At 42.2% G+C, this 52,968-nt stretch carries 45 protein-coding genes and 1 pseudogene; 39 read left to right on the forward strand and 7 right to left on the reverse strand.

From position 1 onward, the window contains the following. Positions 1 to 101: 101 nt before the first annotated feature. The 10 genes and pseudogenes from GC096_RS15255 to GC096_RS15295 form a co-directional block, all read left to right on the forward strand. Positions 102 to 329 (forward strand): annotated as a pseudogene (locus GC096_RS15255) (GNAT family N-acetyltransferase); the annotation flags it as partial. Between the two features lie 36 nt (positions 330 to 365). Beyond that, on the forward strand, positions 366 to 515 hold the full coding sequence (locus GC096_RS39665; RefSeq protein ID WP_446686384.1) for a DUF3885 domain-containing protein: 150 nt from the start codon (positions 366 to 368) through the stop codon (positions 513 to 515). Between the two features lie 347 nt (positions 516 to 862). Beyond that, a complete protein-coding gene (locus GC096_RS15260; protein ID WP_171631370.1) occupies positions 863 to 1,030 on the forward strand; it encodes an S-layer homology domain-containing protein in 168 nt (55 codons plus the stop codon). Between the two features lie 380 nt (positions 1,031 to 1,410). Further along, positions 1,411 to 2,571: an FtsW/RodA/SpoVE family cell cycle protein gene (locus GC096_RS15265; protein ID WP_171631371.1), complete on the forward strand. Its 1,161-nt coding sequence runs from the start codon at positions 1,411 to 1,413 to the stop codon at positions 2,569 to 2,571. Between the two features lie 155 nt (positions 2,572 to 2,726). After that, positions 2,727 to 3,704: a phosphotransferase enzyme family protein gene (locus GC096_RS15270; RefSeq protein WP_171631373.1), complete on the forward strand. Its 978-nt coding sequence runs from the start codon at positions 2,727 to 2,729 to the stop codon at positions 3,702 to 3,704. Positions 3,705 to 3,816: 112 nt separating this feature from the next. Beyond that, positions 3,817 to 4,293: a GNAT family N-acetyltransferase gene (locus GC096_RS15275; RefSeq protein WP_171631374.1), complete on the forward strand. Its 477-nt coding sequence runs from the start codon at positions 3,817 to 3,819 to the stop codon at positions 4,291 to 4,293. Between the two features lie 236 nt (positions 4,294 to 4,529). Then, positions 4,530 to 5,642, forward strand: a complete 1,113-nt coding sequence (locus GC096_RS15280; protein WP_171631376.1) for an alpha/beta hydrolase — start codon at positions 4,530 to 4,532, stop codon at positions 5,640 to 5,642. A 267-nt stretch (positions 5,643 to 5,909) separates the two neighbouring features. Next, complete coding sequence (locus GC096_RS15285) at positions 5,910 to 6,425, forward strand: GNAT family N-acetyltransferase (RefSeq protein ID WP_171631378.1); 516 nt, start codon at positions 5,910 to 5,912, stop codon at positions 6,423 to 6,425. 117 nt (positions 6,426 to 6,542) lie between these two features. Then, positions 6,543 to 7,013 (forward strand): NUDIX domain-containing protein, encoded by a 471-nt coding sequence (locus GC096_RS15290; protein ID WP_171631380.1) that lies wholly within the window; start codon positions 6,543 to 6,545, stop codon positions 7,011 to 7,013. A 285-nt stretch (positions 7,014 to 7,298) separates the two neighbouring features. After that, positions 7,299 to 7,991, forward strand: coding sequence for a hypothetical protein (locus GC096_RS15295; RefSeq protein WP_171631381.1), 693 nt, complete (start codon positions 7,299 to 7,301; stop codon positions 7,989 to 7,991). 176 nt (positions 7,992 to 8,167) lie between these two features. Here the strand turns inward: GC096_RS15295 and GC096_RS15300 are convergent, their stop codons facing one another. After that, on the reverse strand, positions 8,168 to 9,937 hold the full coding sequence (locus GC096_RS15300) for a sulfatase family protein (protein ID WP_171631383.1): 1,770 nt from the start codon (positions 9,935 to 9,937) through the stop codon (positions 8,168 to 8,170). 524 nt (positions 9,938 to 10,461) lie between these two features. On the opposite strand from GC096_RS15300, the gene GC096_RS15305 reads away from it, so the two are divergent. The 18 genes from GC096_RS15305 (at position 10,462) to GC096_RS15390 (ending at position 37,788) form a co-directional block, all read left to right on the forward strand. Next, positions 10,462 to 11,340, forward strand: a complete 879-nt coding sequence (locus GC096_RS15305) for a hypothetical protein (RefSeq protein ID WP_171631385.1) — start codon at positions 10,462 to 10,464, stop codon at positions 11,338 to 11,340. Positions 11,341 to 11,813: 473 nt separating this feature from the next. Beyond that, entirely contained in the window at positions 11,814 to 13,559 is a 1,746-nt protein-coding gene (locus GC096_RS15310; RefSeq protein WP_171631386.1) for a sensor histidine kinase, read from the forward strand. Between the two features lies 1 nt (position 13,560). Continuing rightward, positions 13,561 to 15,219, forward strand: a complete 1,659-nt coding sequence (locus GC096_RS15315; RefSeq protein WP_171631388.1) for a helix-turn-helix domain-containing protein — start codon at positions 13,561 to 13,563, stop codon at positions 15,217 to 15,219. A 118-nt stretch (positions 15,220 to 15,337) separates the two neighbouring features. Continuing rightward, positions 15,338 to 17,026: an extracellular solute-binding protein gene (locus GC096_RS15320; protein WP_171631390.1), complete on the forward strand. Its 1,689-nt coding sequence runs from the start codon at positions 15,338 to 15,340 to the stop codon at positions 17,024 to 17,026. A gap of 70 nt (positions 17,027 to 17,096) precedes the next feature. Continuing rightward, the gene (locus GC096_RS15325) at positions 17,097 to 17,990 is read left to right on the forward strand and encodes an ABC transporter permease (RefSeq protein ID WP_171631391.1); all 894 of its coding nucleotides are present in this window, start codon (positions 17,097 to 17,099) and stop codon (positions 17,988 to 17,990) included. Positions 17,991 to 18,000: 10 nt separating this feature from the next. Beyond that, a complete protein-coding gene (locus tag GC096_RS15330; protein WP_171631393.1) occupies positions 18,001 to 18,885 on the forward strand; it encodes a carbohydrate ABC transporter permease in 885 nt (294 codons plus the stop codon). A 39-nt stretch (positions 18,886 to 18,924) separates the two neighbouring features. Continuing rightward, positions 18,925 to 20,397: a glycoside hydrolase family 28 protein gene (locus tag GC096_RS15335; RefSeq protein ID WP_171631394.1), complete on the forward strand. Its 1,473-nt coding sequence runs from the start codon at positions 18,925 to 18,927 to the stop codon at positions 20,395 to 20,397. Between the two features lie 31 nt (positions 20,398 to 20,428). Beyond that, entirely contained in the window at positions 20,429 to 23,854 is a 3,426-nt protein-coding gene (locus GC096_RS15340) for a carbohydrate binding domain-containing protein (RefSeq protein WP_171631396.1), read from the forward strand. Between the two features lie 23 nt (positions 23,855 to 23,877). Continuing rightward, on the forward strand, positions 23,878 to 28,983 hold the full coding sequence (locus tag GC096_RS15345) for a carbohydrate binding domain-containing protein (RefSeq protein WP_171631398.1): 5,106 nt from the start codon (positions 23,878 to 23,880) through the stop codon (positions 28,981 to 28,983). A 123-nt stretch (positions 28,984 to 29,106) separates the two neighbouring features. Next, positions 29,107 to 30,849: an MGH1-like glycoside hydrolase domain-containing protein gene (locus GC096_RS15350; RefSeq protein WP_171631400.1), complete on the forward strand. Its 1,743-nt coding sequence runs from the start codon at positions 29,107 to 29,109 to the stop codon at positions 30,847 to 30,849. 17 nt (positions 30,850 to 30,866) lie between these two features. Then, a complete protein-coding gene (locus GC096_RS15355) occupies positions 30,867 to 31,877 on the forward strand; it encodes a zinc-dependent alcohol dehydrogenase (protein ID WP_171631401.1) in 1,011 nt (336 codons plus the stop codon). Positions 31,878 to 31,924: 47 nt separating this feature from the next. Continuing rightward, positions 31,925 to 33,085, forward strand: coding sequence for a mandelate racemase/muconate lactonizing enzyme family protein (locus tag GC096_RS15360; RefSeq protein ID WP_171631402.1), 1,161 nt, complete (start codon positions 31,925 to 31,927; stop codon positions 33,083 to 33,085). A gap of 23 nt (positions 33,086 to 33,108) precedes the next feature. Beyond that, positions 33,109 to 33,810, forward strand: a complete 702-nt coding sequence (locus GC096_RS15365; protein ID WP_171631403.1) for a PIG-L deacetylase family protein — start codon at positions 33,109 to 33,111, stop codon at positions 33,808 to 33,810. Positions 33,811 to 33,881: 71 nt separating this feature from the next. After that, entirely contained in the window at positions 33,882 to 34,727 is an 846-nt protein-coding gene (locus tag GC096_RS15370; RefSeq protein ID WP_171631404.1) for an SMP-30/gluconolactonase/LRE family protein, read from the forward strand. A 47-nt stretch (positions 34,728 to 34,774) separates the two neighbouring features. After that, complete coding sequence (locus tag GC096_RS15375) at positions 34,775 to 35,527, forward strand: SDR family NAD(P)-dependent oxidoreductase (protein ID WP_171631405.1); 753 nt, start codon at positions 34,775 to 34,777, stop codon at positions 35,525 to 35,527. Beyond that, a complete protein-coding gene (locus tag GC096_RS15380) occupies positions 35,524 to 36,309 on the forward strand; it encodes a creatininase family protein (RefSeq protein WP_171631406.1) in 786 nt (261 codons plus the stop codon). Before GC096_RS15375 ends, GC096_RS15380 begins: the two co-directional genes overlap by 4 nt. After that, positions 36,299 to 37,411 (forward strand): hypothetical protein, encoded by a 1,113-nt coding sequence (locus tag GC096_RS15385; RefSeq protein WP_171631407.1) that lies wholly within the window; start codon positions 36,299 to 36,301, stop codon positions 37,409 to 37,411. Before GC096_RS15380 ends, GC096_RS15385 begins: the two co-directional genes overlap by 11 nt. Beyond that, positions 37,408 to 37,788 (forward strand): RidA family protein, encoded by a 381-nt coding sequence (locus GC096_RS15390; protein WP_171631408.1) that lies wholly within the window; start codon positions 37,408 to 37,410, stop codon positions 37,786 to 37,788. Before GC096_RS15385 ends, GC096_RS15390 begins: the two co-directional genes overlap by 4 nt. Positions 37,789 to 37,884: 96 nt before the next feature. Here GC096_RS15390 and GC096_RS15395 read toward each other — a convergent pair whose 3' ends face one another. The 4 genes from GC096_RS15395 to GC096_RS15410 all read right to left on the reverse strand — a co-directional run bounded on the left by GC096_RS15395 (position 37,885) and on the right by GC096_RS15410 (position 41,769). After that, positions 37,885 to 38,790, reverse strand: coding sequence for an AraC family transcriptional regulator (locus GC096_RS15395; RefSeq protein ID WP_171631409.1), 906 nt, complete (start codon positions 38,788 to 38,790; stop codon positions 37,885 to 37,887). Positions 38,791 to 38,804: 14 nt separating this feature from the next. Beyond that, a complete protein-coding gene (locus GC096_RS15400; protein ID WP_171631410.1) occupies positions 38,805 to 39,653 on the reverse strand; it encodes a Gfo/Idh/MocA family oxidoreductase in 849 nt (282 codons plus the stop codon). 22 nt (positions 39,654 to 39,675) lie between these two features. Beyond that, on the reverse strand, positions 39,676 to 40,734 hold the full coding sequence (locus GC096_RS15405; protein ID WP_171631411.1) for a Gfo/Idh/MocA family protein: 1,059 nt from the start codon (positions 40,732 to 40,734) through the stop codon (positions 39,676 to 39,678). Positions 40,735 to 40,896: 162 nt separating this feature from the next. Then, positions 40,897 to 41,769, reverse strand: a complete 873-nt coding sequence (locus tag GC096_RS15410) for a helix-turn-helix transcriptional regulator (RefSeq protein ID WP_171631412.1) — start codon at positions 41,767 to 41,769, stop codon at positions 40,897 to 40,899. A 150-nt stretch (positions 41,770 to 41,919) separates the two neighbouring features. Here GC096_RS15410 and GC096_RS15415 point away from each other — a divergent pair, with 150 nt between their 5' ends. Beyond that, positions 41,920 to 43,107, forward strand: coding sequence for an N-acetylglucosamine-6-phosphate deacetylase (locus GC096_RS15415; RefSeq protein WP_171631413.1), 1,188 nt, complete (start codon positions 41,920 to 41,922; stop codon positions 43,105 to 43,107). Then, entirely contained in the window at positions 43,091 to 43,819 is a 729-nt protein-coding gene (locus tag GC096_RS15420; protein WP_171631414.1) for a glucosamine-6-phosphate deaminase, read from the forward strand. Before GC096_RS15415 ends, GC096_RS15420 begins: the two co-directional genes overlap by 17 nt. 170 nt (positions 43,820 to 43,989) lie before the next feature. Here the strand turns inward: GC096_RS15420 and GC096_RS15425 are convergent, their stop codons facing one another. After that, positions 43,990 to 44,322, reverse strand: a complete 333-nt coding sequence (locus GC096_RS15425) for a YnfA family protein (RefSeq protein WP_376769504.1) — start codon at positions 44,320 to 44,322, stop codon at positions 43,990 to 43,992. Positions 44,323 to 44,334: 12 nt separating this feature from the next. Next, positions 44,335 to 45,426: a CopD family protein gene (locus GC096_RS15430; RefSeq protein WP_171631416.1), complete on the reverse strand. Its 1,092-nt coding sequence runs from the start codon at positions 45,424 to 45,426 to the stop codon at positions 44,335 to 44,337. 172 nt (positions 45,427 to 45,598) lie between these two features. Between GC096_RS15430 and GC096_RS15435 the strand changes: the two genes are divergently transcribed. The 9 genes from GC096_RS15435 to GC096_RS39090 all read left to right on the forward strand — a co-directional run bounded on the left by GC096_RS15435 (position 45,599) and on the right by GC096_RS39090 (position 52,755). Beyond that, on the forward strand, positions 45,599 to 46,093 hold the full coding sequence (locus GC096_RS15435; RefSeq protein ID WP_171631418.1) for a PCYCGC motif-containing (lipo)protein: 495 nt from the start codon (positions 45,599 to 45,601) through the stop codon (positions 46,091 to 46,093). A 114-nt stretch (positions 46,094 to 46,207) separates the two neighbouring features. Further along, on the forward strand, positions 46,208 to 46,549 hold the full coding sequence (locus GC096_RS15440; protein WP_171631419.1) for an ArsR/SmtB family transcription factor: 342 nt from the start codon (positions 46,208 to 46,210) through the stop codon (positions 46,547 to 46,549). Further along, complete coding sequence (locus GC096_RS15445) at positions 46,518 to 48,719, forward strand: heavy metal translocating P-type ATPase (RefSeq protein WP_171631430.1); 2,202 nt, start codon at positions 46,518 to 46,520, stop codon at positions 48,717 to 48,719. The genes GC096_RS15440 and GC096_RS15445 overlap by 32 nt, the downstream gene beginning before the upstream one ends. A gap of 35 nt (positions 48,720 to 48,754) precedes the next feature. Then, on the forward strand, positions 48,755 to 49,342 hold the full coding sequence (locus tag GC096_RS15450; RefSeq protein ID WP_171631421.1) for a copper resistance CopC family protein: 588 nt from the start codon (positions 48,755 to 48,757) through the stop codon (positions 49,340 to 49,342). Continuing rightward, a complete protein-coding gene (locus GC096_RS15455) occupies positions 49,343 to 50,425 on the forward strand; it encodes a CopD family protein (RefSeq protein WP_171631423.1) in 1,083 nt (360 codons plus the stop codon). A gap of 162 nt (positions 50,426 to 50,587) precedes the next feature. After that, a complete protein-coding gene (locus tag GC096_RS15460; RefSeq protein ID WP_171631425.1) occupies positions 50,588 to 50,995 on the forward strand; it encodes a GNAT family N-acetyltransferase in 408 nt (135 codons plus the stop codon). A 131-nt stretch (positions 50,996 to 51,126) separates the two neighbouring features. Further along, positions 51,127 to 51,636, forward strand: a complete 510-nt coding sequence (locus GC096_RS15465; protein WP_171631426.1) for a DUF1572 family protein — start codon at positions 51,127 to 51,129, stop codon at positions 51,634 to 51,636. A 191-nt stretch (positions 51,637 to 51,827) separates the two neighbouring features. Next, positions 51,828 to 52,337: an ATP-binding protein gene (locus tag GC096_RS15470; RefSeq protein WP_171631428.1), complete on the forward strand. Its 510-nt coding sequence runs from the start codon at positions 51,828 to 51,830 to the stop codon at positions 52,335 to 52,337. Positions 52,338 to 52,623: 286 nt separating this feature from the next. Continuing rightward, on the forward strand, positions 52,624 to 52,755 hold the full coding sequence (locus GC096_RS39090; RefSeq protein ID WP_281366806.1) for a hypothetical protein: 132 nt from the start codon (positions 52,624 to 52,626) through the stop codon (positions 52,753 to 52,755). Positions 52,756 to 52,968 lie beyond the last annotated feature (213 nt).

A 52,968-nucleotide genomic window follows, 5' to 3' on the forward strand; every position in this document is an offset into this window, starting at 1 on the left:
CGGTCAGAATAGCGTGGTGAATGATGAAATAGGTGGGGCTCGAGACTCCGTTTTTATAACAGTCTAGTACCAATCAAAAAACCGATGAAGATGGTAATCATTGGATACCTGTGATAATGATTGATGAGAATCATCAAGGAAATGGTTATGGCAAAGCAGCAATGAAAATGCTGATAGATCTTATGAGACAAAATGGTTGTAAAAGATTAATGATCGGACACAGACCCGATAACTTGATTGCTGGGAGCCTATATGAATCCTTAGGGTTTCAAAAAACTAGTGAAGAAATAATTGATGGTGAAATCGTACGTTTACTGCGGCTTTATTAAAAAGATGGCTGTCAGTGTATTACTGATAGCTATTGAATGCCATTTGGATATTCGGATTTTCCGAGTTTGGGAAATTATTGTGTAACGGACCGAATTTATTTTATTCACCCTAAGAAGAATATCATGTTTCATATGTATGATGACCGTCGATTGGACATCTTCACAGTCCGTGCGGGGAGGATTTAATGAAATGTCGGTTGACATGAACATTGTCCAAATGAAGTCCGCGTAAACCGCCGGCTTTTTTAGTTATCAGATCAAGTGTTACCGATAGTTTAATTACAATATAAAATAGGCAGCCATCCCGTTTTGATTGGTTGCCTTTTTCTCAAGTAAAGAGCAGGGTAATTAGAGAAACTTCAAAGAATATCTAGAATAAAAAGTGAAGTAGTATGCCAGCTGATCAACACAATGGGAGTAATTTATTTTGAAATTAGAGGAATAAAAAAGCGAACATCAATCTCCAAATGGATACAAGCATTTACTAACTTATGGAATGACTGAACTTTATACTGATGAGGAAGCATTTGGCGGTGAATAAGGCGGAGATTGGCGCGTGGGCGAAAGCGAGCGTGGCGTTCGTAAAACAAGCGGGCATTGTGCAAGGCAAAAGCAATAACCAATTCGCACCTAAAGACAATGCAATCAGAGCAGAAGCTGTAACGGTGCTGCTCAATCTGCTGGAGTTGAAGAACAATTAATGTAAATTTTGTAGGGAATAACGCAGCCCCATTGTCGATTGGGCTGCGTTTTCAATTTCCGGGTGGTGTCATACCTTCAACGTATACGCATGCTGATGGAAAAACCAGAGAGTTTTATCAAATTGGTATCAGTGCAAACGATAAAACAACTTACGCAGCCGGACACGATCGGCTGCTTTTGTCTTTTAGTGCAACAAAAGTTCTAATATCCCTTACTAGATACAATCTTGATTCAGAAGAATGAAATTTAAGGAAAATTTAATATATACCCTACTTTTTATTAAACAGTTTTCCTTATTCTTATATGTAGCTTTCTTAACATATACAGAAATAGGTGATTTATTATTGAGAATATCCTCGGAGGATCACAATTAGCTTTCATGTTGAAAAGAATAATTAAAGGGCTGGATTTCATTATTTTGTTGCTGCTACTCATCTTAATGATCATTAGTATATTCTGCATCTACAGCGCAACACGGACTAATCCAGATTATTCTCAATCATATATTAAAATGATGTATTTTTACGGTTTAGGGTTTATGGTCTTATTTATTATGTTATTTTTTAATTATAAACTCCTATTGCGCTTTTCGCCTATGTATTATTTCATTGGGGTAGGATTGCTGGTTTTATTATTTTTCAAAGGGGATACGATCAACAATGCTCAGGGGTGGTTCATTCTTCCTGGTGGGATTGGATTTCAACCGGCAGAGCTGTGTAAGCTTATTTTAATCTTGTTTTTATCCTATTTTCTATCCAAAAGAGAAGTCGAGACGCTTAGGCTTTTCAAGGAAATACTGCCAATGGGTGTTATAACATTAGTTCCTTTTCTCTTGGTTCTCATGCAACCAGATCTCGGTAATTCCATTGCATATTTGGTTATTTTTATTGTGGTCTGTTGGTTCGGGCATATAAACTACAAACATGCCTTGATAGGTTTAGTAATTATGATAATCGTAAGCGGAAGCTCTCTCTGGAGCTATATCGAATACCATGCGGAAGTAAAACAATTCATGGCATCCAAACATAAAGAATACTGGTTGGATAGGGTGGATGCCGTGCTTTTACCAGAGCAAGCTTCTGAAAAAGCAACTTATCACATGAAACAATCGGTAAAAGCAATCGGATCAGGCTCGTTAGAAGGAGATGGCTATCTGCATGGAACTTCAGTCCAGAGTGGTCAGGTTCCATATACCTATGCAGACTCTATATTCGTTGTAGTGGGAGAAGAATTTGGATTTATAGGCGCATCTGCGTTACTCTTCCTTTATTTTCTTCTCATTTATCGAATGATCACTATTGCACTTAACATTCGAAGCCAAACAGGCATTTATATCATTGGTGGAATTTCCGCTATGTTTTTGTTTCAAGTTTTCGAAAACATCGGGATGCTGATCGGTATCATGCCGATAACGGGAATCACACTTCCTTTTATAAGCTATGGAGGCACCTCGCTGTTGATTAACATGGTATCGATAGGCTTTGTTCTAAGTATAAAAATTTATGATGACATAGATGTTGAGGATATCATAATGCGTTAATGTTTGAAGGAAGAAATAAATAATACATTGGATTTCATTCACCTAACGGGCGGTATACTTCCAATATGTGTTAATATTAAAAAGTTAACAACTGTCTTTGCAAACACATAATTTTGACACAATAAATGAATGAAAAATAGAATCGGAGGATCATCATGGACAATAAGATCTTAAATCTTCTGCTCCAATATGACATCGTGAATCCCGAAGCTACATTGATCAGGCACAATGAAAATCGGACATATAAAGTGATCGATTCGTCAAACGGTAGCGTCTATCTTCTTCGAGTGCATGATCCTTTGACATTAAATCTTGGCGGCATTCAACATACAAGACAAGGGGTTGAATCCGAGTTACGATTGTTGGAGGCGATCTCAAAGCGTACAGACCTCATGGTTCCGGTGCCTGTAGTGAATCGGTACGGACAACTCGTAACCGAGTTTGAATTAGATGGAAGCACATTATGCTGCTCACTACTTCACTGGATAGAAGGTCGCAATTTGACTAAAGAGGATTTGTCTAGCCCTGATGCAGCATATAATCTAGGCGCTCAGGTGGGTAGTCTGCACACATTTTTCGCTACTTACGACAAGGTCGTCCCTGCGGATCGTCCCGATTATGGTATTCGAAGAACTGATAAGATGCTCAAACAAATTCGACGCGGGGTCGAACTCGAATTGTTCTCAGAAGAGAATTTCCTTATAGTCGAAAAAACACTAACACGCATTGTTGACCGACTTCGTGCAGGACAACCTGAAACGCTAAAGCAGGGGATCATCCACGCGGATTTAAACATGAGTAACATACTTGTTACTCCGCTAGGAAGTTATGCTTTTATCGATTTCTGCCTCTTCGGCTTTGGTTACCTACTTTTTGATGTAGCAATGGCTGCTTTAAATACCCCAAAAGAATATCGGGAACAAGTCGTTACAGGATATTATGGTAAAATGCTACCGTACGAGGAGGCTTATTCAGTAATTGAAGGTTTCATGCTTTCAGCGGTGTTAGGCTACTACGCTTTTGTGATGGAGAACGATGCTGCCCATGCATGGATTCGAGAGAGGATGCCGCAGTTTTGCCACACTCGGTGTACGCCATTTCTCAACGGCGAAAGTATTTTCCTTAGCTTCTGATTAGTGAATGAGCTTATAACTGAAGAAATTGATATTTGTCCTGAATTCAGTATGCGAATTGTTAGCAGAAATGTTTGAATTACAATAAGGGTAAAAAGGGGGGAAGTCCTGCATGATTACGCTCAGAAAAATCACTCTGGAAAACCGGCGTGCCATGTTTAACTTGGAAGTTTCAGAGAACCAACGGCACTTTGTTGCGTCTAATTTGTCCAGCGTGGCTTCTTGTTATGTCCTTTTAACCAATGGGGGACATCCGTTCCCATTTGTCATTTACGCGGATGATCAGCCCGTCGGGTTTGTTATGTTGGCTTATGGAATCACTGGATACGAAGAACCCTCAATCGCAGAAGACAACTATTGCATCATGCGACTAATGATTGACAAGCAACACCAGAACCGGGGTTATGGTCGGGAAGCCATGCAAAAAATCTTGGAATTTATCCGCACCTTTCCAGCAGGGCCAGCAGATTACTGCTGGATTCCGTATAAATCTGATAACTACGCTGCCAAAAAACTTTATGAAAGATTCGGCTTCCGTGACAACGGTGAAGTTTTTAACAACGAATCAATAACTGTTTTGCGACTCTGATTTGCTATTAAACCATTAAGCGAGCTCAAAGGAAGAGCCGTTCCGCTAACGAAAAACGTTACTTCTATAAATTAATAAATGAAAGGGCGGCTCAATTGAATCTGCCCTTTTTTTATTTCATCAAAAATCAGGTCAATAATTTTAAAGAAAAGGTAAAATAAGTTCGTTGAATTTCCAATATATAGTATATAAAATGAAATTATAACATTTAAATTAATGAGAATGGAGGCTTTAATTTGAAAATTAACAAGAAAGCATTCTATATGATTAATTTTATTTCTGCTTTATTGGGTGTTCTAGGAATAACAGGTTTATTTTTCTCATACAAAGTTACTTCTTGGGTTAAGAATATAGAGCAAATAAAGTTAGGGTCCTTAGAAATATTCAAGATACATACACTAACAATAAATATTTTCGCTGTATGTTCCCTTATTCTATCTTTACTTACAACTCTTATTTTAATAAGAATAGTTCGAAGTAATACAAGAAAATTAATAACAGTACTATCATTAACTTTATCTATACTAATTGGCACATATTTAATCATTTGCCTCTTTTTTTATCAAAATCTGGACGAACTTATCAAAATTAATAATCTAGTTTACCAACCTAAAAAGATTGATCAATCAACTGCTGAAAAGATTAGGTTGCTTTATAGTGATGCTGAAGAGATTAAAATCAACACATCTGACAATATAAACTTGTACGGATGGTTTATAAAAAATTCGAATGTTAAAGCAGCTCCGCTACTTATCTACTTTGGCGGTTCTGCGGAAGAAGTATCTGATATGTTATCGATTGCTAAGGGTTTAGATGGATGGTCTGTAGCATTGATTAATTATAGATCGTATGGACTGAGTGAAGGAGAACCAAGTAAGGATCGTTTATACAATGACGCTAATTCAATTTATGATTATTTTTCAAAAAGAAGTGATATTGATAATAAGAAAATAGTCTCGATGGGATATAGCCTAGGAACGGGAATCGCTGTGAACTTATCAAGTGAACGCTCAACAGTTGGCACAATTCTAGTTTCTCCGTATGATAATTATTCTAAATTTAAGGGCAAATCAATCTCAAACGCTTTACAACTACATAATATGTTTCCGCTCTCTTATTTTATTAGTGACTCTTATAATTCAATAAAAAAGGCTTCTTCAATTAAAACCCCGTTACTATGCTTAGCAGGGGACTTAGATAAAAATATACCTATAGAATATTCTAAAAACCTTGTAGCTAAATGGGGAGGAGAGAAGACAATGAAGACAATTCATCGTGGTGATCACTCTTTCATATTCTCGAGCGGGGATGCATGGAATGAAATAAAGAACTTCCTTAAGGTAGTATAACTTAACGTGCATGGCAGTGATTAGATAGAATATCCAAGGATAATTGACAGGGGACGGACTCAACCATGTGTTTCTATCATTTTGTCGTTTTTGGATTTCCGATTCTTTATCATGCCAACGATAGCGGAACAGCGGGTGCCAATGCATTTTTTTTGTTCGCTGAGGGACGGGTATGATAGTTCGATTATACGGAAACTTTCCTAATCTTGCGTCAGAAATCGTAGTACTATTAATTTAAGTAATAGACGTAAAGGATGAGGTTACAAATTGAAAATTAGGACGGAACGATTAAGTGACTATGGTGAGGTTTATAATTTGAATTATTTGGCTTTTGGGAATAGAAATGATGAATCAAGACTAATTGAAAGGATAAGATTATCCGAAGGATTTATTCCTGAATTATCGCTTGTTGCTGTAGAGAATGACCAAATAGTAGGTCATGCTTTATTTAGCAAAGCAGAAATTGTTGAAGACGACAATCGTAATGAGATCATCGTCCTAGCTCCTATTCCCGTACTGCCATGCAATCAGAGAACAGGGATTGGTGGTAAATTAATTCAAGAAGGTTTGAAAAGAAGTGAAGCATTAGGTTATGACTTTGTGTTCTTAATAGGACATCCAACTTATTATCCAAAATTCGGATTTAAACCAGCGAGAGAACATGGATTTAACCTGAAGCAATTTAACGTCTCTGATAACATCTTTATGTTCTTTGAACTCTCAGAGGGGAAAATGAAAAGAATTAAAGGTGAGTTGAGGTATCCGAATTCATTTTTTCAATAACCAAATTGATAATGATACAATCACATCATCATGAGAAGCGTTAACCCATTCTTAATAATAGGGATGGGTTAGCGCGTTTTTTGTTTCAGCAAAAATAGAAAACGGAGGAATACAGAAATGACAATCATGACAGATGCAAAAGGGAATATTTTCTTGGAATTCTTTGAAATTGAAGAGGATCACCTCAATACCACCGAATTCGATGCCCCACTGACACATGCATTAATTGTAGTGGATTACCAAGGAAAGTACCTATTCATGCATAATAAATGGAGAGAAATCTGGGAATTACCTGGAGGTGTTATTGAAGATGGAGAAACTGCTAAGCAATGCGTAATTAGGGAATTATTTGAGGAAACCAATCAAAAAATCGATGAGGTTTACTTTAAAGGTTTAATGAAATTTAAGCTTCAACCAAGTTACCATGGCCTTGAAAGGATAGAGTATGGAGCTTTGTTTTCAGGTCAACTAAGTCAACTTGATGATTTTGTTGAGAATGATGAAGCTAGGTGTATTATTTTATGGGATGGCACATCGGATATTGGAAAGATTAGCGAGATAGACAAAAAACTGATTGAGTTCGCCTAACTTATCATTGCGCTAACGGGAACGAGAGAAGATTAATGAAAAATAAGGCATCTAAAGGTTCCATCACTCAATTAACAGGAAACTAAAGCTCAAAAAACCAAAATCTTAGATATCAAAGTACTTAATAAATTCCTGTAAAATGATGGAACTTTCGTGAATGTTGAACGTCTAAATGATTAGTAGTAATTACAGGAAGATGTTTCATGAATGTGTTGGTTGTTATAATAGCTGGCTTTTTGGTGGCGATTTTCTTTTGGTCAAAAATCAATAACAAGGAGTTTCGACATGAAAAAAAGAGAGCTATCTGTAGTAGTTATAGCTTTATTCGCGTGTATGGCGGCAAGGGAAGTCTTCGCAACAACAACTATAGCTATCGAGGATTCATCTCCAGCGAAGACAATTACCTTATTTGAAAACACTACTATATTAGGTGAAAACGGGCAGTCAATCGGAATCATAGCTCCCCAAACGGTTACCATATTGGACAAAAGTCAACGGAGAGTTGGACATGGGGAAGGTTATTTGGTTCCGATTTACTTGATTTCTACCTGGCTTGGAAATGCATGGATTATACCAAATAACGCGCTTCTGGGAAATCAAAAGTCAGTTGATACGAGATTGGAGATTTTCGGTGTGGAGTCACTCTATAGCGATCCGGGTCTTACCAAGCCTACAGGGATGCAATTGGCGCCTCAAACTGTAAAAGTGAAAGCAAAGTGGGATAGCCGCTACTTGATTGAGACATTGAACGGAGAAAGATGGATCTCACCGCGTTACACGGCTTTATTCGAGGTGAGTGAGGTCCGGCAGGAAGTCCAGTTAAAGAGTACGACGAAGCTTTTTCGTTCTCCAGATGGTATGGAAACGGGAGCCAATTTAAGCCCCCAAAGTGTGATGGTGAATGAAGTCTGGCGAGACTGGTGCCGAATAGATTCCTGGTTAGGGCCAGTCTGGATCGAGCTTAAGATTGCTGAGTAATATTATGACATTACGGGAAACTATAGCTTCTGTAGCTATTGATAAAGAGTCCGATATTGTTGAGTGAAGTTATTTTTACTTAGAATATAATAATCAACTACTTGATATCGGACCTTTCCACTTTAAATGGGATAACTTTCCTTGTGTACAACTCATTATCTAAAATCGGTATTCTCCTAATATCGAAGGTCACCTTGTTCTGGACTCAAACGCTTCTGGCTTCGTTGCTCCTCCAATAAGCGGACCATATGCAATCGGACATGTTCTGATTCCGGCGTGGCCCAACAAGGGTGAGCGAGATTACGGGTTTCCAACGGATCCTCGGTTAAGTTGTAGAACTCGTATTGCTCAGGGACCGGATCGGTTTTGCAAGTAACATGACAAGTGGGAGTTGCTGTTTGTTTGGGATCTGCACATGCTTCACCAAACACCTGAATCGTGAGGTCTCGCACTCCCGGTTCGCTCCAGAACTGCTCATTGTCGAAGTAATGGGAAAATTTCCATAGCTGATTTGGCTGTCTGTGCTGTCCGGGTAGATCGGCGATAATGGTCTCGATGTGGTTAGGCTGAACAACGGAGGTGTAAGCTCTTCCTAATGGATTGAGTTGATGCTGGCCACGTGTTATATCATCATCGGTCATGAAATAAACCAGATCCTTACGAAGGGAGACTCCCCCAAGCTCTTTGCGACCGAGTAAGTAAGGTGAAAGATCGCGGCCAACGAAGGGGCGGACTTGGCTGAAGCGGCTCTGCATCCGGAATTGAATTCCAGGAATGTCTGCATCCGCAAGTCCAAGCATCGTAGGCAGAAGATCGACATGGGAGGTTAACTCTGAAAAGCTTCGGCTTTGCGGGAAGAGGCGCTTGTTGTGAATGAGGAAGGGCACATGCAGAACTTCTTCATAAGCGCAGTACATTTTCTGGTGCAGATTGCCGTGGGCGCCCAGCAGCTCGCCGTGATCTGAAGTGAAAATGACAATAGTGTCGTCACTGAAAGAAGAGCGGTTCAGCGCTTCTAAAACTTTCATTATTTGCAAGTCGGCATTTTTTTGCAACTGATAGTACAGCTTCCGATAAAACGACTCATTTACGATCGGCTGCAGGGCTAATGGATAAGTATCCCGGTAGCTAGCCTGGCAATTTGGCTTCGTATTCAGAAACTCACCGATCGTTGGCGGAGGAAGGACTTCCGGCATCCGATCGACCTGGAAATGAAACAAGTTCGGTAGATGATCGGTCAGCGTACCATACAGTGTAATATCATGCGGGTTTACAAAGGAAGCTACGACGAGCCATGGCTTTGCATCAGAGTCGGTACGCTTTTGAAGATCCAGCGCTTCAATCAGCTTAACAGTCTCAGTGCCATAAACGACATCCCTGCCGCTCAAGCCTGTAGCTGCCGATGAAGCGGAATTACGAGGATTGCGGCCATGGGGTTCAGGCCCGATCCAAGAAGAGAAGCCGAAAGCATTCAGCGGATCTGCGGACAAATAAAGTTGTTCCCGCTGCGGGTCCGGCATACCAGTTGCAGGATTGTAGCTAGGCATATCATCTTTAGTTCCAGGAACAAGAATATCTTCATACGAAATATGCCATTTGCCTTTATAGTATGTTTGGTACCCTGCCTCGCGAAAGTAATTGCCCATCGTAGGCACAGTATTCGGCGGCAACCAGTACATATCTGAATCGAAAGCACTTTTCGCGATGCCGTTCGTTTGCGAGACACCATGGAGTGAGGGGTAATGGCCGGTAAACATCGTAGCCCGGCTCGGACAGCACGCAGCGCTACCGATATAGTGACGGTGAAGTTCCACGCTATTCGCGCGTAATCGTTCGTGGGCGGGGAGATTTGTGAGCCGCCAAGCTCTAATCTCGGGGCTTTCGTAGATAGGAGGATACCGCTCCTCATCGACAACAATCAGGAGGAAGTTCGGTTTATTTATCATATACACACCCCCGAATTAACCTGCTCTACCCTAGATTTATGCAGGGAAGGTAATCATCATGCTGTTTAAAATAGGGACTCTAAGTGCTTAGAGGGAGTTAAGCTAGGGCAGGAAAAAATGGAAAGATAATAATCCTTATGTCTATGTAGTTATTCCAACCCGAATTAAGTTTGAACCAAACTAGTCTGAAACGGACTACTAGTTGCGTAATTTGGCTACGCTACGGAAACTCTGAGGATCTTGCTACACTGCAAGCGCCTTTTTTGATTATTGAAGTACCGGCCAAAGCCGGTACAAATTTGTTGCAATTAGTGCTGCCAGAGCGAACTCAATCGTACCGAAAGATTCAGTTTTATTAGATGAAGTTGACTATCCACGGAGAAATATATTCATCTTCGATTCACTTGATATGCCGATTACAGCAATTAGTTTCAAAGCGTTACATCATATAGATTAATTAGAGATTGACAATTTGTCATTTTTCAATGATTAGTATTTAAGGATAAAGACAAATAGGAGAGTGAGTGATTTATATATTGACGAACACAGTTCGGTTTATCGGCATAATGATACCGTTATTGCTTAGTATACTCGCTTGCAGTAATGATCAGGTTTATCATACCAGTATGCCAACAGCAAACACTCAACAAAGTGAACAGCAATCGGTCTATAGACCTGACTTGTTTCTAGAGAATATAGCATTTCCCTTCGGTGAAGGTCTGGGACAACCACTAGAGTCAGGCGCTCCTCCTTCTGAGGCGAAGCTTATCAAAAGCTTTGTTCTATCTCAATCTGAGGCGGAAGTTCATATTTATAAAAGTGGTGGTGATGCCTCACCAATATATACGGGGTATCTCAAGGGTAAGAACTCGGAATGGAAGTTGGGTAACTTGACTAATTACAATGAAAATCAAGCTTGGATTAATCCAATGAATTTCTTAACCGGGGATGTGTCTGGCGCGTCTATTGAAATCCCTTTTGGTAAAATAGGTGCAAAGAATGGGTTGGTGATTTATCATCACAAAACCGATTCATGGAAGATAATGGATTTTCAAGGACATACCGTCATTCCGATGGATCTCGACAATGACGGTGTCCCTGAATGGGTCGGAAACCAGACGGATTGGGTCCCGCCTGCTGTGGAGATCCATCGTTGGGTCGCAGAATATGATCGTTTCGAATCGACAGTTATTCAATGGGATAGTAGTCTCTTCCCTGATGGGGCTAAAGAAGAAGTATTTTACTCATCCCTTTTTGAGGAGGAGGGGAAGCATTTCATTGAAATTGGCAACAAAGATGGCTATGCCTTTTTTACATTTGACCACGGGTTCTTAAAACAGTACAAACCCCCCGACACTAGAAGCCGCGTCTTGGAAATGCAAATGGCTCGACTGCATCATTAATTTTGAATATCTAGAGGCTACCAGCGTAGTTGTTGGTATCAACGGCAGAACTTTGTTACGCTGACGGCAAACTATAGCTAAATAGACATCAGGAGAAGGCTGCCGTTTACATAGAACGGCAGCCTTCTCAATTAACGGGCAGGATACTTCCAATATGTGTTAATATGAAATTGGCACTTAACAGTACGGAAAGAGGTAACCTAATTACAATATATTCAGTTCGGTAATCTAAATATTAAGGAGTATTCCCAGTTTAAAGAGTTTTTTTGATGCGATTTCTATTTATTTACCTATTTAAAACAAGGAATATTTTGAAGAAAAACATAAAAAAGTGCAGCCCTTGCTGCAATAAGCCTACTTGGAAAACAAGCATGGCTTATATGTCTATACCCCGAATTAGACAGAAAGCTTCTTAATGCCGAGCAAATTTATGTGATTTATTTTGCAAGTTAGTGATAAGGGGGAATATGCACATGTCTATCGTTTCATATTTGCGGAACAGAAGCTTTTCGATATACACGAAATTGTTAGGTTCATTTTTAATTGTGTTAATACCAGTATTTACAGTGGCACTCATTGGTAACAATGAAGGGGCTCAGAAAGTCAAAACAGAGATTGAAAAAACGACAAAATCAAAAGTCGACGACTATCTCAACACGTTTGACAGCGAGATGCTAAGAGTTATTAACTTGCGAAACGAATACATATTGGACAAAGATCTGCAGGATATCAGCATGCTGTCTAGCATCATGTCTCCCTACCAATTTACTCAGTCTGTTAGTCGGATCGTAGACAAACTAAATGTACTCAAATCCTTCAGTTCATATGTAAGTGATGTGGAAGTCGCCATCCCCAAACTTAATCGGACGATCTCGACCACATCCTACAAAAGTTCCTTTGATGAGAATGCGTTTATACAAGCCAAAACTGTTTTGGATGATTCAATCATTGAAGCCTTCAACGAGTATTATATTTACGGCGTATATCCGGTATCTCTTCCAGAGGGTATTGAACCGCTATACGCAGTAAAGATTTTATTATCTCGGGAAAAAATTATGCAATCGCTCACTGAAATGGTATCTCGCTTACAGGGAGGGGGATTTCTGTTTGGCGCAAAGATGGACTGGTTCCTCCAGAGTGGTGCGACTGAAGATATGCGTACTGAATTCCAGCCTTATCTACAAGCATTTGTCGCACAGAATAAAACGGAACAAAATGAGTGGATCACAATCGACGATGTTCGTTATTTCGTCGCCATGGAGCGCTCGGGACGGACGGGTACTACTTTGCTATTCTATGTGAAGGAAGATGAGATCCTTGGACCGTTGAAGGAGAATCAAACCTGGTTGGTTGCTTTGTCGATCGTATCATTATTTGTCGTGGCGTTGTTCGCCTATTGGATTCACCGACTTATTAGAAAACCGATTAGGATTATGGTTCTAGCACTGCGTAAAGTCGAACAAGGCCACACCGGTGTAACCATTCAATATCAGTTCAAGGATGAGTTTAATTATATGTATAATCAGTTCAATGAGATGACAAATCGGCTTGAAGTATTAATACACCAAGTTTACGAGCAACAAATTCGTACTCAGCGGGCGGAACTTAAGCAGTTGCAATCACAGATCAATCCGCACTTTCTGTATAACAGCTATTTTGTGATGTACCGGCTCGCACATATGAAGGATCTCGATAATGTTCAAAGGTTAGCTAAGCATCTGGGTGAGTACTTCCGCTTTATCACCCGAAGTGAAAGTGAAGATGTCTCGCTGTTGGAGGAGTGGAACCACACGCAAGCGTATATCGAGATCCAGATGTTTCGGTATAAGCGGCGAATGAAGGCGGTCTATGACTCGCTGTTACCAGAGCATCATCAACTGATAGTACCGCGCTTGCTCCTGCAGCCGATAGTCGAAAACGCTTTCGAGCACGGGTTACTCAATAAGCAATCGGACGGGCTGGTCATGATTCGATTCAACACCGTGGCTGATGGAGTTGTAATTACTATTGAGGATAATGGTGAAGAGCTCGTTGATGAGCAGATTGTTCAGCTGCAAAGAAAATTGACTGGATACAATGATATAACCGAAACGACAGGGATGATCAATGTCCATAAACGCATTGGGTTGAAATTTGGTGAACCGTTTGGTTTACAAGTATTACGTGCTTCGATTGGTGGATTATGCGTACAAATTTATATACCTGGAGGGAAGAATTGAAATGTACAATTTACTGGTTGTGGACGATGAGGAGTATATTGTTGACGGGTTGATCACCTTGTTTGAGGAAACTTATCAGGAGTCCATTCATTTATTTCGTGCGTACTCTCCGTTTGAGGCGTTAGAGATGCTGGAAAGAATCAGAATGGATATTGTTGTATCGGATATTCGGATGCCGGGAATGACGGGTTTGATTTTACATGAGCAGATTATTCGGCTTTGGCCGAGTTGCAAAATGATCTTTTTGACTGGATATAATGATTTCAGCTATATTCAGGCTGCTCTGCGTAATGATAGCATCAATTACATTTTGAAGACGGAATCTGACGAGGTCATAATTCAGGCGATAGATAAAGCGCTGGAGCTGCTACGCAGTGCCGATGAAGCGACACGATTGATAGAGATAGCCAAGAAACAGCTGCAGGCATCGCTGCCCATTTTGCAACAGCAATATATAGGTGAACTATTGAATGGAGCGGTGGACCAAGGGGATTTGAAAGGACAGTTTCTTAATTTGGAGCTGTCACTTGATGCGGATATGCCTGTATTAATGCTTCTGGGACGGATAGAAAATAGGGGTAACAGCGGCAATATTGCTGTTCACGGTTCTCAAATGTATGCCGTGAGAACAATCGTCGATCGTTATTTTCAAGGTTATGCACAATTTTATGGTTTCTTCTACGAACAGACCAAATGGGTGTGGCTGATCCAACCGCAGTCCGAGGTATGTCGGAACAGTGTGATCGCTAGAGACAGTGATTCCAGCTGGGAAACGCTCAAGCGTCGCGTCGCAAATAGGCTGACCCATATTCAGTCGGATTGCATGCAACATTTAGAACTGAAACTTTCCTTGTTGGCGGCTGGTGAGCCGGTCAACTGGGGGGATTGTAGCGCAGAATTCGCCAGAATGAAAGCTATATTTTATACACAATATGGCATGCAGCAGCAGATGGCGGCAGTGGAGACAGACCTACCGTCTGGAAACTTTAACTATGACAGCAAACGCTTCTATGAACTTCGGCCCAATAATTGGATGCAATTGCAAAGTTATCTAGAGAAAGGTCAGATTGAACTGTTCCATGAGCTGTTCCAAGAAGTGACCGGGCGGGTCCCAGCAGATCAGGTCAGGCAGGACGAGCTTTGGTTGCAAATCTATCATTCACTGCTGTCCATTTTTTTCTCTCACTTTTACCAGTCGGATCAACGAGAGAGTTGGTCGACTTGGTTCGAATATGACCAATTGGTATATGGAAATCATCAGACCTGGGGCGATATTTCAGCGAAGCTGTGGCAGTTGGCTGCGTCAATCTTCCATATGCAGCAACATCAATTCGCAAACCGTGAACGGGAAGTCGTCCGGAAGATCAAACAGTACATTCAAAGCAATCTGGGGGGGGTTCTCTCATTGGAGCACCTCAGTAAAATTGCTGGATACAATCATTCGTATTTATCGCGACTGTACAAGGAAACAACTGGTGAAGGACTGTCTGAGTACATTACAAATGAGCGCTTGTCGGCAGCCAAAGTATTGCTGCGCGCACCGGGCCAGCAAATCCAGGAGGTGGCTGAGTCTCTTGGTTTTGATTCACCCACTTACTTTACACGTTTCTTCAAGAAGCATACCGGGATGACCCCAACTGAATATCGTGAGTTTTTATAACCGTCAGTTAATGTGTAAAGAAAAGTTGAGTATGTAAACAACGTCCGATTGAGAGTGGTTTCAGTAGATACTATACTGAAACCAAGCAATAAATTAAAAGTTACCAGGAGGAAAGCAGATGGGTATAAAGGGGTTCCGAATTGGTTTTTTGTACATGCTAATCGCTGTTCTAATCACGATTACTGCATGCAGCAAGGGTGAGCAAGGAGATGGAGATGGAGATGGAGATGGGCAGAAAACATCACCAACTCCTGCGACTAGCGATACAGTCAATTCTTCAGATCAGCCATTGGGTAGAATGAATCCAACAATTGAAGTTACGGCTGCTCGCGATGTAAGCGGTGTCAAGTTCCGCGACGGGGAATCTCTGGAAAACAACGTGTGGAGCCGAGCATACGAGGAAATGCTAGGTATCAAGGTCAAGTACGTGTGGACGATGCAGGGGACGCAAGGAGAGTATGATCAGAAGCTGAACGTTTCGATTGCTTCTGGAGATTTGCCAGATATATTCGCTGTAAATAGTACACAGATGAAACAGCTAGTCGAATCCAATCAGATCGCTGATCTTACTGAGGTTTATAACAAATATGCTTCGGAGCTGACCAAAAAGATAATGGGTATGGATCCTTTACAGATGAAGTCGGCTTCCAGTAAAGGTAAATTGATAGCTCTTCCTAAGGTTGGTTCTGCTTCGGACTCAGCACAGGTACTATGGATACGTCAGGATTGGCTAGACAATCTGGGACTCAGCGCTCCACGCACTTTGGCAGATGTTGAAGCGATCGCGAAAGCATTTGTTACCCGTGATCCGGATGGTAATAAAGTAGCTGACACATTGGGTATTGCGGTAGGTCAGCAGATGACCAAAGCCAGCTTCGCATCGTTAAAGGGCTTTTTCAACGGCTATCATGCTTATCCTAATCAGTGGTTCCAGGATAAAAATGGAAAGTTTGTATATGGAAGCGTTCAACCTGAGGCCAAGGCTGCGTTGGCAAAGCTAAGTGAAATGTTCAAGGTGGGTCTGATTGATCCCGAGTTTATCGTGAAAGCGGGAGATAAGAATATTGAGCAATTGGCCGGTGGTAAAGTAGGTATCGAGTATGGTGCTTGGTGGAACCCGACTTATCCGCTGCAATCCAATATAGATAAGGATCCGAAAGCTCGTTGGGTCGCTTATGGGATTCCTTCTGCCGACAGTACACCTGCAAAAGCGCAATTTGAATTCCCAGTTAGCAAATACATTGCAGTGAGAAAGGGTGCAGCCCATCCGGAAGCTGCAGTTAAAATGCTCAATCTGATGTTCAAAAAAGCATATGAAGATTTCGACGTAGAAAACTACTTTATCGCCAAAGATGGCTTCCTATACAATACTTATCCGTTGTTGTATGGTTCTAAACCGAATGGAAGTTTAGATATTCATCTTAATCTGATGAAGGCACTAGATTCGAAAAATGCTAGCAGCTTGAATGCGGAAGAGGCAGGTTATTACGCGAAAATACTTGATTACCAAAAAGGCGATTTGAAGCAATGGTATGAAGAGGGCATGTATGGAAAAACGAGTGCGTGGCCAAGCGTGAAGGAGAAGATTGATCAGAACCTAGTGCATAACCCGGGATTCTATGGTCCAGCAACGAAAACAATGTCGCAAAAGGGCGGTGTGTTGACCAAGATGGAAGACGAGACGTTCACAAAAATTATTATGGGCGAAGTTTCTATCGATGAATTCGATACCTTTGTTCAGAACTGGCATAAGCTTGGTGGTGACGAGATCGCTAAAGAAGTAACTGAATGGAATTCCAACCTATAAACGATTAGGTAGAGGAGGGGATTTCCCTCCTCTTTTCAATAACTGGAGAACGACAGACAGGAGCGCTTTTATGAAGAAAAAGTTTTCTCGACAGTACCCGTTACATGTAATGCTTATACCCGGGATATTATTTGCGCTTGTATTCAGCTATACGCCAATGGTGGGGATTGTCATTGCGTTTCAAGATTTTATACCAGCAAAAGGTTTGTTCGGTTCGCGCTGGGTCGGGTTTGACAACTTCAAGTACGCATTCTCACTTCCTGACTTTTCCATTGTTATGCGCAATACACTCACAATTGCTTTGATGAAAATTGTAGCTGGTATGATCGTGCCGATTTTTATTGCATTATTGTTAAATGAAGTGCGAAATAATTTTCTTAAGCGCGGCTATCAGACGTTGATTTACTTACCGCATTTTCTGTCGTGGGTTATTCTGGGCGGTATCTTAACGGATATATTATCACTAGATGGGATTATTAATCAGTTTATGCATGCAGTCGGTATTGAGAAGATCTCTTTTCTTAGCCGCAATGCCTGGTTCCCCAGCGTCCTTATAAGCACAGATGTGTGGAAGGAATTTGGTTTTAACACGATTGTGTACTTGGCGGCAATAACTAGTGTTAATCCTTCCTTGTATGAAGCAGCAGTGATTGACGGAGCTGGACGCGGAAGACAGATGTGGCACGTGACGTTACCTGGAATGAGGACGATCATAGCACTGTTGGCGACATTAAGCCTTGGAAATGTGCTAAATGCAGGATTTGATCAAGTCTTTAATTTATATAATCCGGCAGTGTACGCAAGCGGTGACATACTCGACACCTTTGTGTACAGGATGGGCATGATTGATTTCCAGTACGGTTTGGCTACGGCAATTGGTGTGTTTAAATCGGTCATCTCGATGCTGCTAATTTCCATCTCCTATTGGACGGCATACAAGCTTATGAACTATCGAATCTTCTAAGGAGGCACTCATGCTCGAACGAAAAACATTCAACAAGTATACTTTTCAAGTATTTAATTTACTTTTTTTAACGATAGTTTCCATAAGCTGCGTACTCCCGCTTATTCATATTTTGGCTATATCGTTCAGTAACAGCAGCGAAGCAGCGGCAGGGGCGGTCAAGTTATGGCCAGTCAAGTTCACTACAGATTCTTATTCGTTTATTATGAATAAACCCGAATTTCTTCGTTCCATGAGTGTGACACTGATTAGAGTGGTGCTGGCCACAGCGATCGGGATGGCGCTAACGATTCTTTGCGCCTATCCGTTATCCAAAGAGAAAGAAAATTTCAATTTTCGCTCGATTTACGCATGGTTCTTTGTGATTACGATCATCTTCAGCGGTGGATTGATTCCGACGTATATGACAATCAAGTACATTGGAATTCTGGATAGCATTTGGGCGTTGATTCTCCCTTCGGCATTGCCGGTGTTTAACATCATTTTGCTGTTGAACTTTTTCCGTGGATTGCCTAAAGAAATAGAGGAATCGGCTTTTATGGATGGCGCTGGTTATTGGCGCGCGATGTGGAGTATTTCCCTGCCTTCTACGAAACCCGCACTAGCAACGGTTGGATTGTTCATGATCGTCACACAATGGAATTCCTGGTTTGATGGTCTTATTTTCATGAATTCTCCGGATAAATACCCGTTGGCTACATATTTGTACTCTGTTATCAAAGGAATGGATCTGACTAAACTAAATGGAAGTGATTTCCAAAAATTGACTTCAATTAGTGATCGAACGGCAAAAGCAGCGCAAATCTTTTTAGGGGCGCTACCCGTTCTGCTGGTATATCCATTCCTACAAAGATATTTTGTGAAAGGAATCGTGCTCGGGAGTGTGAAAGAGTAACCGTAATCGGACTTGTAACAAAATGAGGGAGCGAGATGAATGAAGATTTATGATGTGGTCACTTTCGGAGCGAATGGCACTGGGATTGTACCCGCAACGCAGGCAATTCAGCAAACAATCGACGTTTGCGCAGCGGAAGGAGGCGGAACGGTTCTCGTACCGTCAGGACGGTATTTGATCGGAACGGTCTACTTGAAAAGTTATGTATCCCTCGTTCTGGATGCAGGTGCGGTGTTGCTGGCTAGTACAGATCGCAACGAATATGAGATGGTAAATGTTTATCAGAGTACTGACAATCCTACAGCGTATCCCGCTAATATTTGTGCAATCGGCGTTTCGGGAGTCACGATCAGCGGTCGGGGTCGACTGGACGGGCAGGATCAGTCGTTCTGGATAGCTAAAGAGGGAGTAGGTGACAGCTCGGAATCGACACTGATTACCTACAAGCCCAAGGAATGGCGACCGATGTCTATATTATTCGAGTATTGTGATGATGTGTGGATTGAAGGAATTACAATCAGTAACTGTTCCACTTATGCGGGCTGGCTGATCGACTGCAATCGTGTGAATATCAACGGAGTGACGATTAGCAATGATTTACGAGGACCGAATTCCGATGGTTTCCATCTAAGTTCCTGTCAATATGTAACGATTGCGAATTCACATTTTCAGACCGGAGACGATTCAATCGCCATTGATGCTAATGGATCGCAAGAGGCCGGATATATGACGATCACAAATTGTACCTTTCATACTTCTGTCAATTGCTTTCGGATTTACACAGGACTGGATCCGTGGCTTAAGAAGCGTGTGTTTACCCGAGTAAGTCAAATCGCCATCTCCAATTGTTCAGTCTCTGAAGCAGCAGGATTTATCAACCTGACTGCGGAGGATGGGGAAATCGCAGGTATCTTGATTACGGGGATTACATTGCAGATGAACATCGAGGGTGTGCCGATTTTTCTGATGACAAACCGAGGAAGCATCCGCCGGATTTCAATTAGTCAAGTGATTGCTGAAGCAAATGGAGTCTGTACGGTAGTTGGGCAACCTGGAGACTGCATCGAACAGGTACAGATTACACAGTCGCAATTTGAAATAACGCCGAGAAAGAAGAAATATGGATTGGGGATCCCTGAGAATATAGCAGGATACGCTTATCATCATTTTTCTCCTTATTTTATTTATATCCGACATGCAGTATCGATTAGTTTTGATCAGGTGCGTGTACGTTGGACAGAAAATACGCTGTCAGATTGTTGGAGTCTGGTGCACGCTGAACATATCGGTCAGCTCTCCTTGCATCGCGTTCAGGGAGCGGCATATGGGGATAATCCTGATGTGCCGGTGATCACATTGCATCAGGTGGGAGAAGTTGAAGTAACGGAAATGAAAGTCGAAGCGGCGGCAACCGTATTTATATGTCTGACTGGGGACCAAGCTGAACAAACTCGAGTGCGATTAACAAACAATCATCTAGAATTGATCAAAACAGAGGTGCAATTTAACTGAATGATTAATTTATTTCAAGGAGATGAAAGTTATGTTAAATGGAAAGAGAAATCATTGTTTTTTTGTAAGCATATGCTTAGCAATATTATTGACTTTCTCAATCTGGCATTTAACAACTAATGTTGCTCAAGCAGAAACAGCAACTCCTGATCTAGAAGGGGGCACAGTAACCGGATCGGTCTATGGGGCTGACAGTATTCCGCTAAACTTAGCCACTGTACAAGTGAGTGGCACTGGACTGAGGGCTGTAACGAATGCAGAAGGAACCTATACGATACCTAAAGTGCCAGCAGGCGGGTACACCCTAACAGTGATTAAGCCGGGAAACGTTAACAAAACTTCCGATCAAATTGAAGTTCAAGAGGGCGGAACGGCAACGATATCCCTCACTCTTGCTGTGGAACAACTACTGAAGAACGGCGGCTTTGAAGCAGTGAATAACGGCATTGCTATGGATTGGATGCCAATCCAAAATGGCTGGAGTAGCTACTTGGATGTCACTTCGGAAGCGGCTCGGACGGGATCGAATGGGCTGGTTATCTCCACGAATCAAGGCAATAATCCATGGGTCATGCAGCCAATTCCGGTAGAAGAAGGCGCGACCTACAACTTGACCTCCTGGTTCAAAGCGATTGGAGTGACCGGAAACCCCGGTTACAAAGTTGAGTTTTATTCGGGAATAGATAATACACTTGAGAACTGGGTAACTGGCTACAATTCAAAAGCTCCGGTGTCCCAAAACGATGGTCTGTGGCATGAATTGAAATATGAGATTCAGGCTCCACTAGGCTCTAAGTATATGTATGTTTTTTTACGCTTATATGGGACTGGGACCGTATATTACGATGACGCATCCGTAGTTAAAACAATAAATCCGGCACAGCTTCTGGGCTTAGAAACGGATCAAATTTTTTACTATCCAGATGTGACGAATGGTAAAATGCTTGCCAAGCTGCGTCCGGAAGACGGGATCTACAACAATAAAACAGTGGATGTCCGGATTTCTCTTGAAGGTAGTCAATCTGCCGTATTCCAGCAACTGGGCTTGCCGGCTGCTGCGGAGGTGAATGTCCCTTTCGATCCGACCGTTATGGATTTAAAGCTGCCCTATCAAATTACAGTGGAATTGAAGGATGCGTGGCTGCAACCGATCGATCAGCTGAAGAAAACAATCTATCGCTGGCCTCGGCCGACGACGTTGCCGGAGAATGGCCCTGTATCTGTAGAGGGTCAGCCGTTCTTCCCGGTCATTGCTTATCATGCGAATGTTGAAGATTACCCGTATCTGAAGGATATTGGAATCAATACTGTGCAAGGCAAGAATACAACAAGTACAGCAAGTATGGAGTTGCTGCTCGATACTGCGCATGCTAATGGATTGAAAGTGTTGGCGCCACTATATTGGGATATGAAGGTGAAGGAGAACTACGAGTTGACCCGCGAATTGGTCACTGCGCTTAAAGATCATCCCGCTTTGCTTGGGTGGATGATTATGGATGAGCCTGTGTTACACGGCATAGCTCAGTCGGAGCTGGTGGAGGCCTATAAGCTGATCCGTTCAATCGACCTCGATCATCCGACCTATATGGTGGAGTATGACCATGGTGCATTCCGTTCGGTCGGTCAGGCAACGGATATTCTTACAACCGATGTGTATCCTTACAGAACTAATTTCATGCAGCCGATATCTGCGGTAGGTAGCAGTGTGCGACGAGCAATGGCGAGTGTAGACGATGTGAAGCCGATCTGGACGGTTCTGCAAACTTTCCGCCTTCAGAATTCCGAATATAACTATCTTCCAACCATTACTCAAGTCAGAAATATGGCGTATCAGTCTTTTCTAGCAGGGAGCAAAGGTTTAGCTTATTACTCTATTAATGATCCAGGATGGAAATTAAAAGATTCAGAATTGTGGCCAGGGCTTGTTTCGTTTAAGGAAGAGCTACAGTTGATTGGCGATCTTAATGCTGAGGGAACGAAGCTTCAGGAAAGCATTGGAAGCAGCGTGCAGTGGGGCGTGTGGGAACATGGGCAGGAGCGCTATGCTGTGGCTATCAATCTGACGAAACAGGAACAGTCCACGAGTATTCCAATTAATTTGCAAGGATACCAGATAGAACCCATGTATGGGGATCAACAAATGAAGTGGGCCAGTTGGGAGAATGGCATCCCTGTAACTTTGGCTCCAGAACAGACGCTTGTGTATCGTATTGAATCGTTTACTGCAAGCGTAGACGCAGCGATGGGAGAATTGCAGTCCGCCAGGAATTCGATCTCCAACTTGGACTGGAGAGAAAAGTCTGATCTGCTTATTGGACAGTTACAGCAATTACAGCAAGCATTGAGCAGCACGAATGACACGATAAATGAGTCCTTGGAAGAAGCGAATCTTTCACTGCAAGATTTAGACCTATTGATAGAATGGACGGAGCAACAAGCGGATAGCACGTTGGAGGGGAACAAGGCAGAACTGCTTGATTCTCTGAATAGGGTCCGCTCCTCTATTGAGCCCATTGTTCAAGTCGTGTATAACGGCGGATTTGAGAAACAAGCTTCCGGTGCTGTAAAAGCGGACGGATGGTATATGGCAACGAATACCTGGGATCGAATTGTGGCGCATACTGGATTAGCTTCTGCTCGGTTAGACCCAGATCCCGCGAACAATTGGAATGTCCTTAGTACCGCTTATGATAGAAGTATTCCCGTCATTGCAGGCAAGAAATATGTTTTGTCCGGCTGGGTGAAGAATAGTTCGTTAAACGGGCTAGTGCAATTAGGCATAAGACAGGTAGATGCTGCGATGGGTACAGTAGGCTCCTACACATGGGGGAAAGCGAATAATAATAGTGGATGGACACGATACGAAGTGTCGTTCACTGCTCTACCACAAACAAAAACGTTTCAGGTTTACTTCAAGGCGGATCCGTCTGTTGATGGTCAGGCTTGGATAGATGATGTGCAAATTCAAAAGGATCTGAACCTGTTTCTTAATCCTGGGTTTGAACAATTGAACGCTGGAAAGGCTACAAACTGGAGTTACTATTCCACAGCGGGAACCAGTATCGCAACAACGAGTGAAAGCGCCCGTTCAGGTAACTATGGCATAGCGTTGAAATCAGTGACAACAGCCATGAACCCGGTGTTAGTAAAACAGGGGATGGTCGTTGTGCCAGGCAAAACGTATGAAGTTTCGGCTTGGATTCGAGCAAATAATCTGCAAGCCTTGGGCTTCAAAATGTATGCAGATGATTATAACGGCACCACATACCTGAGCTCGCAAGCTGGAAATTATGTTAAACCAGGTCCAGGGATTTGGACGAAAGTTACCTTTCGTTTTACAGCCCCTCAAGGGGCAAATAATGCTGTTGTTAACTTTAGGTTGTATGGAATTGGCAATGTTAACGGTACCGATCAGATTGACTTGGATGATATCGCAGTGATTGAAGTTGATAATTAAAGTTAACCGAGGAGATGAAAGTTATGTTAAATGGAAAGAGAAAGCATAATTTTTTTGTAAGCTTATGCTTAGCAATGTTATTGACTTTCTCAAGCTGGAATTTAACAACTAATGTTGCTAATGCAGTAACACCAACACCATCGGTTCTGGCGAATTTTCAGAATAATGTTGTTTATGGCAGTTTAGGTACCGGTAACGCGGAAATTTCTAATCCAGCAAGTGGTTACACGATGAATCCTAATTTTGCAGATGACTTCAGCAGCTACTTTAATCAGCAATTCAATGCACAGCCACTGCCGCTTGACATTGTGACGCCAGGTTCAGTAGTGGCAGGAAATAAATCTATTTCACAGAATAGCAGCAGTGTGGCTTATCCAAGTCAGCTTTATACCGGCAGCCTTACAATTTCGAATGTTTATGGAACGATGTCCATTGGTGATTCCACAACTGTTGGGACTACAGTGCTCTATGGTGGAGACTCATGCACGATAGGCGCGACATCAAACCTTACAATTTACGGCGATGTCGTATGTAATGGCCCGATTACCTTTACAGGTAACATCACTGGGTTGACCATACATGGGAATGTAATTGCCGCTGGAGATATCACTTTTAATTCAAGTGTAGGATCTTTTACGGTTGATAAAACCATGAGTGCACAGGGGGGAATTGCTTTTCAAGGAAGCAATATTACAGTAGGCCACATAGGTGGCGACCTTATTGGGGAAGGAATTAGCTTTCACGGTTTCTCTTCTCTTTCTGTAGCAGGAAATGTGAGCAGTACGTTGGACTTTATGCCCAGTAGCGGTAACTATACAAGCTTCCTTATTGGTAAGTCCTTGTATGTAACCGGCAAATCTCAATTTTCAACTTTCAATGAAGTAACGATTCAAGGTTCATATTATGGAAAAGGCAATATCGATATGCATGACCAAATTTCCACAAATGGTCTTACCGTGGGAGAATCTATGCTTTCCAATGGATCTATCGACTTTCATGGAATTGGTGCACCGGTGAATGTAGGCCAATTTCTGGGTGCCTTAAATCAACTTAATTTTAATAATAATATTTCGGACCTTGTAAGTCTTGGTGGCATAACAGCTGGGCAAGTCAACATATACAATAACTTTGCCCCAGCTAATATAGTTATCGATTATAATCCGCCGGCTGTTGCAACAACGCCTATACTGGTAGGAGGCACGGTTACCGGATCGGTCTATGGGGTTGAAGGTATTCCGTTAAAATCAGCGACTGTACTGGTGAATGGCATTGGACTGAGGGCTGTAACGAAAGCAGAAGGAACCTATACCATACCTAATGTGCCGGCAGGAGGGTACACCCTCACGGTGATTAAACCGGGATACGTTAACGGAATTTCCGATCAAATTGAAGTTCAAGAGGGAGGAACGTCGACGGTATCCTTAACTCTTACTGTGGAACAACTATTGAAGAACGGCGGTTTTGAAGCTGTGGCCAACAGTATTCCCACGGATTGGAAGGCATTTCAAAATGGTTGGGGTAGCTTCATGGGAGTCGCTACAGAAGCAGCGCGTACGGGAGAATACGGGATGGCTATCTTCACGAGTCAGAGCAATAACCCGTGGGTCATGCAGCCCATTCCGGTAGAAGAAGGGGCGACCTACAAGTTGACTTCCTGGTTCAAAGCGATTGGAGTGACTGGAAACGCCGGTTATAAGGTTGAGTTCTATTCGGGCATTGAAAATACAGTCGAAAACTGGGTAACTGGTTACGAATCAAAAGCCCCGGTGTCCCAGAACGATGGTCAGTGGCATGAATTGAATTATGAAATTCAGGCTCCACTGGGCTCGAAGTATATGTATGTTTATTTACGCCTATTTGGCACCGGGGACTTATATTACGATGACGCATCTGTCATTAAAACGATAAATCCCCGACAGCTTGTCGGCTTAGAAACGGATCAAATTTATTACTATCCAGATGTGACGAATGGTACTGTGCTTGCTAAGCTGCGTCCAGAGGACGGTAGCTTCAATAATAAAACAGTGGATATCCGGATTGCGCTTGAAGGAAGTCCTTCTGCCGTATTCGAGCAAACAGGTTTACCGGCTGCTCTGGAGGTGAATATCCCTTTCGATCCGACAGTCATGGATTTGCAGCAGCCTTACCAGATTACAGTGGTTTTGAAGGATGAGTGGCAACAGTCAATCGATCAACTTGAAAAAACCATCTATCGTTGGCCTCGACCGACGGCATTGCCGGAGAATGGCCCTGTACATGTAGATGGTCAACCATTCTTCCCAGTCATTGCTTATCATGCGAATGTTGAAGATTACCCGTACTTGAAGGAGGTTGGAATCAATACTGTACAAGGCAACAGTATAAGAAGTGTAGAAGATATGGAGATAATCCTCGATACAGCGCAAGCCAATGGATTGAAAGTGCTGGCGCAGCTATATTCGGGAATGAAGGTGAAAGAGAATTTCGAGTTGACCCGTGCTGTGGTCACAGCAGTTAAGAATCATCCCGCTTTGCTCGGGTGGATGATTATGGATGAGCCGGTGTTAAATGGCATCCCGCAGTCGGAGCTGCTGGAGGCGTATAAGTTGATCCGTTCAATTGACCCCGATCATCCGACCTATATGGTGGAGTATGATCCGGGTGCATTCCGAATGGTTGGTCAGGCAACGGATATTCTTGCAACCGATGTGTATCCTTACAGAACCGACTTTATGCAGCCGATATCTGCGGTAGGTGAAAGTGTGAGGAGTGCAGTGGCGAATGTAGACGATGTGAAACCGATCTGGACGGTTTTGCAGACCTTCAGACTTCAGAATTCTGTATATAGCTACCTTCCGACCATTAATCAAATCCGTAATATGGCCTATCAGTCTTTTCTAGCAGGGAGCAAAGGTCTAGCTTATTACTCTATTAATGATCCAGGATGGAAATTAAAAGATTCAGAATTGTGGCCAGGGCTTGTTTCGTTTAAGGAAGAACTGAAGTTGATTGGCAATCTTAATGCTGAAGGAACGAAGCTTCAGGAAAGCATTGGAAGCAACGTGCAGTGGGGTGTGTGGGAACATGGGCAGGAGCGCTATGCTGTGGCTATCAATCTGACGAAACAGGAACAGTCAACGAGTATTCCAATTAATTTGCAGGGACACCAGATAGAACTCATGTATGGGGATCAACAAAAGCAGTGGGCAAGCTGGGAGAATAGTTTCCATGTAACGTTGGCCCCTGAACAGACGCTCGTGTATCGAATTCAATCGTTTACCACGAGTGTGAACACAGCAGTGGAACAATTGCAGGATGCCGAGGAATTGATTTCAAATATAGACTGGAAAGATAAGACAGGATTACTTATTGGGCAGTTACAGCAATTACTGCAAGCATTGAGTGGTGTTACTGATACGGTAGATGAATCTTTAGAAAAAGCGATTATTTCTCTACAAAATGTAGAGCAGTTGGAAGAATGGACGGAGCAACAAACGGATAGTGCGTTGGAAGGGAAAAAGGAACAGTTGATTCATGCCCTGGATAAAGTCCGCTCCTATATTGAACCTATCGTTCAAACTGCGCTGCAAATTGATCTGCATTTCGATTCCGAACAGACTGTTCAAGGCGACGAGCTGGCGATAACAGTTCAAGTTCGAAATACATTAGATGCGGCTATACAGAATGCTATGATACGAATATCGTTGCCAGATGCAACGGGGATCGCTCCAATAGAGAACAATATTGGTGATATGAGCAGTGGAGCTAGCGATACATCGAGCAATTCATTCGATATTCCTATCGAACTGGAATCCGGCGTCTATCCAGTGACGGCTGCCTTACAATTGCAGTACAAGGGGAAAGACTTAACACTGTCCACAACGAAGTTCTTGCAGATAGAACCGCTTTTGCATGCTGCACTCATCTCGGACAGTATGAATTTGCATCAAACCGGAACACATTCGTTTTCAATCGAGTTGAAAAACAACTCATCGCAATCGATCACGGTTGACTTGTCGCATGCAGCGCTTGAAGGGATCGATGTTGATCTTGCTCCTTCTGTCCTGCTAGCAGGCAAAGAAATGAAACAGATAACAGGAACATTAACGATCCCAAACACGGTAACGGAAGGTAATTACCAGTTGGAGGTTGAAGCGAAGGTAGGAAATGCAGTTCACATTTCGATGCCGCTCAGCGTTAGCTTAGATACAAATCCCGTGTATAACGGAGGATTTGAGAAGCAAGTTTCCGGTGCTGTGAAAGCGGACGGATGGTATATGGCAACGAATACCTGGGATCGAATTGAGGCGCATAGTGGATTAGCTTCTGCTCGGTTAGACCCAGATCCTGCGAACAGCTGGAATGTCCTTAGTACTGCTTATGATAGAAGTATTCCCGTTATTGCAGGTAAGAAATATGTTTTGTCAGGCTGGGTGAAGAATAGCTCGTTAGCCGGTCTGGTGCAATTAGGCATAAGACAGGTAAATGCTGCGATGGGTACCGTAGGCTCCTACTCATGGGGAAATACGAATAATAATAGTGGTTGGACACGATACGAGGTGTCGTTCACTGCATTGCCGCAAACAACAGCAGTTCAGGTTTACTTCAAGGCGGATCAGTCTGTCGATGGTCAGTCATGGATAGATGATGTGCAAATTCAAGAGGATTTGAACCTATTGTTGAATCCAGGATTTGAGCAATTGAACGCTGGAAAGGCTACAAACTGGAGTTACTATTCCACAGCGGGAACCAGTATCGCAACAACGAGTGAAAGCGCCCGTTCAGGCAACTATGGCATAGCGTTGAAATCAGTGACAACAGCCATGAACCCGGTGTTAGTAAAACAGGGCATGGTCGTTGTCCCAGGCAAAACGTATGAAGTTTCGGCTTGGATTCGAGCAAATAATCTGCAAGCCTTGGGCTTCAAAATGTATACAGAGGATTATAACGGCACCACATACCTGAGCTCGCAAGCTGGAAATTATGTTAAACCAGGGCCAGGGGTTTGGACGAAAGTTAGCTTCCGTTTTACAGCCCCTCAAGGGGCAAATAACGCTGTTGTTAACTTTAGGTTGTATGGAATTGGAAATGTTAACGGTACCGATCAGATTGACTTGGATGATATCGCAGTAATTGAAGTTAATAATTAAAGCTTGGAGTTGCCTGATAGGTGAGGTAATCATTGACGGAGTACTCATCCTATCAGGCGTGTTTTATTGATGCGGTCATCACCAATGCAGAATTCTATGGAATATTAGGAGGCTTAAAGGGAAATGGAATCATTGCAAGCGCTATATTTGAACAAACATCAGCCTGATATCTGGGGGGAAGGGATTTTATTTGCCTATTCCGGGTTAGATGGCACGACAGATTCGGCTGCACAATTTGTAGCTACTTCGGGCAGCGGGATAGGACAGTTTCTAATTCATACCCCAATTAGACGCAGATTGAATATAAGTATTCCACAAACTAGTCATGTACGCGTCATAACCGGAGATACGTTCGTGGCAGATTGGGAGGAGGGCCATGTTATCTTAACCTATGCCGAGTGGCATACATTAGTCGGGATAGCTCCAATGCATCTATTGATTAGCGTTGAGAAAGAACTGAATGGGGGTGAAGTAAGTCCTGATGTAAGTAAGCTGGGCTCTAACCCTGAGCATGGCAGTGAAGTGGTGTTCCTTAGAAGGCTGGATGGCCAATTTTCCTTGTCATACGGGAGAACATTGGAAGAAGCGGGGAACAGAGCTCAACAAGGACTTGAAGTTAATGTGCGTCATACAGCGGAAAGACATTTGCAATCATACGATCTTCTCCCGGAACTGTCTGCAAATCAAGTAGAACAGCATTCAGACAGGCTGCGTTTATTGAAAAAATGTTACAGCATTATGCGTGTAAATACATTGTCGAAAGAAGGAGCCATACAACAGAGATGGTCAACGCCTAATCGCGTGCCACATCGATATATGTGGCTTTGGGATTCGGCATTTCATTCCTTTGGGATGAATGACGCTCATCCGGATGCGGCATGGGATTTTTTGCGATCGATGTTGGAGATGCGGCAGGAGTGTGGCATGATTCCGATTACAGCTGTTTGGACAGGGGAATTTGTGTCCGTGACGCAACCGCCGCTTCTTGCCTGGGCAGTATGGAACAACTTTCTGCGTAACAAAAAAAGTGAGAATTTGGCCTATGCGTTCCCCATTCTTGAGAAATATTTGGCTTGGGATCTCGCAAATCGAGATGAAAATAAAAATGGTTTACTAGAATGGAAAATTGAGTTGGATACAAATTGTCGTTCTGGTGAGTCAGGGGCTGACAACTCTCCGCGTTTCGATAGTGGAGAACAACTGGATGTTGTTGATTTCTCCGTGTTCGCCGCAAACGATATGCTTTACACTGCGTTAATTGCAGAAGAACTTGGCGAAGCAGAGCGTGCAGAGACTTGGAGAAGCCGCTCGCAAAGTATGTCTTCAGCAATTCATCTTATGTTGTGGAATGAAGAAGAAGGATTTTATTATGATCGCAAGTTCAACGGAGAGCTTTCAAATGTGAAAGCAGTTAGCGGATTTCTACCGTTGCTGTTACTTGACTTGCCTTCGGAGCGGGTGGATCGTCTGATTTCAGCGTTGCAGGATTCCAGTCATTTCGGCAGTGTGGTACCTGTTCCATCGGTCTCGTTATCCCATTCGTCCTATTCCACTGATATGTGGCGCGGTCCGACATGGATAAATATGAACTATCTGATTGTTATAGGGCTTACGCGACAGGGAAGACTTGAAGAGGCTCAACGGTTGAAGGAACAAACAATTGCCCTAGTGGATAAATATTATAAGCAATATGGGGTATTGTTCGAATATTATGATTCATCTGATCATACTGCGCCCGTTCAATGTGATCGAAAAGGGCTGTTCAAGGAGCCTTATGATATCCGTCAAAAGGTAAATGTAATAAGAGATTATCATTGGACTGCGGCGTTAACGTTTAGTTTATTAGTAGAAGGTTACCGAGTATGAACGGAGGTTTTGAAGCTATGCAGAAACAAATTTGGGAATGGACAGGATACAACGCGATGACAACTCGAACCACTGAGCGAGAGAGATCTCTGGAGAAGGATCAAGTTGAAGTGCGAATAAAGTCCATTGGCATTTGTGGTACGGATCTTCATATTATGGAGGGGCATACCGGATTTAGCCAACCTCCGCTTCCGCTTGGCCATGAATTGGCAGGTGTGGTGGAACGAATTGGTGACGGGGTTGTGAAATGGAAAGTTGGCGACCGTGTTTGCATTGATCCTTTGATAGGCTGTGGTAAATGCCAAGAATGTTTGGTCGGTCATAAACACCGTTGCAGGGAATCAGGAGAGATTGGACTTCAATTTCCCGGAGGCTGGCAGGAGTTCCTTGTTATGCCGTCGACGAATCTTTATAAACTGCCTGATTCCATCAGCTTTGCTGAAGCGACGCAAGCCGAAACCATCCACTGTTGCTTAGGTGGAGTGGATAAGTTGACCATTCAGCTAGGGCAGAATGTCAGTGTGATAGGGGATGGTCCGACAGGGTTGTACTATGTGCAACTATTAAAAGCGGCGGGTGCGGGCAAGGTGAGCTTAATCGGCATGCGGGAAAAACGGCTTGAGTTGGGAATAAGGCTGGGTGCAGATGCTATGTTCAATTTGCGTGCTCATGCTGCTCCTCTTGCTGCAGAAACCGAAGATATTGTAATTGATGCGGCAGGAACGGAGTCATCTTTGCGACTTAGCATTGAATTGTTGAAAAAAGGTGGACAGCTTTTATTATTCGGATTACCGGGTGAACCCATCTTGGTCGATATTCAAACCGTCGTCTTGAAGGAATTGACATTGTTAGGTTCAACAAATGCTCCGCAGGTATGGCTGCGGGTTATCGAAATGATGGCGTCCGGTAGCGTGCAGGTAAAACCCTTAATCACCCAATATTATGAGTTCAATGAATTGGATAAAGCCGTTGAATTTGCACGAAACGAACCTGATGAGGTCGTAAAAGTGATTGTTAACCACAAATAATTCAGCGATTGCGAGTGAAAATAAAGAAAACTTGAGGAGGAGTCGCAATGAAAATCACAGCGGTTCACACAAAAGCCATTAAAATCCCTTTTTATAAAGGAGAAAAATGGTCCGGAGGTACGCGCTACAGCGCACCCTCATTAATTGTTCAGATTGAGACAGATGAAGGATTAATTGGGATCGGTGAATCCGTAGGGCCAACCATTCCGGTAATTCAAACGGTAGTTGACAAAGAATTTGCGCCTTTCGTGATCGGTCGCGACCCGATGGAGTTGGAATCTATTCTCCATCAGCTCGAGGAATACAGTGTAAATTGGAAGGAAATTGGTTATTACGGTATGGCAGGCATTGAAATGGCCTTGCTTGATCTGCGGGGGAAAATTCTTAATACACCCGTCTATAATTTATTAGGCGGGAAGGTCAAACGGGAAGTAGCTTTCGCGGGCTACATTTTTATCGATAAACCAGAAAATAATGCCGAAGAAGCGCGGAAATTTGCTGCAGCAGGGTATTCCGAATTGAAGTTGAAGGTTGGGCGCGATATTGATTTGGATACCTTGCGTGTAAAGGCCGTGCGTGAAGCAGTTGGCCCCGCGATGAAGATCCGAATAGATGCCAATCAGAATTGGAGTGTACCAACGGCCATTAAGGCCATTCGCAAAATGGAGAAATATGATTTGCAAATGGTTGAGCAGCCCACTCGGTATGATGACGTGGACGGTATGGCAGCTGTAGCCCGTGCAGTAGATGTACCTATTATTGCGGATGAAGGCTGTGCTACTTATGAGGATGCGCTCCGCCTGATTGATAAAAGAGCATGTGCGTGCTTTCTAGTCTACCCATCCGAAGCAGGAGGCATCTTGAAAGCGAAGCAAATTGTCGATTTAGCCAATCATGCCGGAATTTGGTGTGTGACCGGTAGCTGGGCGGAAACGGGAATAGGAACTTTAGGTAATATTCATATGGTGGCTTCTTCTCGCAATTTCCCTTTTGCAAATGATACACATCTTAAGTTCATGAAGGGTGATCTACTTCGTGAGGAACTTGTCTTTAATCAAGGGAAAATAACTGTGCCCGATCGACCTGGCTTCGGCATTGATTTGGATATTACCAAGCTGGATCACTTTGGCACCAATTTTGAACGGGAAATGGTTTTCTATGATCCACAGGATCCGCAATTCCAACCGCGTATTGGTCAGATTTTATAATCCATTTTGAGGTGGTTTAATACATGAGGATTTTGGCAATTGGCGCACATCCGGATGATGTTGAGCTCTGTTGTGGAGGAACTTTAGCGAAATATGCTGGACGAGGCGACCAAGTGACGATTTTGATTGCAACCAATGGCAATGTGGGATCGCCGACATTGACCATGAAAGAAATCGCGGATGTACGTTATAAGGAAGCCCAGGCTAGTGCTGATGTGATCGGTGCGGATTTGATTTGGCTGAATTACGATGATGAATTCCTGTTTCATAACCGCGAATCAAGAATGACTTTTATCAATGCGATCCGCAAAGCGAATCCTGATGTGATGCTTGTACATAGCAACAATGACTATCATCCTGACCATCGGATCTGTTCGGAAATTTCAATTGACTGCCGCATACCGGTTACCGTCCCCTTGATCGTTACTGAATATCCGGCAATGGTTAAAATTCCACATGTATTCATGTATGACAATGTGGGCGGTATCGATTTTCAGCCAGAAGCTTATGTCGATATTACCGATACGATTCAAACGAAAGCCAAGATGCTTAAGTGTCATGCAAGCCAAGATATTTGGCTGCAGCATATGTACGGTTCCGATATTGTTGCCAATATGGTCAGAACCTCGAGCTTCCGTGGTCAAGGTCCGGGTGTTAAATATGCGGAAGGCTTCCGTAGTCTGCCCATGTTCCCGATTCCAGGAGGAGCACATCTGCTTCCATAAGCTTACGCTTCGCTCTCAAGCTTGTTAGTTTTGAGGACACTATGCTTACTATGGATTGAGGGGGGATGCAAATGGATGCGCCGTTGTATAGATCGCGTGCTTATACTGCACCATCTGGCTTTACGACAAGTATTGAGGGACCAGTTTGTGATAGGGAGGGCAACCTATATGCTGTCAATTACGAACGAAGACATACGATTGGACAAGTGAACCCGCAAGGGGAAAGTAGTCTTTGGATTGAGCTTCCGGAAGGAAGTACAGGCTGCGGGATGAGGATGAATGCCCAAGATGAGATTTTCGTTGCCGACCATACGGGTCATAATGTGTTGAAAGTAGATGTAAAGACGGGTGTTGTATCCGTATGGGCTCATGAGCTGCGCATGCATCAGCCTAACGATCTTGCCATTACTTCGCAAGGTGTACTGTTTGCAAGCGATCCAAATTGGAGTGATTCTACTGGACAATTATGGCGGATCGACACGGATGGTAATGTGAAGCTGCTTGAAGCTCACATGGGGACGACCAACGGTATTGAGGTTAGCCCGGATGAACGGGTGCTCTATGTCAATGAAACGATTCAACGTACCATTTGGGCATATGATCTTTCGACTGATTATGAGATTAGCAATAAGCGTATATTTATCCAATTTCCTGATTATGGTTTGGACGGTATGCGCTGTGATGCACAGGGGAACTTGTATGTGACCCGTTTTGGCAAGGGTTGCATTGCCAAAGTTTCTTCAACTGGAGAGCTGCTCTTCGATATTCCACTAATTGGGCTGAATTGTACTAATCTGACCTTTGGCGGGGAGGATGGGCGCGACTGTTACGTCACCATATCGGATAACGGAAATATTGAACACTTCCGGACAGAAGTCCCAGGTAGGTGCTGGACGATGTGGAGAACTGATAGGTAAGCAAACCTAGTTAAGCTCGATTACGATAAATGATGAGGTGAGTGAATTTGCAAGCTTTAGAAGGAAAAGTAATTTTAGTAACGGGTGCACTGGGGAAGATTGGAAGAGCCTCGGTAAAATGCTTTTTAGATGAGGGTGCCGTCGTGGCGTTCTGCGATCAACTAGAGCTGGAACTATTTCCTGATATGTTTCAATTAAGTAAGGAATATGGACCATCGCGCCTGCTCTTCATCCAATCCGATGCGAATGATGAAGCGCAGGTGATCCAACTGATCGAATCCATACGCAGCAGCTTTGGCCGATTGGATGGATTACTGCATACTGTATACACGCAGGTTCAGAAAGCAGCGCTCGATTTGTCCCTAGAAGAATGGAATCATGTTTTGCTTGGTTCCTTGACTAGTACGTTTTTGGTGAATAAATACAGTATTCAACTGATGATTCAGCATGGTGGAGGTGCCATAGTTAATACCTCTTCCGTATTGGGCGAGACTGGGGCTGTGGCCAATTTAGCTTATGGGACGGCAAAAGCAGGTATGAATCAATTTACCAAGCTTATTGCTTTTGATTATGCAGACCAAGGGATTCGTGCGAATGTAATTGCTCCCGGGGATATTAAAACGATAGAACAAATAGCTGCAATGACGGAAGAACAGCTGGGGGCTATTCGCAAGCTTACACTATTGAAGCGCAGCGGTACACCGGAGGAAGTAGCTAAGCTGTCCGCTTTCCTGCTGTCTGATGCATCCTCATATATAACTGGAACGAAGATTACGATTGATGGGGGATATAAGCTATGATCAGATCTCATCTCTTTCATGCATTAACCAGGGATCAGATCACAGCATTCGCCAAGAGCGGAGGAGCAGTCGTCGTACCCCTTGCCGCAACGGAGCAACATGGCCCTCATTTACCTGTCTATACAGACAGTATGATCTGTGAATCGGTTGTCACCAAGGCTGTGCAGCTTGCAGCGGAAACCGTTTCGCTGCTTATGACTCCTATGCTCTCCATAGGGTGCTCAGAGCATCATAAGAACTTTGGGGGGACGCTTTCCTTCACATCTACAACCTATTTGCAGATGCTCTCTGATATTGGAAATAGCCTCGTTCAATGCGGCTTTAACAAAATTATTTATATAAACGCGCATGGGGGTAATGAACCTCTCATGCAACAAGCTGCGAATGACTTGGCAGTAAAGCACGCTGTATGGACTGCATCTGCTTCATACTGGCGTATCGCAAGTGAAGTGCTGCATGAATATCGAATGACGGAAGCCGGGATTATACCTGGTCATGCGGGAGCATTCGAGTCGTCCATGGTGATGGCAATTCGTCGGGAATGGGTCGATGAGATGAGCTTTAAGAAGGATCATCCGAGTGTTTCTTGGATTGGAACTGGAGTTCCCGGCACCTTTGTTGGTAAGCATGGCATACTGACAGGACATGATGGATACACAGATTCACCAATAGGGGCTTCGGAAGAAAAAGGGCAAGTATATATAGAAGCGATTACGAGTTCCTTAGTTCAGTGGCTTAAAACGGTGCTTCATACTATGAAGGAGCCCCCTGATGAGCAATAAAAGCCGGCGTAAACGGGTAGCTGCGATTATCAGTGAATATCGTTTCAATTCCCATGCGGAGCTGATCATCGGGAGATTAATCGGGGAATTTGGCTATTCCCCCTCAATCGATGTGGTATCTATCTATGTGGATCAAATACCTCGTAATGACTTGAGCCACTATGTGTCTAATTCCTATCATATTCCGATTCATTCCACGATAGCCGATGCTTTAGACGTGGAGGATCTAGATGGCGTTATTCTTATCTGTGAGCATGGCAACTATCCATTTAATGAGAAGAGACAGAGGATGTATCCAAGAAGAAAGTTTTTTGAGGAAATATTCCAAGCCTTTGATTTCCAAGGGATCACGATCCCAATTTTCTCAGATAAACATTTGGCCTATGATTTTCAGGATACCGTCTGGATTTATAATGAGCTTATGCGGAGAAATATCCCATTTTTTGGTGGCTCATCGTTGCCTCTTATAGCAACAGTACCGCCTATTGCCTCGGCAGAGATGCAAGAGCTTAATGAGATTCTTGTTGTTAGTTGGCTGCATCCTGAATCCTATGGCTTTCATGCGATGGAAATCATGCAGAGTGTTGCCGAGCACCGCTGTGGGGGCGAAACTGGGGTTGAGTGGGTAGAAGCCATAGAGGGGGAAGAAGTATGGAGTTCCTTGGAACGTAAGGAATGGCCTGACGATTTGCTTCAAGCTGCCCTATCGGCTAATCCTTCGACGTTAGGTCAGCATCCTCGTGTATATATTCCAGATCCGGTATTGTTCATCTTTCAGTATAAGGATGGAACGAGAGGATACGTTGTTCAATTGCAGGAATTTGTGAACCAGTGGTCGATGGCAGTCCGAAGTAAAGATCAACCCATACAGTCTGCGATGATTGATTTGGATACATGGCGGCCATTTGGGCATTTCGGGGTTTTGACACGGGAAATAGAAGCACTGATGCTCAATCACGTCTCAGCAGTTCCCCACGAGAGGACCTTTCTCACCTCAGCGATGGTCAATCTCGGTATGGAGGCCTTGTATCAGAAGCAGCGTGTTAGTATGTCAGAGGTAGATTTGTATTTTAAGCATAATTATAAGGGGAGATTACAATGAACAAAGAAATTACGTTGCCTTATCCAAATACGAAACCATTCTCTTCTGCGATACAGACGACAAATACATTATACATTTCAGGACAAGGCTCCATTGATCTGCAGACAGGAGAGATCATTGGAACTGATGTACAGACCCAGACGATAAAGACTATGAATAATATTGGGGAAATTTTGAGCGCAGCTAATTTAACGTTCCAGGATCTGGTCAAAGTAAATGTGTATTTAACCAATCGAAGCGACTATCAGGAGTTCAATGAAACGTACAGACAGTTTTTTCAGGCTCCCTATCCGGCAAGAACGACGATCTATTGTGATCTTAACTATGATCTTCTCGTAGAAATCGATGCAATTGCAGTGGGATATCCCACGGAATGATGGCCATGAAGTAATTTATGGGGGATATTCCTATGAACGTACTGAGGATAATGGATTAGGCGGTATAAATTGTTTTATAATCCATTATTTTTCAGTTTATTCATTCCGCTCACGTTGCTTGGCGACATAACGAGATGGCGGGTATCCCATAATACGAGAGAAAGCCTTGCTGAACGATTGGATCGTTGCATAACCGAGCATGTCGGACACTTGACTAATAGAGATATTGCCGTACTTGAGCATTTCCAGCGCCTTCTCAATCTTTTTGTGATTAATATAGCGCTGCAAGGTCATGCCTGTTCTTTGCTTGAATACGTGGGACAAGTAGGTGGAGTTGTAGTTTAATTCTTGGGAAAGCGTCTTGATGCTTTCAAGCCCAACTATATGATTCTCGATGTAGCGGATGACCGAATAGACGGTATGCCCAACCGATTGGGGAGACTTTTCCGTCGCATAGCGTGTCACATTTTCAGCTTTATTGGTGAAAGACCGGTAGGAGGAGACAATGATTTCTTCCAAGTAATTCCGAATCATTGTGCGGGAATAGGGCTTTTGGGAATAAAATTCATCGATGACGCGCAAGAAAGGAATAAGCAGATCATGCGTATCTTTGGAGAAATGATAAGGAGCCGACTGGAGATATGCCTGAATTTCGGTAAACGCCTTGTCAGTCTCGTCATTGAAATTAAATCCCATGTATAGGTAGCGCAGCATATTGGAGCGGTCGGCTGTAATTGCATGAATATGTCCGACGTTGTTGAACACGATATCTCCCGCATCCACTTGGATGCGGGTATCGTCGATATGGAAATAACCACTTCCTGATACGATGCAGCTTATCTCTAGACAGTATTGGTTATGTGCCCGAACGACATAGCCGCTTTCACAGCAAATTTCCCCGATCTGGAAAAGCTTAACACAACCGTATGGTTCCTGATCTTTGGCAAAGAAATTATCAAAATGAAACAGACAGCCAGCTTGCAACGCATCTTTTATGTCCATTAGACTTATGGCCTCTATTCGCAGGATTTACTCGGTAACTCGATCCAGTGATACGGCGTTTGTGCAGCTAATAGCCCATACTCGATCAGAGTGATGACCTCAATCGTCTCCGCCGGTTCAACCGTTGAAATACCTGTACGGAAAAATTGTACCAGATTTCTAATGAAAGAGGCAAAGAAATCTGATTGAGCTGTTATTCTTGCGGAACTCCCGTCTTCAAAATGCATGGCAAGAAGGAATGGACTGCCTTCTATATGATGAAGCGTTGCTTGCCGCCCGTGAGAAAAACCGATTAATAGGGCAGGGGTTTGCCTCGTCCCAATGGACATAATCCGTTGGGCTTCGGTCCCCATGAGAGCTACGATTGGCTCGATCTGATGAACGGCATAGTTAGCGTATTGACCTGGGCCTTGGCTGCACAGTGTATCGATCTCCTTACCACTCGCCTCCACATATTCGGGAGCAAATCGTAGGGCGGAGGAGGAATAGAGCGGCGTGCTGTGCTTCGCTGCTAACTGGAAGAGCTTAATTGCCGTCAGTCTGTTGGGAGCAAAGGTCTTGTCGACGAAGGTCGGTTTTCCAGACTGTAGGGGGAGCAAACTCAGCGCTTCATGAAATTCTGGATGGTCCGGCGAGAGAACAACCAAATAATCGCTGTTCTCCACGACAGCTTCAATCGTAGGCAGTAGCTCGATGCCCATTTCTTGGCACCAGGTAGCATTGTCCCGCCCGTTCGGTGCATCCTTCATGCCATAAGCGTAGGCTACCTTCATTGTTCCACCGGATGCCTGTTCGATCCATTCCGGATATTTATTTGCATGCCATTCATCGAGAAAATAGTCAATAAAACCGATTTTTTTCATATTTTCAACCTCCATAACTGTGTTAAAATGCAATCTCTCTATTTAAATCGGATGAGTCGTATATCCCTTGGATAATTTGCGAGGAAAGAATCACAGTATCGATATGGGAAGGTAGCTTCTCACCGGTACGGATGCAATCGAGGAACGCATCGATCTCACATTGGAACATGTCAACGGGTCTAGTGGAAGGGGTTGTCTCCAGCAATACACCATCCTTCGCGTTGTAAACTTTAAATCCTTTGCCATATTGAAGGCGGATCCCTGCTTTGTCACCGATGAAGTCAATATACATTTCGTTTACGCCAATATTCTGTGCCCATGCACCGTTTAAGCTTATTGTCGGTCCTTGGGTTCTGATCATTGCCGTAACGAAGTCATCCACGTCATAGGTGCCAGTGAAGTTCGGAGGACCTGACCACATGTTTAAATACGAATAATTCGGTATGTCAACACCCAATTTGCTATATGCTTGTCCGGAAACCGTCTTAGGTAGCGGATCACCCGCACAATACATAACGATATCGAGAAAATGGACACCCCAGTCGATCAATGCACCGCCTCCTGCGATAGACTTGGTCGTGAATGCACCACCTAATCCCGGAATCGAACGATGGGAACGGAAGCTGACGTATACGTGGTATAGCTCTCCAAGATCGCCGTCTGCGATCATCTTCTTAATCAGATTAACTTCCGTATTAAATCGGTTCACAACACCAATATTCAACACAAGTCCGGTTTCATGCTGAACCTTCTGCATCTCCAAAGCTTCTGCGTAGGTTCTTGCAGCAGGTTTCTCGCAGAGCACGTTCTTGCCCGCACGTAAGCAATCAATGGAAATGGAAGCATGAACGTGATTCGGTGTACAGATGGAAACGGCTTCAATCTCCGGATCATTCAGAATAATACGATAATCATCAATAGCTTCCCCGCAACTATTGTCGATCACAGCTTTATCAGCCTTCTCCTTAATGAGGTCGCAGAAATACTTGATCTCTGCGTCGGGATTGGCCATATAAGCTTTGATGTGTGAGGAGCTAGCAATCGTGCCGCATCCGATAATAGCAACCTTGATTTTGGACAAAATAATAACCTCCTATGGATTCTAATTACCTAATTGTAGCGTAACTGAGGGATTTTTAAAGGTTATAATCCTATTAGATGGTTATCTCAATTTGTCTTTATCCGATGAGGTGAACAGAAGACTGAATTCCGTTTCCAGTTAAATTAGTTGTCTAAGAAATTGTTAATTCTTCTGATGAGTTTGGTTATCCATTCGGTATTTCAAAGGATTTGTTAAAACTAATTTCTTGAATGTTCTGTTGAAATGAGTAAAGTTGTCAAAGCCTACGGCTGCAGCAATTTCACTCATTTTTTGATTGCTTTCAAGGAGGAGATGCTTGGCATGCCTAATTCGAACATGCTGAATGTAACCAACGAAGGTAAATCCAGTAATAGCTCTGAAATTTCGGCTTAAATAGGCTGGACTGATAAATACAAGCTGGGCAACCTGTTCTAAGCTAATCTTTTCTGAGAAATTCGCATCAATATATTTTACGACATGTGTAATCCTGCCATGTAGTGAGCTAGGATTTATCTCCGTTAGCAATGGATATTTATTGTCGAGTCGTTCAGAGAATAGTAACAGTTCGGTTAGCAGGAGTCTTAAGTAAATTTCAAATCCAGCTTCCTTGTTTTCAACCTCATGTGCCATTCTGTTGAATAAATATCGAACGTAATCGATATCATGTGGGCTAAGTCGATAAAGATTAGACGTGGATTGAAAAATATTCAAAAGTGATGGAGTCTGATAGAGATGGCTTATACCTAAATAGGCTTCGGAGAAATTAACAAGCACTCGTTCATGCTCAGGCTGAAGATGGTCTACAGGTAAGGTTTTATGAACATCATATTTGTTGATAAAAATGATATCGCCAGCTTGCGCTAAATAAAATCGATCCTTGATAAAATAGTGGCGATTGCCAGAAATGAGAAAGTATATTTCGTATGCTGCGTGATAATGATTGTTTCGTTCAAAATGTGATTTACGAGAGAGATGTTGGAAGTAAAATCCCTCCAATTCGCTTCCGTATTCAATCGGAATTTTCGGATTTTTCATAACGCAGAGCACCTTTCAATGGATAGAATAGTCCGATCGCAAATCGCAAGATAGGTTTATTTTTATACCATTTTATCATATTAGGTCAAGACAACAATCTTAATTTGTCCTATTATAAGGCTACATAGAGTTCCCAATTGATTGGAGGTAATGGCAATACAACGAACAATACAGGCAAGGAATGTACGAAATGATGAATGGTTGAATATTACATTGGAAGAAGATTGTGTTGTGAGTATAAACAGTTTAGGAACGTTCACTCCATCCAAAGATACACTATGGGTTTCTCCAGGATGGATAGACCTTCAAGTCAACGGGTATAGAGGTTATGACATTAATGGAATGAATACGACTAATGAAGATATTGAATCACTCACAGATATCATGTTTCAGCATGGAGTTACCAGCTATTATCCAACTATTATTACAGGAAGCTATGAGCGCATCGTTCAAGCATTACATCAGATTAATCTAATGTGTAATAGGAATGAGTGTGTGAATAGAGCCATACTTGGCATTCATCTCGAAGGTCCCTATATATCAACTGAAGACGGACCAAGAGGGGCTCACCCCCTGCAGTATGTGCGAGATCCGAGTTGGGAGGAATTTTGTCGGTTTCAAGAGGTAAGCGGTTACCGAATTAAACTGCTTACATTGGCTCCTGAGCGTGAAGGGGCAATTGATTTCATCGCTAAGGCTGTGGCAAGTGGCGTGGTCGTTAGCATCGGGCATACCGCAGCAACAGCAGAACAGATCCAAGCAGCAGTTGAGGCTGGTGCTACCCTATCGACACATTTAGGTAATGGTTCCCATCCAATTCTGCCTCGACATCCCCATTATATTTGGCATCAATTGGCTGAAGATCGGCTTTGTGCTGCTTTCATAGCAGATGGTCATCATTTGCATCCAGATGTTCTGAAAGTAATGGTTCGTGCGAAACAAGACAACTTTCTACTTGTGACGGATTGCGTAGCATTAGGGGGGCAACCGCCTGGTCGCTATGCAAGTCTGATCGGTGGGGAAGTTGATATACATGTAGATGGACGATTAACAGTAGCCAAGGATGCAAGAATATTAGCAGGATCGGGTGTAACAATGCCCCATAATTTAGAAAATATCATGCAATATGTTGGAATTCCTTTAAGGCAGGCTATTGAATCGGTTACGATCCAACCTTTGAAAGTAATGAAATTGAAAACTGAAAGGGGACTCGTGGAAACAATGAGCGATCTCACCCTATTCAGATGTATGCCTGACGGCAAGATTGTAGTCGAGGAAACCATTCAAGCGAGTAAATCGGTCTATAGGAGAGATATATCTAATGGAAATGATTATTAACGACAATTCAATTGAGCTTGGTGAAAAAGCAGCAAAACACGCTTCAGAAGTAATTATGGAAGCCATTCAGAAGAAAGGCAAAGCACGCATCATTTTATCAACAGGGGCTTCTCAATTCGGTTTCTTTCAAGCGTTCGTCAAACTGAATATAGAGTGGAGTCACGTTGAAATGTTTCATCTGGATGAATATGTGGGGCTGTCAGAGCGGCATCCCGCAAGCTTTCGCAAGTATTTAAAAGAGAGGTTTACGGAACATGTACCGATTAATGAAGTTCATTTTGTAAATGGTGATAGCAATATCGAAGAAACGATTCATACGTTAACAGAACAGATAGCCAAAGCGCCCATTGATCTTGCTTTGATCGGCATTGGCGAAAATGGGCATATTGCGTTTAATGATCCGCCAGCGGATTTTGAAACGAGAGAAGCATACATTGTCGTTAATCTGGATGAACAATGCAAAAACCAACAAGTCGGCGAGGGATGGTTCCCCGGTTTGGAAGAAGTTCCCAACCAAGCAATCTCTATGACCGTTCATCAAATCATGCAGAGCGACTGTATTATCTCTTGTGTGCCACATCGCATCAAGGCAAATGCAATCCTTAACGCAATTGAAGGTGAGCTGTCACCGATGAATCCCGCAAGTATATTGAAAAGACATTCAAACTGGCACTTGTACTTGGATAAAGAATCGGCATCACTTCTTGTTTGATAGAGACAAATATAAAATTTAAGCCAAGTGAAAAACGCGAATACTACGCCAATTAGTAAGTTTTTGGATACAAAAAGAGAAGGCTGCCGAGATCAATTGATCGGCAGCCTTCTCCGTTAACGGGAGTTTAGCCTGGTGGTAGCTTGAGATTTTGAATATTTATGAATCTATTAACTTCTTGGAGCCCATAGCATGATCGACACGCCTACAACGCAAACAAAAGCGCCTATCCAATCGTACATATCGGGTGTTTTTTTATCGACGAACATACCCCAGAGTACAGCAAGAACAACAAACACGCCACCGTATGCTGCATAGACGCGACCAAATGTTGGGAAACTTTGCAACGTTGGGATAATACCATAAGCAACAAGGATGAGGCTTCCGATGATACCATACCAGAGGGGCTTTGATTCGCGCAACCATAGCCATACCATGTATCCGCCGCCAATTTCGGCAAGTCCTGCAATAATAAAAATAAATATAGTCAACAACAAAATCATTTACTCCTTTCGCTATATCACACTAACCATAACTGCCACATATGTTACCACTGCAAGAATAAGACCCATACAGATGACCGCCATTGAGGCTTTCTGTCTTTTGACAAAAACAAAGAGCATTGTGAAAATAAGCAGTGCCGCTAGCAGCAGGAGAACAACACTCCATAAATTCACCCCGATTTTAACCATAAAATCAGCAGGAAGTTGATTAAACAAAGTAAATAAACTAGATGGTTGTGTCAATTTGATTGTATTTTCAATACTTAACTCATGGGGTGGATTCTGTTGTCCCATTACTGAAGTTGCCGATAGAACAAGAATGGCCATTATACTTTCAGCGCGGATCCAAGGTTTTGGATCGTAGTTCGGATTTGATACGAATTTGCGCTTGGTAAGGAATCCATTCATAAAAGCAATAACGAGTAGAGGAATAATCAATACATGTTTGATTAGTAATGTTTGTCCATATGTAATCATCCAGGAATTTAAATACTCTGGCACAATAAATTTCATCAGAATAAGTCCTGCAACAACTGTTATAGATACACAAACTAGGGCAACAGGGCTAAACCATTTGAAGAAAGCTTGCCAATGCTGCTGATCTTTCGAGAACCAAGCTGCGACTAGCAATATGCCGATCCAAACGGAGACAGCAAGAAAGTGAGTGCTATGTGTTATAAATCCTTTTATGGCAAAGTTCGATGCACAATGACTAGCCCAGCCAAAAGCTCCAATCAACCCTAGAGTGAATATTAAGCCAAGGATATCTACAAATGGATCTTTTTTGGATCCACGCAGAACCCTAATAAATATTAAAGCGCAAGAGAAAAAGAGGGTATATAACCATGCATGTCCCATTTTAAAATCAAGAAGAACGCCTTTTCCGATAACCCAGTAACTCTCTCCAAAATCCTTGGCAAAGAAATCAATGATTTTAAATACAGGAGCAAAAGATAATAGAGCTATTCCAGCTGCACATACAATGATCAGCCAATTGGGGATTTCGATTGTAGGCCTTTTATCTTCAGGCACCAGACTTAAAATTTGTCCCCCAGTAAGGATGCAAAAACAAACGTACAGTAAAGTCTCCGTTACATATATCATTGAATTCCGTTCTCCTATTAGTCCATTTTTTAACCGTTTCGAACATATTATATCTTACTAATATGATGGTAAAGTCTATGAAATCATACAATTTAATGAACATTGGCTAAAAATGGCTGCGCCACATAGAAAATGTGATATATTAGAAAAAGCTAATATATGAGGTGAAGCAATGAAACATTCGGTAAAGAAAATGATGATTGTATTATCTATGGCGGCAGTACTTACTGCATGTGGTTCACAAAAAGTTACATCAGACGAAGACCATTCAGAACACCAGGAGCATGCTAGTGGTGATCTACAAGAGAAAACGGCATCAGTCAATGTGTTGCCAACCTTCTTAAAAGGACAGACAGAGCAAATTCGATTAGTCTATGAAGCTTCGGGACGGGCAACTGATATATTGAAATGGATACCTTGTTATTGTGGATGTGGAGAAAGTGCTGGGCATACCAGCAATATGAACTGTTTTGTAAAAGAGGTTAATAAGGATGGTTCCGTCGTATGGGATGACCATGGTACTCGCTGTGGAGTTTGCTTACAAATTGCTGTCCAGTCCATAAAAATGAAGCAGGATGGAAAATCATTAAAAGAAATTCGTGAAACGATTGATAATACTTATAAAAAGGGATATTCAAGTCCAACAAAAACGCCTATGCCAATATAAATACCAAACCCCCATTCCAAAGATGGGGGTTTAATTTGACACATATATTAGAGTCAGCTAATATGATGATGAATAATCATATTAGTGAAAACTATTTAGTTGGAGGAAACCAAAATGATTCAAAATCAATTAGATGTTAAAGCCAAATTCATGCGCGGGTTTAGTGATAAAACTAGGCTTCAAATCTTGGATTGCATCAAAGATAAAGAAAAAACAGTCTCCCAAATCATTGAAGAAATTCAAGGAAATCAATCAAATATCTCTCAACATCTTACATGTTTAAAGGGCTGTGGAATTATCGTTGGAAGGCAAGAGGGGAAATATGTGTATTACAGCCTCAGAAACGAGCAAATCAAACAGTTTTTAAGCATTATGGAAGATGTTTTCATGCAAGTTGAAGAGGAAGTAGCTGCTTGTGATAAAAATGATCAATTGGATTGTTGCAGTAATAAGTAAAGAGGTGGACAAAATGAGTGTAGATAATGAGAATAAAGATTCTTGTTGCTCAGATACAAACTGCGAACAGATAATGGGTAAAGGAAAAATCTATGTCATCGAAGGAATGGATTGCAGTTCCTGTGCACGGACGATAGAAAATCATCTAAAATCTCTTCCTTCAGTCACAAGTGCAAGTGTCAATTTCTCAACCGGTAAAATGATAGCTGAGCATGATATCTCCGTAGAAGACGTCATTAAAGAAATATCAAAAGCCGGCTATAAAGCATCCCTTGTTTCGAGAAATCAGAAGAATACAGTATCTAAAAAAGATAACTCAGGTAGGAATCTAATTGTATTTTCAGGAGTTCTACTTCTTTTTGGTTGGATTGGCTCTTACACAAATGTATCACCAAACTTTACTACACTACTTTACGGTATATCCATTATCATCGGTGGTTATAAGCCAGCCAGAAGCGCCTATTATGCAGTGAAAAGCCGATCACTGGATATGAATGTATTGATGACAGCAGCTGTTCTAGGTGCCGCGGCAATTGGTCAATGGCTAGAGGGAGCTACAGTTGTTTGGTTGTTTGCACTAGGAAATGTACTGCAAACAATGTCTATTGAGAAGACCCGAAATTCAATTCGAAGTTTAATTGATCTGGCCCCTCCAGAAGCGTTCGTAAAAATGGGTCAGGAGCTTATCAGGAAACCTGTAGAGGAAATTTCTATTGCTGATGTTATTGTTATTAAACCAGGGGATAAAATTCCGTTAGATGGACTTGTCATTGCTGGGGAATCAAGTGTCAATCAGTCGCCGATTACAGGCGAATCCATTCCAGTCGATAAGCATATTGGCGATAGTGTATTTGCAGGTACAATAAACGAACATGGATCATTGGAGATTAAGGTAACTAAACTTGTTGAAGATACGACCATATCCAAAATCATTCACCTTGTAGAAGAAGCGCAAGAGCAGAAAGCTCCAACAGAAGCATTTGTAGATACATTTGCCCGTATATATACGCCAATTGTGTTTATTCTTGCACTTGTTGTGATGTTTCTGCCCCCACTACTTGATTATGGAACTTGGGGAAATTGGTTTTATAAAGGGTTAGAATTGTTAGTTATCGCCTGTCCTTGTGCTTTGGTCATTTCAACACCGGTAGCCATTGTTTCAGCCATAGGAAATGCAGCTAAGAATGGGGTACTGATCAAAGGTGGTGCATTTTTAGAAATAGCAGGAAGGATTTCAACAATTGCCTTCGATAAGACGGGTACGCTAACCGAGGGAAAACCGAAGGTATCTCAAGTTGTTCTAACAGGAACAAGTGAAAACGAGTTGCTTGCGATTGCTCGAACGCTAGAAGAATACTCGACTCACCCTATTGCCAAGGCAGTTGTTGAGTACGCCAATGATAAGGGTGTCCCTGTTCTTCGAGGTGAAACATTCAGAAATATCGTTGGCCAAGGTGTCAGCGCATGGATTGGAGATAGTGAATACTTTGCAGGAAACATGAAATTGTTCAAGGAACTCAGTACTACTTTAGAAGTGCTGGAACCACAAATTTTATCCCTTCAACAAGAAGGAAATACAATTGTGATTATAGGGACAAGCGAGACAATAATAGGTGTTATTGCTGTTTCGGATGCTATTCGTAGTACATCCGTGAAAGCTCTTAAAGGACTCCAAGCTGTTGGTATCCATCAAGTTGTCATGTTAACAGGTGACAATGAAGGGACAGCTAACAAAGTTGCTTCTCAAACGGGAGTTACCCGTTATTTTGCGCAATTAATGCCCGAGGATAAAGTCAATGCTGTCAAAAAGCTTCAAAAAGAAGGACACATTGTCGCCATGGTTGGAGATGGCATCAACGATGCTCCTGCACTTGCAACTGCATACCTTGGAATAGCGATGGGTGGTGCTGGTACCGATACAGCTATGGAAACAGCCGATATCGTACTTATGGCGGATAATCTTGAAAAATTACCACATACGATTCATTTAAGCCGTAAATCCGTACAGATCATTAAACAGAATATATGGTTTTCTATTATAATAAAAATCGTAGCTTTGCTTCTTATTTTCCCTGGGCTTTTGACATTATGGATGGCTGTTTTTAGTGATACGGGGGCAGCATTGCTTGTTATTTTAAACAGCTTACGATTGTTACGACTGCGGAAGTAAGTAGCTAATATCAATTCATATTTGGGGGATATCTAATGTTCACTATTCAAAGAAGTAGCCTTTTTGCAAAACTAGTCATGGTATTGAGTATTTTATTTGTAAGTTTGACTTTATCTTTTTCAAATCCTGCCTTGGCTCATACGGGATTTGATAAGTCGAATCCTCCAGCAAATGCAGTGGTTACGGATGAATTAAAAGAACTCACACTAACATTTGAAGGTAAACTGGAGAGCTTAAGTACATTTAAGTTGTTTGATAGCAAAAAACAGGAGATTAAATTAGATAAATTACTGCTTAAAGAGAAGGTTATGACAGGGATTTTGAGTCAACCATTATCAAACGGCACTTATGAAGTACAGTGGACCATTGTCGGTGAGGATGGACATCCGATTCAAGGGAAGTACTCTTTTTCGGTGCAAAGAGAAGGGGACAAGCAGGCACAAACAGAATTAAAGACTTCACCTTCACCGTCTGCAACAGTTGTACCTACTAGCACACCGTCTCCAAGTGCTACAGAAGTTGAGGAAGTATCTACATCATCCAATTATCTAATTTATGTAGGAATTAGTGCATTAGTAATTATTGCGCTTGTTATTCTGTTATTAGCTAGGAGGAAAAAGTAGTTGCTCTATGTATTATCGGAAGCTCTGCTTTATTGCTGCTACGCAATCCTTACTGGTGTAAGTATTCTTGCCCTTTTACCTGACAATAAAAAGCCCCGTTATCACATCTCAGATAATACCTTGACATGGGTTTTACTTGGAATTGTCTTACTATCGCTTGTTCAGGTGATAAAAATCATTGTTTTCTATAAGGAAATTCTAGGGTATGACATTCCCTATTTACTCTTTACGGTGCTAAGTGACTATAAAATTGGTAATGCCTGGTTTACGACCGTGATAACCGCTATGGTAATGTTACTTTTCTTGGGTTTAAAACCAAACTCAAAGGCGATCAAGTATAAATGGAAAGCGATTCCCATTTTAACATTGATTTTGCTTATTGCATTTGGATATGCGAGCCATTCCGCCTCTTTGTATGGATGGTCTGGCTTTGCAGCGCATACGACCCATTTTGTTAGTGCCATGGTTTGGATTGGTGTACTTTTTGTTGTGGGGTGGTTTACAGTCGAACTTAAGAACTGGTCTCCATTTCTGAAGTGGTTTTCACCAATGGCAATTGTATGTGTCTCTCTAAACATCATAGCAGGGTTATTGTTAATGAGCAGACTATCTCCCTATTATGTAAGCTCTTGGATTACATCGTTCGGTCAAGCTATGCTAATCAAACATCTTTTAATCGTTCCGATAATTGCTTTGGCACTCATTAATACATTTTTGTTACGTAAAGAAAGTAATAAAACATTGTCCTGGATGAGAGCTGAAAGCATTGTTATTATTATATTGCTCGTAGTTACAGCATTCATGGGTCAGCAAGAGCCTCCTCACGGGGATCTAACAACAATTCTCGATGATGGGCCACCATTGCCTTGGTTTACGTATATAAGTGGTTTCGATGTGAGCAGAGGAGAAGACATGGAAATTATCCCGAATGTGGCAAGCCTATGTCTTGCTGCAGCTGGGATCATTGCAATTTTAGGTGGTTTGCTCTGGTCTTGGAAAAAGAAGATGGCTATTTGGTCAGTTTCAGCTGCGTTGTTTTTTGTTATTTGTGGTTATTTGGCTTTGATGTTTTCGATAGCATGAGGTAGGCAATTACACCTCGTTTAATCGGATTATTGGTTAGAAGACCATTATATTGCTTTTAGTACAGTTACAGGGGGTCTATATTTGAAGTGCATAATCGTTGAAGGGATGGATAGAGTACTTCTTATAGGAATTATAAAATAACAAATAGGGTGTGAAAACTTGAGTATTACTTGTCGCTCAGATATTCCTAGTAAAGCTGATTATTATAACTTATTTCAGACTACTGGATGGAATTCAAAAGGAACTTGGAATGCTGACATACTTTATGAAGCAATAAAGAATAGTTGGCATATCGTAACTCTTTACGATAATGAGAAGCTTGTAGCATCTGGTCGCCTAGTATCGGATGGATATATACAATGTTTTATTTGTGAGATGATTGTTTTACCTGAGTATCAAAATAGAGGAATCGGCAAAAGAATTATGAACGAACTTTTAGAACATTGTAAAACCAATGGTATTAGATGGGTTCAATTAGCCTGCGCAAAAGGTAAAAAAGAGTTTTATGAAAAATTCGGATTTCAATCTAGAGAATCTGATGCTCCTGGAATGAATTTATTTCTTTGAGTTAAAGGATAAGAATAGTGGAGGAGCTTGCCTAGCGGCTGCTCTTTTTTTGTTCGTTCAAGTATAGATTGAATTAGGGAACATTCGTTTTGTATGATTATACATATACCTAATTACTGGGAGGATTCTAAATGGAGATCGCCTTAGAGCTACTTGAAAGTATGCTAGTTAAATTTAGGTCAGAAAAGAAATGGACACTTCAAGCCATAGAACAATTGTCCCAAGAAGACATTACATCTTCACCGACATCGGAAAGTAACAGCATCGCTAACCTAATTGCCCATATTAGAGGTGCGGTTCACTCTCGAGTCGAAACTATTCTGCTGGATATTCCAGACATAAGAGAAAGGGATAAAGAATTTGAAAAAGGGTTAGAAATGTCTAAAGAACAAGCTTTAAAAAAGATCATGGATGCTTTTGATATACTTATAAAATACCTTGAACATCTCAAATCCAGACCTGAGTTATTAATGTCACAACCCTTCATTAATCGTCCGCCTCTTACATATAGCCAGGTAAATAATGAGACGACAGCTCTTAATCTTATGATGTCAATGTTTAGAGAGGTCCATTTTCATAGTGGGCAAATCATCTATGCTGCCAAGATAAGAAAGGGACGGCTCATTTGGAATTACGATTAATGCAGTATAGTAACAGGAATCCTTATGTTATTGGCTTTCAATATAGTGGAAACAGACTAAACTAACGGTGAATATAGCGCGGGAGCTGCTTCGATGCAGCTCTTTTTTGATCCCATTAATTTTTAACTTTACAAAATCTGGGTTTCCCTTTAAGGTAGAGAATAAAAAAAATTACTAGAGGGAGTAGAACCATGGACGAAAAAATACCGCTGTTTATAGTGACAGGTGCAAGTGGTACAGGGAAGACAGCAGTTTCTATGGAACTGAGAAAATTATTACCAGATGTTGATGTTTTTGAACTCGATTCTATTCTTAGAATGGTAGGGGACGATGACTGGAATAAAGCTCAGAATATTTGGTTTCGTGTTGCTAGAAATGTAGCTGCTAGTGGACGAGTATCTATAATATGCGGAACGATAATGCCATGGGATGCTGAAAAGTGTGAGGATTTTCAATACTTTAAGGATAATATTTACTTTTTGAACTTACATTGTAACGATGAAACACGTGATTTACGATTACGTGCAAGAAATTGGTCAGAGGATTTGATTCAGGAACATAAATCTTTTGCAAAGTGGTTGCTTGAAAATGCTGACAAAGCATACACCCCTCCAATGCCGACAGTCGATACTTCTAAAACGGTGGTAAAAGAAGTGGCTGTCCAAATATGTGAATGGGTGCATGGACATATAATCAACTAAGCAAACTGGTAACTATAGCTCAACCAGAAGCGAGGCTGACGATATAACTCCGTGGTAGATACATATGAAGTTAATTTAACATTTGATGATGGTAGTAAGCGTTGGAGTATTTTATACACTCCTGAACGTCTAAAAAACATTCTTTCTCGAGCTGGTATTCACCCACCTGGGTTATTCATTCCGCACATGATTCTTATTAGAAGCTACAAAACTAATGATGTTGAACTTGCACTGAGATTGAAGGGGCCGGATAGTCGAATACCTATCTAGTTTGGTGGAGGAATAGATGACACAGTTTAAGGTTACTCAAACATTAAGTACTGAAAATCCTTTAATCATCAAAGGTAAGCTGTTGGAGGGACAAATACATGAAGGAATGGAAATTCAAGTAACCAAAGGAGTACATAATGAGATCTGAAGCCAAAATTCGCACACTTGCATTAGTTACAGTTTTTTTAATTTCAATATTCCCACTTGTAGTAAACTCATTATATCTATTTATAACAGATAAGGTGGTTTCAGAGAATAGCTCTGATTTGCAATTTATTACTAGTATTATATGGGAAATAGTTTCATTGGGAGTACTTTATTTAGTTTTAAAAAACTACGACTGACCAATCAGCTAACAGGG

Origin of the sequence: Paenibacillus plantarum, assembly GCF_013141695.1 — a bacterium.
In the GTDB taxonomy this organism is placed as follows: domain Bacteria; phylum Bacillota; class Bacilli; order Paenibacillales; family NBRC-103111; genus Paenibacillus_E; species Paenibacillus_E plantarum.

Coding starts and splice junctions, on each gene's coding strand:
- GC096_RS15290 (WP_171631380.1), top strand. CDS start 6,543: ATGACAATCATGACAGATGCAAAAGGGAATATTTTCTTGGAATTCTTT.
- GC096_RS15440 (WP_171631419.1), top strand. CDS start 46,208: ATGATTCAAAATCAATTAGATGTTAAAGCCAAATTCATGCGCGGGTTT.
- GC096_RS39090 (WP_281366806.1), top strand. CDS start 52,624: ATGACACAGTTTAAGGTTACTCAAACATTAAGTACTGAAAATCCTTTA.
- GC096_RS15365 (WP_171631403.1), top strand. CDS start 33,109: ATGAGGATTTTGGCAATTGGCGCACATCCGGATGATGTTGAGCTCTGT.
- GC096_RS15315 (WP_171631388.1), top strand. CDS start 13,561: ATGTACAATTTACTGGTTGTGGACGATGAGGAGTATATTGTTGACGGG.
- GC096_RS15470 (WP_171631428.1), top strand. CDS start 51,828: ATGGACGAAAAAATACCGCTGTTTATAGTGACAGGTGCAAGTGGTACA.
- GC096_RS15445 (WP_171631430.1), top strand. CDS start 46,518: ATGATCAATTGGATTGTTGCAGTAATAAGTAAAGAGGTGGACAAAATG.
- GC096_RS15410 (WP_171631412.1), bottom strand. CDS start 41,769: ATGAAAAATCCGAAAATTCCGATTGAATACGGAAGCGAATTGGAGGGA.
- GC096_RS15330 (WP_171631393.1), top strand. CDS start 18,001: ATGCTCGAACGAAAAACATTCAACAAGTATACTTTTCAAGTATTTAAT.
- GC096_RS15320 (WP_171631390.1), top strand. CDS start 15,338: ATGGGTATAAAGGGGTTCCGAATTGGTTTTTTGTACATGCTAATCGCT.
- GC096_RS15340 (WP_171631396.1), top strand. CDS start 20,429: ATGTTAAATGGAAAGAGAAATCATTGTTTTTTTGTAAGCATATGCTTA.
- GC096_RS15390 (WP_171631408.1), top strand. CDS start 37,408: ATGAACAAAGAAATTACGTTGCCTTATCCAAATACGAAACCATTCTCT.
- GC096_RS15300 (WP_171631383.1), bottom strand. CDS start 9,937: ATGATAAATAAACCGAACTTCCTCCTGATTGTTGTCGATGAGGAGCGG.
- GC096_RS15385 (WP_171631407.1), top strand. CDS start 36,299: ATGAGCAATAAAAGCCGGCGTAAACGGGTAGCTGCGATTATCAGTGAA.
- GC096_RS15400 (WP_171631410.1), bottom strand. CDS start 39,653: ATGAAAAAAATCGGTTTTATTGACTATTTTCTCGATGAATGGCATGCA.
- GC096_RS15350 (WP_171631400.1), top strand. CDS start 29,107: ATGGAATCATTGCAAGCGCTATATTTGAACAAACATCAGCCTGATATC.
- GC096_RS15420 (WP_171631414.1), top strand. CDS start 43,091: ATGGAAATGATTATTAACGACAATTCAATTGAGCTTGGTGAAAAAGCA.
- GC096_RS15265 (WP_171631371.1), top strand. CDS start 1,411: ATGTTGAAAAGAATAATTAAAGGGCTGGATTTCATTATTTTGTTGCTG.
- GC096_RS15450 (WP_171631421.1), top strand. CDS start 48,755: ATGTTCACTATTCAAAGAAGTAGCCTTTTTGCAAAACTAGTCATGGTA.
- GC096_RS39665 (WP_446686384.1), top strand. CDS start 366: ATGCCATTTGGATATTCGGATTTTCCGAGTTTGGGAAATTATTGTGTA.
- GC096_RS15425 (WP_376769504.1), bottom strand. CDS start 44,322: ATGATTTTGTTGTTGACTATATTTATTTTTATTATTGCAGGACTTGCC.
- GC096_RS15415 (WP_171631413.1), top strand. CDS start 41,920: ATGGCAATACAACGAACAATACAGGCAAGGAATGTACGAAATGATGAA.
- GC096_RS15380 (WP_171631406.1), top strand. CDS start 35,524: ATGATCAGATCTCATCTCTTTCATGCATTAACCAGGGATCAGATCACA.
- GC096_RS15310 (WP_171631386.1), top strand. CDS start 11,814: ATGTCTATCGTTTCATATTTGCGGAACAGAAGCTTTTCGATATACACG.
- GC096_RS15345 (WP_171631398.1), top strand. CDS start 23,878: ATGTTAAATGGAAAGAGAAAGCATAATTTTTTTGTAAGCTTATGCTTA.
- GC096_RS15295 (WP_171631381.1), top strand. CDS start 7,299: ATGAAAAAAAGAGAGCTATCTGTAGTAGTTATAGCTTTATTCGCGTGT.
- GC096_RS15275 (WP_171631374.1), top strand. CDS start 3,817: ATGATTACGCTCAGAAAAATCACTCTGGAAAACCGGCGTGCCATGTTT.
- GC096_RS15395 (WP_171631409.1), bottom strand. CDS start 38,790: ATGGACATAAAAGATGCGTTGCAAGCTGGCTGTCTGTTTCATTTTGAT.
- GC096_RS15335 (WP_171631394.1), top strand. CDS start 18,925: ATGAAGATTTATGATGTGGTCACTTTCGGAGCGAATGGCACTGGGATT.
- GC096_RS15435 (WP_171631418.1), top strand. CDS start 45,599: ATGAAACATTCGGTAAAGAAAATGATGATTGTATTATCTATGGCGGCA.
- GC096_RS15325 (WP_171631391.1), top strand. CDS start 17,097: ATGAAGAAAAAGTTTTCTCGACAGTACCCGTTACATGTAATGCTTATA.
- GC096_RS15355 (WP_171631401.1), top strand. CDS start 30,867: ATGCAGAAACAAATTTGGGAATGGACAGGATACAACGCGATGACAACT.
- GC096_RS15465 (WP_171631426.1), top strand. CDS start 51,127: ATGGAGATCGCCTTAGAGCTACTTGAAAGTATGCTAGTTAAATTTAGG.
- GC096_RS15370 (WP_171631404.1), top strand. CDS start 33,882: ATGGATGCGCCGTTGTATAGATCGCGTGCTTATACTGCACCATCTGGC.
- GC096_RS15270 (WP_171631373.1), top strand. CDS start 2,727: ATGGACAATAAGATCTTAAATCTTCTGCTCCAATATGACATCGTGAAT.
- GC096_RS15360 (WP_171631402.1), top strand. CDS start 31,925: ATGAAAATCACAGCGGTTCACACAAAAGCCATTAAAATCCCTTTTTAT.
- GC096_RS15430 (WP_171631416.1), bottom strand. CDS start 45,426: ATGATATATGTAACGGAGACTTTACTGTACGTTTGTTTTTGCATCCTT.